Here is a 55,542-nt window from a genome sequence, read left to right as displayed (position 1 = left end):
TGGCGGGGCGCGGCGTCCAGGGGCTCGGCGGCGGGCTGGTCATCGTCGCGCTGTACGTGGTGGTCGGGCGGGCCTATCCGGAGCGGCTACGGCCGTCGATCCTGGCCTCGTTCTCGGCCGCGTGGGTCCTGCCGGTGATCGTCGGTCCGCTGATCGCCGGCACCGTCACCGAACAGCTCAGTTGGCGCTGGGTGTTCCTCTCCATCCCGGTGCTGATCCTGCTGCCGCTGGCCGTCATGCTCCCCGCGCTGCGCAAGCTGCCGCCCGGCGAGTACACGGCGGCCATGAACCGCCGCCGCATCCTGCTCGCGCTCGCGGTCGCCGTGGGCGCCGGGCTCCTTCAGTACGCGGGCCGCGACCTCACGTGGCTCTCCCTGCTGCCGGCCGCCGCCGGGCTCGCCCTGCTGGTGCCGGGCATCCTGCGGCTGCTGCCGAAGGGCACGTTCCGGGCCGCCCGCGGGCTGCCGTCCGTGGTGCTGCTGCGCGGGGTCGCGGCCGGCGCGTTCGTCGGCGCGGAGAGCTTCGTACCGCTGATGCTCGTGACCGAGCGCGGCATGTCCCCGACGCTGGCCGGGCTCTCGCTCACCGGCGGCGGACTGAGCTGGGCGCTCGGCTCGTACACGCAGAGCAGGCCGCGCCTGGAGCCGTACCGGGAGCGGCTGATGAGCCTCGGCATGCTGCTGATGGCCGTGGCCGTCGTGCTCGTCTCGACGGTGCTGATGGCCGGGGTGCCGGCGTGGGTCGTCGCCGTGTCGTGGTTCATCGGCGGGTACGGGATGGGGATGACGATCTCCAGCGGCAGCGTGCTGCTCCTCAAACTCTCCCGGCCCGGGGAGGAGGGCTCCAACTCGGCGTCCCTCCAGGTCTCCGACGCGCTCGGCAACATCACGCTGGTCGGCGTCGCGGGCATCCTCTTCGTCGCCTTCGGCGGCGGCTCCGCCACCGCGGACGCCCACGCCGGCTCCTCGGCCGCCCCGCCGGCCGCCTTCACCGCCGTCTTCCTCACGATGGCGGGGGTCGCGGTGCTGGGCTCGTACATCGCGACGCGGCTGAAGCCGAGGGATGGCGGCCCGGCGGCGACGGTCGCCGCGGGGGCGGCGGGGGCGGCGGGGACCTGAGCCGTTGGCCGCCGGCCGCCTGCGCCTGTGCCTTCGGCCGCTGCTCGCGGCGGCCGGCGGCGCGCCGAAAACCGTGTGACCAGCGGCGACTTGGCCGATAGCGTCGCGTAATGCAGCAAATGCCGACTCATCAGCAGCGACTGACCATCGACCTCCCGGCCGACGAGTGGGAGGCCCTGCGCGACCTCGCCGACGCGCGCGGGGCCGCCCCCGGCGAGCTGGCGAGGGAGAGCGTGCGCCGGCTCGTCGACTTGGAGGAGTCGCTGACCCGCGCCGAGGCCGTGCGCCTCGCCACGCACCACGCCGAGCTGCTGCGGAGGCTCGGCCAGTGACCCGCCACCTGACGCTGCGCGAGGTCACGGACATCGCCCGGATCGCCTGCGGGGAGCAGGGGCTCCAGTTCCGGGAGCCCGGATTGCTGGGCCTCCGCCGCGCACCGGCCGCGGGCGCGGATGCTCGGCGTCGCCGCGTACGAGGACGTGTACGAGCAGGCGGCCGTCCTCCTCCACGCCATCGCCGCCAACCACCCGCTCGTCGACGGCAACAAGCGCACCGCCTGGCTCTCCGCCGCCGTCTTCCTCGCCCGCAACGGCATCGACACCGCCGCCGTCCCCCACGACGCCGCCTACGACCTCGTCATATCCATCGCCTCCGGCCACACCCGCGCCATCCCCGAGATAGCGGCGGGGCTGCGGGGGCTGGTGGGGGAGGGCTGAGGGGGCGCCCCCTGCCGCGTGCGGCGCCGGGGCGCCTGGCGGCGCGCCGTGCGGCGTTAGCCGGCGGGCGCTGCGCGGCTTGGCGCAGGTCGCCGGGGCGGCAAGGGGCCTTCGGCAACCCGGCCCCGCACCGGACCGGACGCGTTGACCGGTGCGGGCCGCCGCCCAGGGCATGAACGCGCGGGCACTGCCGGACTCGGCGTGGGCCGCCGGGGTTGGTATGAGGCCGGCCCGCGTCGGGCCCCAAGCCGGCCGCCGGGGTCCGGGTGGGGGGCTGGTGAAAGGCCGGACCGCCGTGGTGTGCGGTCGGGCGTGGGCCCCGGCGCGGGGGCTGATGCCTGCCGCGACGCGAAGGCTGGCGGCCGGCGCGGGTGCGGCACGCACGTGCCCCGGCACAGGCCCGGTGCGCAATGCGGTACGTACCCCGGCGCCTACCCAGCCCCGCCCCCAAGCGCGGCAGGCGTCCTGACGCGGGCCCGGCGCCGAGGGCGTATGTACCCCGGTGCGGCTGGGGGCTGTACGTACCCTGGCGCGGCCGAGGGCGGTACGTACCCCGGCGCGGGGCCGTGCGCCTGCCCCGCCCAGCCCCGCCCCCAAGCGCGGCAGGCGTTCTGGCGCGGGCCCGGCGCCGAGGGCGTACGTGCCCCGGTGCGGCCGAGGGCGGTACGTACCCTGGCGCGGGCCCGCCCCCCGAAGGGGGGGTACGTGCCCCGGCGCGAGGGCGGATGCCCATCCCGCCCAGCCCCGCCCCCAAGCGCGGCGCGGGCCCGGCCGCGAAGGCGGTACGTGCCCTGGCGCGGCTGAGGGCGGTACGTACCCCGGCGCGGGGCCGTGCGCCTGCCCCGCCCAGCCGCGCCCCCAAGCGCGGCAGGCGTCCTGGCGCACGTCCAGCCCCGAAGGGCGGGTATGCACCCCGGTGCGAGGTATGGCGCACACTCCCCCAGGCCGGTCTCCAAGCGCGGCAAGCGCTGTGGTGTGAGGTGGGTCGCACACGGAGGGGAGGGCGGGTTGTGGGGGCGGGGTGGGGTGGGGGGCGCGGGTAGGCTGACGCGGTTGCCGATCGCCGAGCCAGCCCGACGGAGACCGTGACTACCACCGCCGCCAATCACCACCTCTCGCCCGCCTTTCCCGGCCGGGCCCCATGGGGTACCGCGAACAAACTGCGCGCCTGGCAGGAGGGCGCGATGGCCAAGTACATCCAGGAGCAGCCGCGCGACTTCCTCGCCGTCGCCACGCCCGGCGCCGGGAAGACGACCTTCGCGCTGACCCTCGCCTCCTGGCTGCTCCACCACCACGTCGTGCAGCAGGTGACCGTGGTCGCCCCCACCGAGCACCTGAAGAAGCAGTGGTCGGAGGCCGCGGCCCGGATAGGCATCAAGCTGGACCCGGAGTACAGCGCCGGACCGCTCGGCCGCGAGTACCACGGCGTCGCCGTGACCTACGCCGGCGTCGGCGTCCGGCCGATGCTCCACCGCAACCGCTGCGAGCAGCGCAAGACCCTCGTCATCCTCGACGAGATCCACCACGCCGGCGACTCGAAGTCCTGGGGCGAGGCGTGCTCGGAGGCGTTCGACCCGGCGACCCGGCGGCTCGCGCTGACCGGCACGCCGTTCCGCTCGGACACCAACCCCATCCCCTTCGTCGCGTACGAGGAGGGCGACGACGGCATCCGCCGCTCCTCCGCCGACTACACCTACGGCTACGGCAACGCCCTCGCCGACGGCGTCGTGCGGCCCGTCATCTTCCTCTCCTACAGCGGCCAGATGCGCTGGCGCACCAAGGCCGGCGACGAGATCGCCGCCCGGCTCGGCGAACCCATGACCAAGGACGCCGTCTCGCAGGCCTGGCGCACCGCCCTCGACCCGCGCGGCGACTGGATGCCGAACGTGCTGCGCGCCGCCGACCAGCGGCTCAGCGAGGTCCGCAAGGCCATCCCCGACGCGGGCGCCCTCGTCATCGCCTCCGACCAGGAGTCGGCCCGCGCGTACGCCAAGCTGATCCGCGAGATCACCGGGCAGGGCGCCACGCTCGTGCTCTCCGACGACAGCGGCGCCTCGCAGCGCATCGACGACTTCTCCAAGTCCGACGACCGCTGGATGGTCGCCGTCCGCATGGTGTCCGAGGGCGTGGACGTCCCGCGCCTCGCCGTCGGCGTCTACGCCACCACCATCTCCACGCCCCTCTTCTTCGCCCAGGCCGTCGGCCGCTTCGTACGGTCGCGGCGGCGCGGCGAGACCGCCTCCGTCTTCGTGCCGACCATCCCGACCCTCCTCACCTTCGCCAACGAGATGGAGGTCGAGCGCGACCACGTCCTCGACAAGCCGAAGAAGGGCGGCGAGGAGGACCCGTACGCGGAGGAGGACAAACTCCTCGCGGAGGCCGAGAAGCAGCAGGACGAGGACACCGGCGAGGACGACCAGCTCTCCTTCGAGGCGCTGGAGTCCGACGCGGTCTTCGACCGGGTGCTCTACGACGGCGCCGAGTTCGGCATGCAGGCGCACCCCGGCAGCGAGGAGGAACAGGACTACCTCGGCATCCCCGGGCTCCTCGAACCCGACCAGGTGCAGATGCTGCTCCAGAAGCGGCAGACCCGGCAGATCGCGCACAGCCGGCAGAAGCCGGCCGCCGAGGCCGACCTCGTCGAGCTGCCGGCCGAGCGGCGGCCGATCGTCACGCACAAGCAACTGCTGGAACTGCGCAAGCAGCTCAATTCGCTGGTCGGCGCGTACGCCCACCAGAGCGGCAAACCGCACGGCGTCATCCACACCGAGCTGCGCCGGGTGTGCGGAGGCCCGCCGAGCGCGGAGGCCACGGCCGGGCAGTTGAACGAGCGGATCAAGAAGGTACGGGAGTGGGCCACGCGGATGCGCTGACGGGGCGCTCGCGCTGGGCGGGGACGCCATGGCCCTACGGCCCCGCGAGCGGAGCCTCCGCTCGCGGGGCCGTAGGGGCCCCGTAGCGCTGTCCGTTCGTAGCGGCTCGTAGGGCGGGTTCCTCGCCCCCGCCGGAGCGTTCCGTTCCGCCGCCGATCTCCTGTCCGGCCACCGGACGGATTTCGCATATCGCCCGCTCACTGCCCGGATTGTGGGCAAGCCCTTCCGCTCAGCGGACCGGCTCGCTACGGTGCCGGAACACGCACACGCCCCGTGGCAGCGCCGCCGCGGAGCGCAGCCGGTGCCGTGCGCCAAGCGGCCGGCGGCCTCTCGCGCGCGCTGCCGGACGGGCCGGCGGCCGCCCCCACCGCGACGGGAGCCGCCACTCACGTGAGGAGGGGCGTCGTGACCGCGGAGACCTCGCAGACGCTCGACCGAGGATTGCGCGTCCTCAAACTGCTCGCCGACACCGACCACGGGCTCACCGTCACCGAGCTGTCCACCAAGCTCGGGGTCAACCGGACCGTGGTCTACCGCCTGCTGGCGACACTCGAACAGCACGCGCTCGTACGCCGGGACATCGGCGGCCGGGCCCGCGTCGGGCTGGGCGTGCTGCGGCTCGGCCGCCAGGTGCACCCCCTGGTGCGGGAGGCGGCGCTGCCCGCGCTGCGCTCCCTGGCCGAGGACATCGGGGCCACCGCCCACCTCACCCTCGTCGACGGGACGGAGGCGCTGGCCGTCGCCGTCGTCGAACCGACCTGGACCGACTACCACGTCGCCTACCGCGCCGGCTTCCGCCACCCGCTCGACCGCGGGGCCGCCGGGCGCGCGATCCTCGCCGCCCGCCGCGGCGAGGCCGGCAATCCGGGCTACGCCCTCACCCACGGCGAACTGGAGGCCGGCGCGAGCGGCGCCGCCGCCCCGCTCCTGGGCGTGACGGGGATAGAGGGCAGCGTGGGCGTCGTGATGCTCGCCGACTCCGTCCCCGACCGCGTCGGCCACCGCGTCATGGACGCCGCCAAGGAGGTGGCGGAGGCGCTGCGGTGACGGTTCGCTCGCGCCGGCGGTGAGCCGACGTACGGGCTGGGCTCCGCCCGTACGCGCCGCCGCCACCCCCTCCGCGCTTCCGCCCGTACGTTCCCCCTGCCTGTACGTCCCCCCCCCCGCCCGTACGCCCCGGAGGGCCCCGGTGCGTGGGTGAATTAGGGTGGCGGGCGTGTCCTCTCGTGTTCGTGTTCTCACGGTCTGCTCCGTGCTCGTCGTCGCCCTGCTCGCCGTGGCCGCCTTCGCGCCGCTGCCGTTCTCGTTGGCGCAGCCGGGGTCGACGGCCGATGTGCTCGGGTCCCGGCGCGGGGAGCAGGTGATCACGGTCGAGGGGGCCGATACCCGCAAGACGACCGGGCAGCTCCGGGCGACGACGATCGTGGCGACCGGGCCCGACGCCGATGTGCGGCTCGGCGACGTGATCGACAGTTGGTTCCGTACGGACCGGGCGGTGATGCCGCGGGACTCCGTGTACCCGGTCGGGAACACGACCGCCGAGGTCGAGAAGCACAACTTCGCCGACATGCGGAAGTCGCAGGACGCCGCCACCGAGGCCGCCCTGCGCTACCTGCACCGGTCGTCGAAGGACGTGAAGGTCACCCTGGACCTTGCCCGTATCGGCGGGCCCAGCGCGGGGCTGCTGTTCACGCTCGGGATCATCGACAAGATCGACGGGGATGGCCGCGGCGGCGAGCTGACGGGCGGCCGTACGATCGCGGGCACCGGCACCATCGAGCCCGACGGGACCGTGGGGCCGGTCGGCGGCGTGCAGCTCAAGACGCAGGCCGCCAAGCGGGACGGGGCCACGGTCTTCCTCGTCCCGAAGGGGGAGTGCAAGGAGGCCGAGGCCGTACGCCCCGAGGGCCTTCAGCTCATCCCCGTCACCACCCTCAAGGACTCGGTCTCCTCCCTCCGGGCGCTGGCGGCCGGGCAGTCCGTGCCCACCTGCTGACCCCACCTCCCCCCAAATGAGAGCCAGAGGGCTCAGCCGCCCTTGATGAAGCCCTCCTCGATCAGCCAGTCCTTGGCGACCTCGTGCGGGTCCTGCCCCTCCACGTCCACCTTGCCGTTGAGCGTGCGGGCCACGTCGTTCGTGAGCTTCTTGGTGATGGGGCCGAGGACTTCGCGGATGGCCGGCCACTTCTTGATGGCCTTGCTGTTGATCTCGGGGGCGGCGTTGTAGTTGGGGAAGAAGTGCTGGTCGTCGCGCATCACTTCGAGGTTCATGGCCTTGATCCGGCCGTCCGTGGTGAAGACCTCGCCGTAGGTGCACGAGCCGCCCTTGGAGACCTGGGTGTAGACGATGCCGCCGTCCATCTTCTGGATGTTGGAGGCGGGGAGCCGCATCCCGTACTTCTTCTGCATGCCCGGCAGCCCGTCGTTGCGGGCCGCGAACTCGCTCTCCACGCAGAGGGTCACCGCCGACCTGTTCTTCTTCGCGAGGGCGGCGACGTCGGAGAGCGTCTTGGTGCCGTACTTCTTGGCGTTCGCCTGGTTCAGCGCGAGCGCGTAGGTGTTGTTGAGGGTGGCCGGCGGCAGCCAGGTGATGCCGTTCTTCAGGTCGGCCTCGTACACCGCCTGCCACTGCTCCTGAGGGTCGGGGATCGGCTTGTCGTTGCCGAGGTAGGTGATCCAGGAGGTGCCGGTGTACTCGTACATCGCGTCCGCGTCACCGGACTTGACGGCCTCGCGGGCGCCGATGGAGCCCTGGATGTCGGTGCGGTCCAGGACGGTCGCGCCGGCGGCCTTGAAGGCGAGGCCCATGATCTGGCCCAGGATGATCTGTTCGGTGAACTCCTTGGAGGTGACGGTCAGGTCGGCGCCCTTGAGCGGCCTGCCCTGCCCTATGGAGCCCGGCCGGACGTCGTCGGCCATGGGGCTTCCGCTGGTCAGCCCGCAGCCGCCGAGGGCGAACGGGGCCAGCAGCGCGCCCGTCGCGGCGGCGGCCGCCAACCGGACACGGCCCGGCGTACGTATCATCAGTCGCTCCCCTCCAGGCCGCGCGGCCGCAGCAGCAGTTCGGCCAGCGATGCCAGCCAGTCCACGAGCAGGGCGAGCACGATCGTCAGCACGGAGCCGAGCACCAGGATCGGCATCCGCTGATTGGTGATGCCCGTGGTGATCAGGTCGCCGAGGCCGCCACCGCCCCCGAAGGCGGCGAGCGTCGCGGTGCCGACGTTGAGCACGAGCGCGGTGCGGACGCCCGCGAGGATCAGCGGCACGGCCAGCGGCAGCTCGACTCTGCGCAGCACCCCGGCCGCCGACATGCCGATGCCGCGCGCCGCCTCCACCAGCGTCGGGTCGATGGCCCGCAGGCCCGTGATCGTGTTGGAGAGCACGGGCAGCACGGCGTAGATGACGATGCCGAAGAGCGCGGCCCGGCGGCCGATGCCCATCCAGATGACGAGCAGCGCCAGCAGGCCGATCGCGGGCGTCGCCTGGCCGATGTTGGCGATGGCCATGGCGAACGGCGCGGCGCCGCGCAGCCGGCGGCGGGTGAGCAGGATGCCCAGCGGGATCGCGATGATCAGCACGAAGAAGGTGGAGACGACCGTGAGGTAGATGTGCTGGCGCAGCCGCAGCCAGACGTTGCCGCCCGCGATGGAGTTGCGGGCGATGGAGTCGAGGTCCGCGCCGCGGAACCAGAGCCACAGGGCGAGCAGGATCAGCGCCAGTACGGCCGGCATGTAGGTGAGCCGCTGCCAGGTCAGGCGGCGCGGCGGCTTGGGCGCGGGGGGCCGGGCGAGGCCGGCGGCCGGCTCGTCGACGTCCACCTCGTCGCGGAAGGCGAGGCCCTTGACCTCGTGCTCGCCCGGGGCCCGCTCGTCCCGCGGCCGCCTGCGGTCCCGGCGGCTCACGAGAGGTCCTCGGGCCGGACGGCGGTCGCGCCCTCCTGTTCCCGTCTGGTCTGGTGCGCCCGCTGCTCCAGCAGCGCGTGCTGGTGCTCGACGGCTTCGAGGCGGTCCTCCTCCAGCAACTGCTGCACGGAGTTCATCAGCGTCTCCATGTCGACGACGCCGGTGTACTCGCCGCGCCGCCCGGTGACCGCGACCCGCCCGGCGTTGTCGGTGAGGACGGCCTCCAGTGCGTCGCGGAGCGTGGCGTCGCGGGTGACGGTGTCGTGCACAAGCGTCCCGGCGCGGGCGAGGGACCCCTTGGCCCGCATCAGGTCGCCGCGGCGCAGCCATTTGTACGGGCGCCGGTAGCGGTCGAGGAGCAGCACCTCGTTGGTGGAGCCGTGGCGCAGCATGTCGAAGAGGTACTGGAGCGGGTCGTCGATGGTGGCGGTGGGGAAGTCGACGATCTCCACGTCCCGTACGCGGGTGAGGTTGAGCCGTTTGAGCGCCGCGCCCGCGCCGACGAAGCCGGAGACGAAGTCGTCGGCGGGGTTGGTGAGGATGGCCTCGGGGGTGTCGAACTGGGCTATGTGCGAGCGTTCGCGGAGCACCGCGATGCGGTCGCCGAGCTTGATGGCCTCGTCGAAGTCGTGGGTGACGAAGACGATGGTCTTGTGCAGCTCGTGCTGGAGCCGGATCAGCTCGTCCTGGAGGTGGTCGCGGGTGATCGGGTCGACCGCGCCGAAGGGTTCGTCCATCAGGAGTACGGGCGGGTCGGCGGCGAGCGCGCGGGCGACGCCGACGCGCTGCTGCTGGCCGCCGGAGAGCTGGCGCGGGTAGCGGCCCTGGAACTCCCCGGCGTCGAGTCCGACGAGGTCCAGCATCTCCTCGATGCGGCTCTTGACCTTCGCCTTCGACCAGCCGATGAGCTTCGGTACGAGCGCGATGTTCTGGGCGACGGTCATGTGCGGGAAGAGGCCGGAGGACTGGATGGCGTAACCGACCTTGCGGCGCAGCCGGACCGGGTCGATGCCGGTGACGTCCTCGTCGTCGATCCGTATCCGGCCGGAGGTGGGCTCGATCAGCCGGTTGATCATCTTCATGGTGGTGGTCTTGCCGCAGCCGGACGGGCCCACGAAGACCACCAGCTCACCGGCCTTGATGTCCATGTTGACGTTCTCCACCGCCGGGGCGGGGGTGCCGGAGTACCGCTTGGTGAGGTCCTCCAGCGCGATGGTGGCGCCGGTGGTCGTGGTGGTGCTCGGCGGCGTGGTGTGCGCCGGCGCGGCGCCGCTGGGCGTCGAGGCTTCAGGCACGGATCCCCCTGGAGATGGTCAGCCGTCCGATGAGGACGTACACGGCGTCGAAGACGAGCGCGAGAATCACGATTCCGAGCGTTCCGGCGAGCACCTGGTTGAGGGCGTTGGCGCTGCCCAGGGAGGAGATGCCGCGGAAGATCTCGTTGCCCAGGCCGGGGCCGGAGGAGTACGCGCCGATGGCGGCGATGCCCATCAGCATCTGGGTGGAGACGCGGATTCCGGTGAGGATGGGCGGCCAGGCCAGCGGCAGCTCCACGCGCAGCAGCCGGGAGAGGCGGGACATGCCGATGCCCTTCGCGGCGTCCACCAGGGTGGGGTCGACGCCGCGCAGCCCGACGATCGCGTTGCGGACGATGGGCAGCAGCCCGTAGAGGATCAGGGCGGTGACGGTCGGCGCGACGCCGAGCCCGGTGACCGGGATGAGCAGGCCGATCATGGCGAGGGAGGGGACCGTGAGAACCGTGGCCGTCGAGGTGATGGCGAGGTTCCCGGCCCACTCGCTGCGGTAGGTGGCGACGCCGATCAGCACCCCGATGAGGGTCGCCACGACCATGCACTGAAAGACGGCGCTGGCGTGCTGATAGGTGTCGGTGAGCAATTGCGCGTACCGGTTGCCGATGTATTCCCAGAAATTCACTGGGCCGCTCCCTCGACGCTGTGGTCTCAGTCCTCCGACGCCTGTTTCACCAGCGGAATGATCCTCAGTGGCACCGGATTCTCCATCACGATCGCTGTGGACGCCCGCACGATGCCATCAAAACCCACAACCCGGTCGATCACACGTTGGAGGTCGGCGTTGGAACGGGCTACAAGGCGGCACAGCATATCGCCGTGGCCCGTCGTCGTATGCAGTTCGAGCACCTCGGGTACGCCCGCCAAATGACTGCGGACGCTGGCCCCTTGGCCCTGTTTGATCTCCAGCGTCGCGAACGCCGTGACCGGATATCCGATCGCCGCCGGGTCCACGTCGGGGCCGAATCCACGAATGACCCCATTGCTCTGCAAACGGTCCAAACGGGCCTGTGCCGTGCCGCGCGCCACGCCCAGCCGACGGGACGCCTCCAGAATTCCTATCCGCGGCTCCAGAGCCAGTAGCTCCAGCAATCTGCCGTCCAAATGATCGATCACCGGGCCTCCTGGAGGACGGTTCGACGGGTCGATGGTCATCATGTACAGAACGCTCGGAGATACTGCCCTATCACTGGACAGATTGCCCAGTGAAAACGCAAACTATTGCGCATCTTGTGGTTCGGAGAGAGCCTGCGGCCATGACTGAGACCCTGCACACCCCCAGCACCGCACGGCAGGCGGACCCCTTCCCGGTCAAGGGGATGGACGCGGTCGTCTTCGCCGTCGGCAACGCGAAGCAGGCCGCCCACTACTACTCCACGGCCTTCGGCATGACGCGCGTCGCCTACTCGGGACCCGAGAACGGCAGCCGCGAGACGGCCAGCTACGTCCTCGAATCGGGCGGCGCCCGATTCGTGTTCACCTCCGTCATCAAGGCCGCCACCGAGCACGGCAAGTTCCTCGCCGACCACGTCGCCGAGCACGGCGACGGCGTCGTGGACCTCGCCATCGAGGTGCCGGACGCCCGCGCCGCGTACGCCTACGCCACGGCGCACGGCGCCACCGGCCTCCAGGAGCCGTACGAGGTCAAGGACGAGCACGGCACCGTCGTGCTGGCCGCCATCGCCACCTACGGCAAGACCCGCCACACCCTCGTCGACCGCTCCGGCTACGACGGCCCGTACCTCCCCGGCTACGTCGCCGCCGAGCCGATCGTGGAGCCGGTGGCCCGCCGCTTCCAGGCCATCGACCACTGCGTGGGCAACGTCGAACTCGGCCGGATGAACGAGTGGGTCGACTTCTACAACAACGTCATGGGCTTCACCAACATGAAGGAGTTCGTGGGCGACGACATCGCCACCGAGTACTCCGCGCTCATGTCGAAGGTCGTCGCGGACGGCACCCGGAAGGTGAAGTTCCCGCTCAACGAGCCGGCCATCGCCAAGAAGAAGTCGCAGATCGACGAGTACCTGGAGTTCTACGGCGGCCCGGGCGTGCAGCACATCGCGCTCGCCACCAACGACATCGTCGCCTCGGTGCGGGCCATGCGGGCGGCCGGCGTCCAGTTCCTGGACACCCCGGACTCGTACTACGACACGCTGGGGGAGTGGGCCGGCGAGACCCGCGTCCCCGTGGAGACGCTGCGCGAGCTGAAGATCCTCGTGGACCGCGACGAGGACGGCTATCTGCTCCAGATCTTCACCAAGCCGGTCCAGGACCGCCCGACCGTCTTCTTCGAGATGATCGAGCGGCACGGCTCCATGGGCTTCGGCAAGGGCAACTTCAAGGCGCTCTTCGAGGCCATCGAGCGCGAGCAGGAGAAGCGCGGCAACCTCTGACCGCGCCGCGCGCGGCGGTGCCTGGCGAGCGGGCCGGAACCACGGGTTCCGGCCCGCTCGCCGTATCCGCCCTGCGCCGCCCCCGTCTCTCATACGGATGAACTTCCCCCTCGACGCGCACCCCGCACCCCGATCCCGGTCATGCACTGGACCGAACCACAGGGAAACGAGAGACGCGAGAGAGGGCAGTATCGAATGGGGCGTATGCAACTGCGGGGCCAGGGCCAGGGCCAGGGCCATGGGCAGGACCGGGGCGGGGAGGAAAGCCAGGGTCAAGGCCGGGGCCAAGAATTGGGCCAGGAGCGGCTGCTCGGCCGCAGACGGCTCCTCGGGCTCGGCGGGGCGTTCTCGGCGGCGGCCGTGCTCACCACGCTGGACGGCCCCGCCGCGCGAGCCGCCGCCGGGCCCGTACGCGCCCAAGCCGTCGTACGCGCCGAGGCCGCCGTACGCGCCGAAGGCGCCCTGCGCGCGGAGCCCGCCGTGCGCAGCGTGCCCGTACGCACGGTGCCCGGCGCCCGCGCGGAACCCGCCGGCCGCGCGGAACCCCCCTGGATCGACTTCTCCAAGAACCCCACCCGCCTGATCCACGGCGCGAAACTCCACCACACCACCGTCCTGCAGTCCTTCGGCTTCGACGAGGCCCGCGGCCACCTCTACGCCCTCCAGGTGATGGAGGGCGGCGTCCGGCTCCGCGGCGAACCGCGCGCGTACTCGCACGCCGAGCGGCAGCGCCACGGCGACCTCTGCCTCAACCGCCTCTCGACCAGCGGCAGACGGCTCGGCCGGATGTTCCTCAAGGGCTTCGGCCACGGCGGCACGATCGGCGTCGACCCCGACGGACGCGCCGCCGAACTGTGGACCGAGTGGGACGCCCACCCCAGCAGCGGCTACGGGCGCGGCGTCGCCCGCATCGCCTACGCCGAGGGTTCCGTGCTCACCACCGGCCGCGCCGCCCCCGCCGGATACCGCCCCAAACCCGGCACCACCGGCAACTACCCGGCCATCGACCTCACCACCGGCCGGCTGCTGCTGCGCTACCTCAAGCAGGGCAAGCCCCGCTACGCCCTCTACGACCTCGACGCCTTCATCGACCGCGAGTTCGACCCGCTCGCCGACTTCGCCCAGCCCGGCACCGGACTGCACCTGCCCTACCAGGGGATGGCCGTCCGCGGCGACTACGCCTACCAACTGCTCGGCAGCGCCTACGGCCCGAAGAACCCGCGCCCCTCCGGCGGCAACACCCGCCTCTTCTGCATCGACATGCGCAGCGGAGAGGTCGTACAGGAGGCCCGCATCCTCGCGGGGAAGTCCCTCCACCCGCGCGAACCGGAAGGGCTCGCCATCATCGGGAGCGCCGCCGCGCCCCGGCTGTGCATGGGGTTCGCCACCGGGCCCACCCGGGGCCGCGCGTACTCGATCTACCAGTGGGGCGGCCGCTGAGGGCAGGTCAGGACCAAGCGGCCGGATAGCCGGGAAGCCGGGGAGCCGGAAGGCGCGGCGCCGACCGCTGGTGCGATCTTCCCTACCGGCCCCCGGAGTGCCAGGGTGAGGACCATGGACGGCGACGTGATCAAACTCCTGTGCGACGGCCTTCCCGCCGAAGCGGTCCTCACGGACCCCGACATCACCCGCTCCTACGCCAACGACATGGCCAGCTTCTGCCCGGCCGGGCGGCCCGCCGCGGTCGTCCTGCCGCGCACCGTCGACCAGGTGCGGCACGTCATGCGCACCGCCACCGCCCTGCGCGTACCCGTCGTGCCGCAGGGCGCCCGCACGGGCCTGTCCGGCGCGGCCAACGCCATAGAGGGCTGCGTCGTACTGTCCCTCACCGCCATGAACAAGATCATCGAGATCAACGCCGTCGACCGGACCGCCGTCGTCGAACCCGGCGTCGTCAACGCCGAACTCTCCCGCGCCGTCGCCGAACACGGCCTCGCCTACCCGCCCGACCCCTCCAGTTGGGAGGAGTGCACCATCGGCGGCAACATCGGCACCGCCTCCGGCGGCCTGTGCTGCGTCAAGTACGGCGTCACCGCCGACTACGTCCTCGGCCTCGACGTCGTCCTCGCCGACGGCCGCCTGCTGCGCACCGGCCGCACCACCGCCAAGGGCGTCGCCGGCTACGACCTCACCCGCCTCTTCGTCGGCTCCGAGGGCAGCCTCGGCATCGTCGTACGGGCCGTGCTCGCCCTCAAGCCCGCGCCGCCCCGCCAGCTCGTGCTCGCCGCGGAGTTCCCCTCCACGGCCGCCGCCTGCGCCGCCGTCTGCGCCATCATGGCCCGCGGCCACGCCCCCTCGCTGCTCGAACTCATGGACCGCACCTCCGTACGGGCCGTCAACGCGTACGCCCGCATGGGCCTGCCCGAGACCACCGAAGCGCTCCTGCTCGCCGCCTTCGACACCCCCGACCCCGCCGCCGACCTCGCGGCCGTCGGCGCCCTGTGCACCGAGGCCGGCGCCACCGAGGTCGTACCGGCCGACACGGAGGCCGAGTCCGAACTGCTGCTCAAGGCGCGCCGGTTGACCCTCACCGCCCTGGAAGCCGTCAAGTCCGCCACGATGATCGACGACGTGTGCGTGCCCCGCTCCCGCCTCGCCGACATCTTCGAGGGCATCGCCGCCATCGCCGCGAAACACCGCCTGACCATCGGCGTCTGCGCGCACGCCGGCGACGGCAACACCCACCCCACCGTCTGCTTCGACCCCGCCGACGCCGACGAGGCCCGCCGAGCGCGGGAGTCCTTCGACGAGATCATGGCCCTCGGCCTCGACCTCGGCGGCACGATCACCGGCGAACACGGCGTCGGCCTCCTCAAGCGCGACTGGCTCGCCCGCGAGCTGGGCCCGGTCGGCCTGGAGATGCAGCGCGGCATCAAGCACACCTTCGACCCGCTCGGCATCCTGAATCCGGGCAAGGTCCTGTGAGCGGGGCCGGTTGACCGCGGCCCTGCGAGCGGCCCCCTGTGACCACGGCTTCCCGGGCCAGGGGCATCGCGGGAGCGCGGGAGGCGGACGGCCGCGGCCGCCCGCCCCTCCCCACCGGCCAGGGGTTTAGGGCGCGGGACGTAGGACGCCGGAACCGGCGAATCGGCCGGATTCGTCCGGAAGCCCGATGCGCGCCGCGACTGCCGACCGTACCGTCGTAAGCGCACCGAGTAACCGGAAATGACGGCATCCATCGCCTTGGAGGTTCCGTGCCCGCGCAACTCAACCACCTGATCGTGCACAGCTCCGACCGCTTCGCCTCCGCCCGCTTCGTCACCGAACTCCTCGGCGCGCCGGAGCCGACGTCCTTCGGCCCGTTCGCCGAGGTCAAGCTCTCCAACGACGTCACCGTCGACTACGCCGACGACCACCTCCCCGAGGGCCTGAAGATCGTGCCCCAGCACCTCGCCTTCCTCGTCTCCGAGGACGAGTTCGACGAGATCTTCGCCCGCATCAAGGACCGCGAACTCCCCTACTGGGGCGACCCCTTCCACACCGAGCCCCAGCAGATCAACCACCGGAACAAGGGCCGGGGCGTCTACGTCGACGACCCGGACGGACACGCCATCGAGTTCCTGACCCACCCCTACATCAAGGATGAGTGACCACCCGCCGCCGCCCACGGGCGGCGGCCCGCTACGCCCCCGCCTCCGGCGACTCGTCCGACGGCCACGGCCCGCGCAGCCAGAGGTCGTCGCCCGGGGTGGGGGCCAGCAGTTCGCGCAGTGCGTCGTCGATGGCGAGCCGCTCGTGCTCCGAGCCCGGCGCCACCGCGCGCAGCGTCCGCTCCAGCCACGCCGAGACCGCCGAGGCGGGCGCCTCCAGGAGCGCGTCGCCGTCCGGGGACGACAGCGCCATGCAGACGATGCTGCGGCCGTCGACCTTTGTCGGCCACACCCGCACGTCCCCGTGCCCGCACGGCCGAAAGACCCCCTCCACCAGCAGCTCGCGGGCGAACGTCCAGTTCACGGGGGAGTCCGAGGTGACATGGAAGCTGATGTGGACGGCGAACGGGTCGTCGGTCCGGTAGGACATACGGGCCGGTACGGGGATGCTGCGCTCCGGCGACAGCACCAGGTTGAGCTCCAGCTCTCGTTCCACCACGGTGTGCATGAAGTGCGCCCTCTCTGCTCTGTATCTCTCGGTGCGCAGCCCCTGTGAACGGGCCCGCACCGGATAGAGCGCGCTGCCCCCCACGCCATTACGCGACTTCCCGAAAACATTCCGAATATCTTCCGGCTCGCACGTGCGAGTGGTGCTCCGGCCGGTCGGCCCCGAGTGCTCGGCCCTTCTGGTAGACCTGTTCCCCGCGCACCCGGTTGCGTTGTGTGCATTGAGGTCACGAGGCACCGCGGTACCGAGCGCCGAGGGCGCGGAGGGCCGAGCGCTCTACACCTCCTCGCCCCGGTGCGGCAGACTGCTTACGCCCCACCGAGCACCACACGACACAGCACGGCCGAACAGATACGGGACATCGGACATCATGAGCGCGTCTACCTCAGGATCAGCCGACGGCAGCCCCACCCCCGGCTTCTATCCGGACCCGTCCATCCCCGGCTACATCCGGTACTGGAACGGCGCCGCGTGGGTCCCCGGCACCAGCCGGCCCGCCCCGGCGGCCGGCGAGGAGATGCCGGCCGCCCCCGCGAACGCGGCCCCGCCGCCGGCCCTCGCCCCGCCCGCGGCATCGTCGGCGCTGCGCACGTCCGAGACGGCCCGTCCCGAGACGGCCCACGCCGAGACTGCCCGTCCCGAGACGCGTCAGCCCGAGGCCGGTCGTGCGGAGGCCGCGCGTTCGGAGGCCGGTCGCGCTGAGGCCGGTCGCGTCGACTCCGGCCGTGCTGACTCCGGTCGTGCTGACGCCGGTCGTGCTGACGCCGGCCCCGCGGAGGAGGCCGCGCGGCCCGCCGTCGGGCGGCCCGAGGAGACCGGGCCGATGTTCCTCGACGAGGAGCCGGAGCCGGAGCCGCTGCCGCGCGCCGCCGCCGCGGACGTACGGCCCCGGCAGTCCGGGCCCGCCCCCGTCCGGGAGGACCCGCGGCGCCCGCACGACGGCGCACGCGGGAACGGGTTCGGCCCCGAGCCGGACCGCTGGAACTCCTGGGCGCCGGACGGCCCCGGCGCCGCCGAACGCCACGAGGAGGCGGCAGGGCGTGCGCCCGGCGCGCGGACCGCGCCCGACGATGTCGTCTGGCCCGCCCCGGCGGACCGCGCCGATGCCGCCGCACCCGTTCGCAACGGCGAGAGCGCGGGCGGCGCGCCTGCCGCCGGGCCCGCCGCCCAGCCGCCCGTACGTACCGCCGAGCCGGGCCCCGAGCCGTGGGCGGGGCCGAACGGCGGGTACGGACCTGGTGCGGATGCCCCCGAGGCCCGTGCGGCGCACGCGCCGGCCCCTCAGCCCGTACAGCCGCCGCCGCAGGGGCTGGTGCCCGCTCAGGGCGGCGGTGGCAGCCCCGCGTGGTCGGCACCGCGGCCCGAGGGGGCGCACGCGGGCGTGTACGGCCCGGCCGCGGCCACCGGGCCCGCTCCCTCTACTGGTCCGGCCGCGGCGACCGCCCCGAGCGCGCCGCCGGAAGGCGTCATTCCGTGGAAGCCGCCGGTCGACAACCCCTTCCTCCAGGCGGCGCAGGCGCAGGGCCGGCCCGCCGGGCTCGGCCGCCGCCTCGGCGCGCGGCTGATCGACTCGGCGGTGCTCGGGGCGGTCGTGGCCGCTGCCGCCGTGCCGTTGTGGGCGAAGGCCGCCGACCACATCGACGGCAAGCTCGAAGGCGCCAAGCAGTCCGGCGAGACCGTGACGGTCTGGCTGCTGGACGGCACGACCGGGGCCTGCCTCGGCATCGTGCTGGCCGTGCTGCTGCTGGCGGGGGTCGTGTACGAGGCGCTGCCCACCGCCAAGTGGGGCCGCACGCTGGGCAAGAAGCTCTGCGGGGTGCGGGTGCTGAGCATCGAGGGCCACGACACGCCGTCGTTCGGGGCGGCGCTGCGCCGGTGGCTGGTGTACGGCGTGCTGGGCCTGCTGGTGGTCGGCGTCGTGAACGTCCTGTGGTGTCTGTTCGACCGGCCGTGGCGGCAGTGCTGGCACGACAAGGCGGCGCACACCTTCGTGGCACGGGCCCGCTGAGCGGAACCGGGCGGGGAGCGGGGGCGCTCGGCCCGCCCGAGCGTCGGTCGACTGGTCCCACTGAGCGGCCGGCCCCGTCGAGCGGGCGGTCCTGCCGAGCGGCCCGGGGCGGGGCAGGGCCGGGCGGGCGTGCCGGAGGCGGTCGTTCGAGGCGGCTCGATTTCCACCCGGTCGGCACCAGCCGGATGCGATGGCCTTCCCGGGCCGGTCTACTGGGTCCATGAGTAGCGACCAGGCGCGGCCGCCCGAGGATGACCCGTTCCGCAAGAAGCCGCAGGAACCGCCGCCTTCCGCCCCTCCGCCCCCGCCGTATGACGCGGGCGCGCCGGCCGGCGGGGGCGGTGGACCGTACGGCGACGGGGGCGGTGGTCCGTACGGCGGCAATGGTCCGTACGGCGGGGGCGGCCCCGGCGGTCCGTACGGGGGTGGCCCGTACGGCGGGGGCGGGCCCGGCGATCCGTACGGCGCTCAGTTCGGGGCGGGCAATCCGCTGGCGGGGATGCCGCCCCTCGCGGGCCGGGGCCGGCGGCTCGTGGCCCGCATCATCGACGGGCTCATCGTCGGCATCCCGGTCAGCGTCATCGTCTCGCTGGTGACCGGCGGCTACGACCCGACCGAGGACACCGTCAAGTCGACGAGCCTGTCGGTCATCATCTCCGTCGTCTACTTCGTCTACGAGGGTCTGATGCTCACCAGCCGGGGCCAGACCGTCGGCAAACGGATGATGAAGATCCGCGTGGCGATGCTGGAGAACGGCGCGGTTCCGGCGGGCCGGCCCGGCTGGGCGCGGGCCGCCGTCTACTCGCTGCCGGAGATCGTGCCGTGCTGCGGCTTCATCTTCTGGCTGGTCAATGTCCTGTGGTGCACCTGGGACAAGCCCTATCAGCAGTGCCTGCACGACAAGGGAGCCAGGACCGTGGTGGTCGCCGCGCGGTGATGCGGGGGGCGCGTCACGGGGACGCGTCACGGGCGTGCGGTACGGGCGTGGACCAGGAGGACAAAACGTTTTGTCGCTCAGCGGCGCAGGGAGTGCTCCCTGATCCGTGAACCACCGGCGCGCGCGGGGGCGCGGCGGCCGGTCACCCGGCGCGCGGCGAACGACACGGCCGGGGGCGCGGACGCCGCGGCGCTGCCCGGCGCGGCGGTGGTCTGCGGCTCGTTGGCCCGCGCCGCGCGGGCGGCCGTGCGCGGGAGCGGCACGGTCACGGCGACGAGGAGCCCGAGCGCGAGGGCGGCGACGGCGACCACTCCGACCCCCAGACCCGTTCGCGTCTGCGACAGAAGCAGCATCGCGAGGGCGGAGATGACGACAGTGGCCGAACCATAGGCGATCTGTGCGGGAGTCGGACGCGGCATGGCGGTGATCCGTCCTCGGGGCTTCGATTTAGGGGGAGAGTCGACAATGCGTACCGCAAAACGACTCTACGGGGCTGTCTGCCCCCATGGAACTGCTGGTAAGCATGACCTAACACACGGTACCGATGCATGGGGGGCGCACGGAATCATTCGGCCATCCCGCGCATGGGATGGGCGCGTCTGTTGATGTCCGATATTCGTAACGCAAAGGCCAGGTACCGCACTGGCCGTCCGGGTGCCGAGGCGCATCAGTCCTTTCTCCTGTCACAGGGGACTAATGGCTTCCCAGTTCTTCCGGAGAAGGGTGCTCACAAGCGAACAGCAGTCAACGGGAAGCACCGGCTCCGGTGCCGGAAGCGCGGCGGCGAGCGCGCTCCGGGGGGCGCTCCCGCCGACCGGAGCCGCGCCGGCCGACGCTCGGCCGAGATGCTGAGACCGATGTTGTTTCCGCAGCTCAGACGGGGTGCCGAGGGGGCCGTACGGGGCTGTGGGGGCGGCTTCCGGGGCGGCCGCGGCGACGCGTCGCGACCGGGGGGTGCCCGCGGCGCGGAGCGTGAACGGCGCGGTGCGCCGAAGATCCTTACGGGTGGCAGCGGCGGCTGACCGGAACTTGCACCGGAGAAGACCGAAAAGATATTCGCGATCTTCACACCCTCTGGTGCGTCCGGTGAACTCCGCTTGAACAGTCGACAAATCAACGCTGTGTGTTCTCTGGCCGGGGGCAGAGTTCCGTCGCGCGCGGCCATCGGTGAAGGGCTCTCGGGTAATCCCCGGACCCGGCGCACACTCTCATTTTCCGAGAGCGCCGGGCCGCCGGAAAGGCGACGGCGAGGTCTTGCCTAAAGACTTCGAAGAGAAACCCCTTCAGGCTCTCCGCACCCCGCACCCCGCACTCCGCGCCCCGCGCGCCTGGCGTCCGGCGGACCTTCCGGTGCGGTGGCCGGTGGTCGGCCATATGGCGTGATCCTTACTGACACTCGCCGCCAGAACAAGATCATTAAGGCGTCGCGCGGCGGCCCCGCGGTCGGCCTCCAGGGTGGTTCGCGTCACGAGAAATCTGCATCAGCGCAGGTCAACGGCGTGTGATTCTTTGCCCCCTAGCGGCCGGCCGCCGTTAGCGTTTGAATGCCTCCCGTGAAGCTCTTATTGACGCGACGTCTCATGAAGGGGTTCTGATGCACATGGCCGGTGGCGGATTCGCCAAGCTTCCGGGGGGCAGTGTGGTGGTGGCTCTGTCGCTGCCCAGCCCGCCCGGCGGCAGTGGGGTGCCGGGCGCGCGGGTGCGGGTTCTGGTGCACGCCGTGAACCGCCAGCGCGCCCTGACCAGGCTCCGCAACCTCGGGCTGCGCGCGGTCTATCTGCGCGGCAACACCGAGCCGCCGACGCCCGACGAGATAACGGCGGTGCTGCACCACCCGGACGGCCTCGTCTGGCGGTCCGTGCCCGACGACGACACCGAGTCCTGGCACCCGATCCGCAGCCTGCTCCGCGGCCCGGCGGACCACCGCGCGGGCGCGAGCCACTAGCCCTCGCGCGCAGGCGCTCGTACGGGCGCGAGCGAGCCGCGGGACGCGTCCCGCTTCGGCCCGCCCGCGCCCGTGCTCGTAGGTCCGGCCGGGTCCGTGCTCGTAGGTCCGGCCGTGCCCGCTTGGCGCCCGTACCCGTACGTCCGGCGGGGCCTGTTCTCGTACGTACGGCCGCTACGTCCCGCCCCGAGGGCGGGCGCTCGTCAGCCGGTCTGGAGGATGGGCTTGCCGCTCAGGTCCACGCCGGCGTCCCGCAGCTCCTCCATGGCGCGCTCGGTGGTGTGGCGGGAGACGCCGGCGGTCAGGTCCAGCAGGACGCGGGTGGTGAAGCGCTCGCGCCGCGCGTCCAGGGCGGTGGCCCGGACGCAGTGGTCGGTGGCGAGGCCGACGATGTCGACCTCGGCGACGTCCCGGTCCCGCAGCCACTGGGCCAGCGGTGTGCCGTTCTCGTCCGCGCCCTCGAAGCCGCTGTACGCGGCCGTGTGGGCGCCCTTGTCGAAGACCGCCTCGACGGCGCCGGAGGCGACGGCGGGCGCGAAGTTCGGGTGGAAGCCGCTGCCCTCCGTGCCGGCGACGCAGTGCGGGGGCCAGGAGTTCTCGTAGTCCGGGTGGGCGGAGAAGTGCTCGCCGGGGTCGATGTGATGATCACGTGTCGCGACGACGTAGCGGTATCCGGCGGTGGCCTCGCCGACGAGATCCGTGATCCCGGCGGCGACGTCGGCGCCGCCCGCGACGGCCAGGCTGCCGCCCTCGCAGAAGTCGTTCTGCACGTCAACGACGATCAATGCACGGTGCATGGTGCGCATCCTTTGGCAGGGGCCTCGGGCGGTGGGGGGTTTTCGGGGAACGTGCGGACCGACTCGTTGTGACCGAGGGTAGTGAGTGCGGGGGCGTTACGGGAGAGGGCGTTCGAACCAACCGGTTCCCGTCGGGCGGAACCTTGCCCTCCGCCGCGCCCGCCGACTCGTCCGCTGGCGCGGCGCGGCGGCAAAGGGCGTGTTCAGCGGCCCTGCGCCCCCTCCGCGTACTCCGCGCGCCCCCTTGCACACACTCCGTGAGCCCGCTCGCGCGGACTCTGTCGGCAGCGGCCCCGCTCACACGTCATCCATGGACGGTACGGCCCCGCTCACACGTCATCCATGGACGGTACGGCCCCGCTCACACGTCACCCGCGGACAGTGCGGCCTCGCTCACACGTACTCCGTCGGCAGCACGGCCTCGCCCCGGGAGAGCTGCGTCGCCGACATCGGCAGCCCGGCGCGGGCCCGGATGTGGCGGTCGCGGGCGGCGTCCAGCGGCTCGCGGGCGACGACCTCGCCCTCGCGCACGAGCGGCACCTGGAGCAGGTGGCCGGCCAGCTCGTCCGGGACGGGGCCGGTGCCCACGACCTCGGCCTCGGCGATGCCGTCCGCGTCGGGGCGGCGGGCCGCCCACTTGCGGCCGCCGGCCGAGGACTTCGCGCCCATGGACTTCTTCGCCACCGGGCGCAGCGGGCCCGCCGGCTCGTTCGAGTCGGCGCGGGCCACCAGCTTGTAGACCATGGAGCAGGTCGGGTGGCCGCTGCCGGTGACGAGCTGGGTGCCGACCCCGTACGCGTCCACGGGCGCGGCGGCCAGCGAGGCGATCGCGTACTCGTCGAGGTCGCTGGTCACCACGATCTTCGTCTTGTCCGCGCCCAGGTCGTCGAGCTGCTGGCGTACCCGGTGCGCGATCAGCAGCAGGTCGCCGGAGTCGATGCGGACCGCGCCCAGCTCCGGCCCGGCCACCTCCACGGCGGTGCGTACGGCCTCGGTGACGTCGTAGGTGTCGACCAGCAGGGTCGTACGGCCGCCGAGCGAGTCGACCTGTGCGGTGAAGGCGTCGCGCTCGCTGTCGTGCAGCAGGGTGAAGGCGTGCGCGCTGGTGCCCACGGTCGGGATGTTGTAGCGGAAGCCGGCCGCGAGGTCGGAGGTGGTGGCGAAGCCGCCGACGTACGCGGCGCGGGCGGCGGCGACGGCGGCCAGCTCGTGGGTGCGGCGCGCGCCCATCTCCATCAGCGGCCGGTCGCCCGCGGCCACCGACATCCGGGAGGCCGCGGCGGCGACCGCCGAGTCGTGGTTGAGGATGGAGAGGATCACCGTCTCCAGCAGCACCGCCTCGGCGAAGGTGCCCTCGACGCGCATGATCGGCGAGCCGGGGAAGTACACCTCGCCCTCGGGGTAGCCCCAGATGTCGCCGCGGAAGCGGTAGTCGGCGAGCCATTCCAGGGTCGGCTCGTCGACGATCTTCTGCTCGGCCATGAAGTCGAGTACGGCGCTGTCGAAGCGGAAGTTCTCGACGGCGTCCAGCACCCGGCCGGTGCCCGCGACGACGCCGTACCGGCGCCCCTCGGGGAGCCGGCGGGTGAACACCTCGAAGACCGAGCGGCGGTCGGCGGTGCCGGCCCGCAGGGCGGCCTGCAACATCGTGAGTTCGTATCGGTCGGTGAAGAGGGCCGTGGACGGCACCTCCACCGGCAGCCCCAGGTCCGCAGCGTTCACTTCGGCCTACCTCGCTTTTTCGTGCCCTTAGTGCTTGCCGTGCTCCGCGCTCGCGATGCTTCCGCGCTGAACGGATGCTACCCCGAATACTCGTCAGAGTGACGATTTCTAGGGACCGTTTGTGCGATGGCCCACCCGGGGTGGCAGCATGGAACCCGTGAGCGTCGCACCGGTCGAGATCGAACGTCCCGAGTCGAGCGAGGCACCCTCCGCGGTGCCTGAGCCCGACGTCCCCTGGGTCACGCTCGTACACAACGACCCCGTGAACCTCATGAGCTATGTGACGTACGTCTTCCAGTCGTACTTCGGCTACTCCAAGGACAAGGCGCACAAGCTGATGCTGGACGTCCACCACAAGGGCCGCGCCACCGTGTCGAGCGGCAGCCGCGAGGAGATGGAGCGCGACGTGCAGGCGATGCACGGCTACGGGCTGTGGGCGACGCTTCAGCAGGACCGCTGATGACCGGACATTTCGAGCCGATTTCCGGCGGCGGGGCCGCCATCGCCCTCGACGAGGTCGAACTCTCCATCCTGCGCAGCCTGGCCGTGCAGCTCCTGGAGCTGATCGGGCCGGGCGACAGCGGCCCCGAGGGCGAGGACCCGCTGGCCCGGCTCTTCGCGGAGGGCCCGAGCGAACCGCCCGCCGACCCGGCGCTGGCCCGGCTCTTCCCGGACGCCTACGGCGGCCCGGACGTGAAGCCGGACTCCGCCGAGGAGAACGAGGCGCGCGAGCGGTCCGCCGAGTTCCGCCGCTTCACCGAGAACGACCTGCGGACCCGCAAGCGTGAGGACGCCCTGGCCGTCGTGCGTTCGCTCGACTCGGTGACGGCCGCGGGCGACGGCGGCGCGGTGCTCAAGCTGCGACCCGAGGAGTCCCGGCAGTGGCTCGGCGCCCTCAACGATCTGCGGCTGGCCATCGGGACCCGGCTGGAGATCGCCGCCGACGACGACAGCGAAATGCTCTTCCGGCTGCCGGACGACGATCCGCGCAAGCCGATGGTCATGGCATATCTGTGGCTCGGCGGGCTCCAGGAGACGCTTGTGGAAACCCTTATGCCCTGAATCCGATGTGCCGGTGCCCCAATAGGCCGGGGCGCCGGTATGGCGGGGCGCGAAGGCGCTGCCCGTTTGCCGGTATGGCGGGGTGCGAAGGTACTGCCCGCTTGCCGGTATGTCGGGCTCCGGATTTGCCCGGAGAAACGGCCGAGGGGGCGTTGAGAGGGCGGCGGGGGAGCGGCGCGGGGCGTTCGCTCAACGGGCCCTCAAATCCGGATAACGATCCCGTCACCGTAGTCGGAATTATCGCCACACTCCGGACTAATTGTCCTACTTTTTCTGTGGCCGGGTCCACATTCGGCGGTGTTGATCTCGTCACGGCCGTGATAAATCTTCACGACCTGCCGTCGCGACGCCACCCATGTCGCACGCGGGCGCCGCGCCGGCCGACCGTCGGCTCGCAGGAACTCCATCCGGGGGGATCGGGACCCGATCCGGGCAGAGACCGGGTCGTTATGGAGAAAGGCGCACCACCATGACCTCTGAGCAGGTCGCGGACCACGCCGCGGGTGCGGCAGCCGCAGAGCAGGACGGAAGCGGCCAGGGAGCTTCCGAAGAGGGTTACCAGCGCGGACTGGGCAACCGTCAGATCCAGATGATCGCCATCGGCGGCGCCATCGGCACCGGCCTCTTCCTCGGTGCGGGCAAGGCCATCACCAAGGCCGGGCCCAGCCTGATCCTCGCCTACGCCGCGGCGGGTCTGGTCATCTTCTTCATCATGCGGGCACTGGGCGAACTGCTCATGTACCGCCCGGTGTCGGGTTCCTTCTCGGAGTACGCACGAGAATTCCTCGGCCCGTTCTGGGGGTTTGTCACCGGCTGGACCTACTGGCTTTTCTGGGTCGTCACCGGCATCACGGAAGTGACCGCCGCGGCCACTTATGTGCATTACTGGAACAAGGACATCCCGCAGTGGGTGTCCGCCCTTGTCTTCACGGTCATCCTCTTCGGCGTCAACCTGATCTCGGTCAAGCTCTTCGGGGAGCTGGAGTTCTGGTTCTCGATGGTCAAGGTCACGGCCATCATCGGCATGATCCTCATCGGCCTCGGCGTGATAACTCTCGGCTTCTCCAAGGCCGGTGACACCGCCTCCTTCACCAACCTCTGGTCCCACGGCGGATTCTTCCCGCACGGAATCCACGGCACGTTGATGACCCTTCAGATCGTGATGTTCGCCTTCCTCGCCGTCGAACTCGTCGGCGTCACCGCGGGCGAGGCGAGCGACCCGAAGAAGGTCCTGCCCAAGGCCATCAACACCGTGCCCTGGCGCATCGCCGTCTTCTACATCGGCGCGCTCATCATCATCCTGTCCGTGGTCCCCTGGACCGTGTTCCTGCCGGACACCAGCCCCTTCGTCGCGGCGTTCGCGAAGATCGGCCTGCCGGCCGGTGCGGGCATCATCAACTTCGTGGTGCTCACCGCGGCGCTCTCCTCCGCCAACTCCGGCATGTACTCCACCGGCCGCATGCTCCGCGACCTCTCCCGCAACGGCCAGGGCCCGAAGATCTTCAACTACCTGAGCGGGAACGGGCTGCCGACGCGCGGCACCGCGGTGTCCGTGGCGCTGATGCTCGTCGGCGTGTGGATCAACTACCAGTGGCCCGGCGAGGCGTTCAACTACGTCGTCTCGTTCGCGACCATCTCCGGCATGTGGGCGTGGATCATGATCCTCCTCTCCCAACTGCGCTACCGCCGGCTGGCCGGCCGCGGCCTGCTCCCGCAGTCCAGCTTCCGGGCCCCCGGCGCCCCCTGGACCAGCATCTTCGCGCTCGCCTTCATCGCGATGGTGATCGTCCTGATGGGCGTCGACAAGGAGGCCCGCGTCTCCCTGTACGCGGCGCCGGTGTGGGCGGCGATCCTGGTGATCGGGTACTTCGCGCTCAAGGCCCGCAACCCAGAGGCCTTCGAACGCAAGGGCCACCCGGTCCTCGTCGCCCAGGGCACGGCGGCCGGGGAGGCCGAGCGGACCGGGCAGGGGGACTGAGGGGAAGCCGCCTCTCCTGCCGCCTCGCCGTACGTCCAGCATCCGGACCCGCCCGTACCGTTCATCGGTACGGGCGGGCCCTTTTATGCTGACGCCATGCTGACCATCACCCAGGCCCTCCACGACCGGATCGTGGCGCACGCCCGCGCCGACCACCCCGACGAGGCGTGCGGAGTGGTCGCGGGCCCGGCGGGCGCCGACCGCCCCGAGCGGTTCATCCCGATGCTCAACGCCGCGCGCTCGCCCACGTTCTACGAGTTCGACTCCACGGACCTGCTCAAGCTCTACCGCGACATGGACGACCGCGACGAGGAACCCGTCATCGTCTACCACTCGCACACCGCGACCGAGGCGTACCCCTCGCGTACGGACGTCAGCTACGCCAACGAGCCGGGCGCCCACTATGTGCTGGTGTCCACCGCCGAGTGCGGCAACGAGGAGGGCCCCGTCTCCTTCCGCTCGTACCGCATCGTGGACGGTGTGATCACGGAGGAAGACGTCAAGATCGTCGAGGCGTACTGAGCACCGCGGCGAGGCGTACTGAGCATCGAGTCCAGGCGTACTGCGTGTCGAGGCGTGCTGAGCGTCGAGGTGCGCTGAGCGGGGCCGTGCGGGCGGGACGGGGGCGGGACGAAGGCCGCCGCCCCGCCCGTACGACCGCCCGTACGCCCCTCGCGTCCGTACAACGAGATCAAAGCGCCCGCATACCGGGACAACCTCCCGGACGGCGGTACGGGAATCGATACGATGAGCCCATGGTTTTCCACGACGTGAGCGAGAAGACGCCGGGCACGCTGCTCGTGGCGCGGCTGCACGTCGACCTGTGCCGCCTCGCCAGCGCGATGTGTCCGCGCCGCCCTGCCGCCTGATTGCCGCGGCGTCCGCTCGCACCAGCACCACGGCGCGCCGCCGCGCGCAGTCCGACGCCCCTTCCCGCACTCCGACAGGAGCACACCCATGGCCATCGACGTCCGCATCCCGACCATCCTGCGCACCTACACCGACGGCCAGAAGGCCGTCGACGGCAGCGGGGCCACGCTCGACGAACTCATCGCCGACCTCGACAGCCGCCACCCCGGCATCCGCGAGCGCCTGGTCGACGGCGGCGAACTGCGCCGCTTCATCAACGTCTACCTCAACGACGAGGACGTCCGCTTCATCAGCGGCATCGCCACGGAACTGCGCGACGGCGACAGCGTGACGATCCTCCCGGCCGTCGCGGGCGGCATGCGCTGATGCGCTACGACAGCCCGCTCGCGGCCGTCGGGAACACCCCGCTCGTACGGCTGCCACGGCTCTCACCGGCCACGGACGTCCGCGTCTGGGCCAAGCTGGAGGACCGCAACCCCACCGGCTCCGTCAAGGACCGCCCCGCCCTGCACATGATCGAGCAGGCGGAGAAGGCCGGCCGGCTCACCCCCGGCTGCACCATCCTGGAGCCGACCAGCGGCAACACCGGCATCTCGCTCGCCATGGCGGCCAAGCTCAAGGGCTACCGCATCGTGTGCGTCATGCCGGAGAACACCAGCGAGGAGCGGCGCCAACTGCTCGCCATGTGGGGCGCGGAGATCATCTCCTCGCCCGCGGCGGGCGGCTCCAACACGGCCGTACGGGTCGCCAAGGAACTCGCCGGGCAGCACCCCGACTGGGTGATGCTCTACCAGTACGGCAACCCGGACAACGCGGGCGCGCACTACGCCACCACCGGCCCCGAGATCCTCGCCGACCTGCCGTCCATCACCCACTTCGTGGCGGGCCTCGGCACCACGGGCACGCTCATGGGCGTCGGCCGCTACCTGCGCGAGAACGTCCCCGGCATCAGCGTCGTCGCCGCCGAGCCGCGCTACGACGACATCGTCTACGGGCTGCGCAACCTGGACGAGGGGTTCGTCCCCGAGCTCTACGACGAGTCGGTCCTCACCACCCGCTACTCCGTCGGCTCCGAGGACGCGGTGCGCCGCACCCGCGAACTCCTCGCGGAGGAAGGCATCTTCGCGGGCGTCTCGACGGGTGCCGCCCTGCACGCCGCGCTCGGCGTGGCCCGCAAGGAGGAGCGGGCCGGGCGCGCCGCCGACATCGTCTTCATCGTGGCCGACGGCGGCTGGAAGTACCTCTCGACGGGCGTCTACACCGCCGAGACGACGGAGGCCGCGGTCGAGACGCTGCACGGTCAGCTCTGGGCGTAGCGGCGTCCGTAGCGCGCGGGCCGCCGCTCCGCTTCCGCGGCCCGCGCCACCGCGGCCGGTACCCGGGCGACCGCCCGCGCCCGTCCACCACCGCCGCCACCAGCGCCAACGCGGCCACCACCAGAATCACCGGCCACCACGACACCGTGCCCGCCTCCTTTCGCTGTGATCCCCGGGGTCCCTGAAGTCTCTGGGATCTCCGCGCTCGGCCCCGCCTTCGACCGTACCCACCCCTGCCGGGTCCGGCACTGCCATGCCAGGCTCTGCGGATGACTCCACCCCCTGCCCCTTCAGCCGCACCGCCCGCCGACCCGGCCCTCCTGCTCAGCGGCGACATGTCGGTGCTGGCGACCAACGGGCGGCTGCACGACGGTTTCCTGGAGCTGACCGCCGGGCTGCCGCGCTGCCGCGACCTCGGCGCGCTGGGCCGCTGACGGCGGGGCCGGGTCGTACGCGCGCAGGGCGGCGCCGCCCGTACCCGGAACCCTCGCCGGCAGGTGCCGAGCCGCCGGGGCTGGGCACCCTAACCGGTGACATCGCCCACAGGCAGCCCGGCGGAGGAGCTACCGCCCCATTCGAGCCTTACGCTCAACGGACCGCATGGCCCCCGGACCGGAACCAGCCCACGGAGGTTCACGCCCGTATGAAGCTCACCGTCGTCGGATGCTCGGGGACGTTCCCGTCCGCGGAATCGGCATGTTCGAGTTACCTCGTGGAGGCCGACGGCTTCAGGCTGCTGCTCGACATGGGCAATGGCGCCCTCGGCGAGATGCAGCGACACATCGGTCTCTACGACCTCGACGCCGTACTGCTCTCGCATCTGCACGCGGACCACTGCATCGACATGTGCGGCTATTTCGTCGCCCGCTACTACCGCCACGAGGGCGGCCGCGCCGACGCCATCCCCGTGTACGGGCCGGAGGGCACCGAGCAGCGGCTGTCCACCGCGTACGGCGACGTGCCCGACGACAAGTGCATGAGCGAGGTCTTCGACTTCCGCACCCTCGCGCCCGGCTCCTTCGGCCTCGGGCCGTTCACGGTCCGCGCCGAGCGGATGCGCCACCCCGTCGAGGCGTTCGGCTTCCGCGTCGAGCACGGCTCCGCGGCGCTCGCCTACTCCGGCGACACCGGCCCCTGCGACGCCCTCGACACCCTCTCCGCCGACACGGATCTGCTGCTCTGCGAGGCCTCCTTCACCTACGGCAAGGAGGACATCCCCGACCTCCACCTCAACGGCCGCGAGGCCGGCGAGATCGCCGCCCGCGCCCGCGTGGGCCGGCTGGTCCTCACCCACATCCCGCCGTGGACGGACCCGGTCACCAATGTCCGCGACGCCGAATCCGTCTTCGCCGGCCCGGTCGAGGCGGCGACGGCGGGGGCGGTGTACGAGCTGTAGGAGAACGCTGAAAGGGCCCTGGAACCAGCCGGTTCCAGGGCCCTCTCAGCGCGCTGTGGCTACGCCTTGGTGAGGTCCTCGACCTCTTCCTCGGGTTCGCGGCCCGGGGTGGTGAGGTTGAACTTGGTGATCACGAAGCGGAAGAGCACGTAGTAGACCACCGCGAAACACAGGCCGATCGGGATGATCATCCATGGCTTGGTGGCGAGGTTCCAGTTCAGCGCGTAGTCGATCAGACCGGCCGAGAACGTGAAGCCGTCATGGACGCCGAGCGCCCAGGTGATGCTCATCGACAGGGCCGTCAGCACCGCGTGCACCGCGTACAGCAGCGGGGCGATGAACATGAAGGAGAACTCGATCGGCTCGGTGATGCCGGTGACGAACGAGGTCAGCGCCAGCGAGAGCATCATGCCCAGCACGGCCTTGCGGCGCTCGGGGCGGGCGCAGTGCGCGATGGCCAGGGCGGCGGCCGGCAGGCCGAACATCATGATCGGGAAGAAGCCGGAGGTGAAGAGGCCGGCGCTCTTGTCGCCCGCCATGAAGCGGTTGATGTCGCCGTGTACGAGCTGGCCCGCCGCGTTGGTGAAGTCGCCGAGCTGGAACCAGGAGACGGTGTTGACGAACTGGTGCATGCCGACCGGGATCAGCGCGCGGTTGATCAGGCCGAAGAGGCCCGCGCCGACGGAGCCCAGCCCCGTCATCCACTCGCCGAAGCTGGTGATCGCGTCGCCGATCGGCTGCCAGCCGACGACGACCAGCACGCCCATGGCGGTGCCGACGAACGCCATGATGATCGGCACCAGACGGCGGCCGTTGAAGAAGCCCAGCCAGTCGACGAGCTTGGTGCGGTGGAACCGCTGCCACAGGACCGCGCTGAGCAGCCCCATGATGATGCCGCCGAGCACGCCGGGGTTCTGGTACGAGGCGGCCACGGCGTCACCGTGAGCGGGTATGCAGGCCCCGGTGAGCGAGCTGGTGGAGGCGAACTTCGAGCCGTCCGCGCAGGCGATGGGGAACTGGTGGATCACCGAGTAGTAGACGAGGAACCCGGTGACCGCGGCGAGCGCCGTCGAGCCGTCGGCCTTCTTGGCGAAGCCGATGGCGACGCCGATGCAGAAGAGCAGCGGCAGGCCGAGCGAGGAGTCGAACAGGATGCCGCCGGCGCCCGAGAAGACCTTGGCGACCTTGTCCCAGCCCAGTCCGTCGGGGCCGAAGACATCGGGCTGCCCGAGCCGGTTCAGGATGCCGGCCGCGGGGAGAACGGCGATCGGCAACTGGAGACTGCGGCCGACCTTCTGCAGTCCTTGGAACAGCCCGGACCCCCGCTTCTTCGCGGGTGGGGCCGTAGCGGTGGCCGTGCTCATCGGATTCCTCCACGTGAGGCGGGCGCTCGGGGAAAGGGGACGGCCCGCATTTTGGTCTACACCATTCACTGGTTTAGACCTGTTGTAACACGTGAGGGCCGCATAAAGGAATCCATGATTCATCGCATTCCGCGCCGCACGCCAAAGCGCCCCCACGCCCACGGACTTGGGATCACGCCCATGGACTTGGGGGCCGATGCTCCCAGAGGGGCCGCCGTTACGGGAAGGCCCAGGTGAGAACCGTACGGAACCGTACGCGCGCCCGTAACGGCACTAGCGCACGTTCTGCTGCTCGATCTCCTCCGCCAGCTCCTCCGGCTCACGCCCCGGCGTCGACAGATCGAACTTCACGATCGCGAAACGGAACAGCGCGTAGTAGACCACCGCGAAGCACAGTCCGATCGGAATGATCAACCAGGGTTTCGTCGCCAGACTCCAGTTAATGACGTAGTCGATCAAGCCGGCCGAGAAACTGAACCCGTCATGCACGCCAAAAGCCCACGTCACCGCCATGGAGACACCCGTCAGCACCGCGTGCAGCCCGTACAGCACCGGCGCGATGAACAGGAACGAGTACTCGATCGGCTCGGTGACCCCCGTCACGAACGACGTCAGCCCCACCGACAGCATCATGCCGCCGATCACCTTCCGGTTCTCCGGCCGCGCGCAGTGCGTGATCGCCAGCGCCGCCGCCGGCAGCGCGAACATCATGATCGGGAAGAAACCGGAGGTGAACTGCCCCGCACTCGGATCACCCGCCAGAAAACGGTTGATATCGCCGTGCACCACCGAACCGTCCGGCTTCGTGAAGTCACCGAACTGGAACCACATGAACGTATTCAGGAACTGATGCAACCCGATCACCAGCAGCGCCCGGTTCGCGACCCCGAACACCCCCGAACCCGTCGACCCCAGATCCGTCAGCCACTCACTGAAAGTCGTCAGCGCGTTCCCCACCGGCGGCCACACCCACAGACACAGCACCGCGAAGACCAGCGCCACGAACGACATCAGAATCGGCACCAGCCGCCGGCCATTGAAGAAACCCAGCCAGTCCACCAGCTTCACCCGGTGGAACCGCTGCCAGAACCACGCGCTCAGCAGCCCCATCACAATGCCGCCGAACACCCCCGGATTCTGATACGTCGCCGGGTCGGCCGACGACCCCTTCAAACACGTCCCCGACGTGAACTCCGCGCCGCTCGAACAGTCCGGGAACTGATGCAGGATGTTGTAGTAGACGAGGAACCCCGTCACGGCCGCCAGCGCCGTCGAACCATCCGCCTTCTTCGCCATCCCGATCGCCACGCCCACGCAGAACAGCAGCGGCAGCCCCAGCGACGAATCCAGCAGCGCCCCGCCCGCCCCCGCGAAGACCTTCGCCACGTCGTCCCAGCCGAGCCCCGTGGCGCCGAACACATCGTCCTGCCCCAACCGGTTCAAAATGCCCGCCGCGGGCAGCACCGCGATCGGCAACTGGAGGCTGCGCCCCATCTTCTGCATGCCCTGGAAGAGCCGCTGCGGCCACGACTTGCGCGCCCCGGACCGCTTCCCCGCACCCGCCGCCGCGGCATCCGAACTCATCTGCGCCCTCCAGGCGTCGCTGCTCCCAGCACACTTGCCGCCTGCCGCATACTGGTGTAGACCACTGCGATAGCGACGCGGCCCCACCCGGAGCGCGGCACCGGATAGCCGCCATCCTCAGCCGGATGGCACCCCGACGCCCGCATAGTTGGGCCATCCGTGCGTTACCGTGTGAAATGCGTGAAACGTGCGAAACGCATGAAAACCGCTCGGCGGCACCGCCGAAGGGCCGAGACAACAGGAGTGCACATGGCCACCAAGGCTGAGAAGATCGTCGCCGGGCTCGGCGGCCTCGACAACATCGAAGAGGTCGAAGGCTGCATCACCCGCCTGCGCACCGAGGTCGTCGACCCCTCCCTCGTCGACGAAGCCGCCCTCAAGGCCGCCGGCGCCCACGGCGTCGTCAAGATGGGCACCGCGATCCAGGTCGTCATCGGCACCGACGCCGACCCCATCGCCGCCGACATCGAAGACATGATGTGAGCCGCTGAACCCCTCGGCCCCCCGAGCAACCCCGGCAGAAGGGCCCCCTCCGCCGCGCGTCTCCCCCCGAGCACACGCCGGAACGGGGCCCTTCACCATGCCGATAGGCTCATGCCCATGTCTCGCATCGACGGCCGCACGCCCGACCAACTACGCCCCATCACCATCGAACGCGGCTGGAGCAAGCACGCCGAAGGCTCCGTCCTCGTCTCCTTCGGCGACACCAAGGTCTTCTGCACCGCCTCCATGACCGAAGGCGTCCCCCGCTGGCGCAAAGGCAGCGGCGAAGGCTGGGTCACCGCCGAATACTCCATGCTGCCCCGCTCCACCAACACCCGGGGCGACCGCGAATCCGTACGCGGCAAGATCGGCGGCCGGACCCACGAGATCTCCCGCCTCATCGGACGCTCCCTGCGCGCCGTCATCGACTACAAGGCCCTCGGCGAGAACACCGTCGTCCTCGACTGCGACGTCCTCCAAGCCGACGGCGGCACCCGCACCGCCGCCATCACCGGCGCCTACGTCGCCCTCGCCGACGCCATCGCCTGGGCCCAGGGCAAGAAACTCATCAAGGCCGGACGCCAGCCGCTGACCGGCACCGTCAGCGCCGTCAGCGTCGGCATCGTCGGCGGCACCCCCCTCCTCGACCTCTGCTACGAGGAAGACGTACGCGCCGAAACCGACATGAACGTCGTCTGCACCGGCGACGGCCGCTTCGTCGAGATCCAGGGCACCGCCGAAGCCGAACCCTTCGACCGCACGGAGCTGGACTCCCTCCTCGACCTCGCCGTCGCGGGCTGCGCCTCGCTCGACGCCGCCCAGCGCGAGGCGCTCGCCGCGACGCTCTGACGCCGGGGAAGCAACCCTCGGCAGGGAAAAGCGCGTTCCTAGAGATGCGGGGTACGGGCGTACGCACGCCCGTACCCCGCATCCGCAGCTTCTGGGAGGGGAACCCGCATGACCACCGAGCGCCCGCGCCGCCAACGCCGCCGCCGCGTCACCACCGCCGTCACCGCCTGCGCCGCGCTCGCGATAGCGCTGCCGCTCATATCCGCGTGCGACCCCGTCGACAAGGCGGTGGACTGCGGCCGGCTCGCCTCCACCCTCTCCGACGACGTGAGCGACCTCGCCCGCACCGTGCACAACACGTCGGCCGGGTCCGACGAGGCCAAGAAGTCCGTGGACCGGCTGAACAAGGACCTGGGTCGGCTCGCGAAATCCGACGACGAGTCCGTGAAGAAGTCCGTCGACGCCCTGACGAAGGCGGTGGACGAGATCGACGACGCCGTCGCCGAGGACCGGCGCCCCGACCTCTCCGGACTCAAGGACGCGACCAGCGGTCTCGTCAAGACCTGCACCCCTGGATAATCGGGCCCCATGCACCGTCTGATCCTCGCCACCCGCAACGCCAACAAGGTCACCGAGCTGCGCGCGATCCTCGCCGACGCCGGTCTGGACGTGGAACTCGTGGGCGCCGACGCCTACCCCGAGATCCCCGACGTCAAGGAGACCGGCGTCACCTTCGCCGAGAACGCCCTCCTCAAGGCCCACGCCCTGGCCCGCGCCACCGGCCACCCGGCCGTCGCCGACGACTCCGGGCTCTGCGTCGACGTCCTGGGCGGCGCCCCCGGCATCTTCTCCGCCCGCTGGTCCGGCACCCACGGCGACGACCAGGCCAACCTCGACCTGCTCCTCGCCCAGCTCGCCGACATCGCCGACGCCCACCGCACCGCCCACTTCGCCTGCGCCGCCGCCCTAGCCCTCCCCGACGGCACCGAACGCGTCGTAGAAGGCCGCCTCGAAGGCACCCTCCGCCACACCCCCGCCGGCAGCGGCGGCTTCGGCTACGACCCGATCCTCCAGCCCCTGGGAGACTCCCGCACCTGCGCCGAGCTCACGCCCGAGGAGAAGAACGCCATCAGCCACCGGGGGAAGGCATTCCGGGGGCTGGTGCCGGGGGTGCGGGAGCTGCTGGGCTGACGCCCGTACGACGAAGGCCCGGCGCGCTGTTTTCGCGCGCCGGGCCTTCGATTCCATTGTCAGTGCGGCCGGTGGGACTCGAACCCACATGGGATTGCTCCCAGATGCCCCTAAAACATCCGCTTATACCAATTCAGCAACGGCCGCCAGCCGCCGACCACGGATCTCGGTCGGCAGCTCACAGTGTACGGCGCGGCGAACCTATTCCACGAGTGGCTTCGACCGGCGGCTCCGGCACCAGGTTTCCGTGAGCGCGTGACAGTTCGGACAGAGGTAGCGAAGGTTCTCCCGCCGGTTGTCGAGCCAGTCGCCGCTGATGTGGTCGATGTGGAGCGTCATCGGCTTGCCGCACCACTCGCCCGGGTTGTCGCAGGAGGCGCAGCGGTACGGGACGCCGATCTCGCCGAGGGCCTTGTGCAGTCGTGAACGGTTGACGCGGGAGGACCCGGCCGGATTCACGCGGAGTACCTCGTCGGCGATGGGCCTGGGAACCACTGCCCGCACTGGGCGCTTGGCCCGTCGCGTGAAGTGGCCGGTGTCGATGCCGAGCTGGGCGGTCCGGCGGTGTAACCGCCGATGGTTCGCGTCGTTCACGGCGAGGCCCAGGGCGCGCATGACCTCGGCGTAGCTGGTGGACCGCCCGACCGCCGTGCGTAGCTCGTCGTCGGGGAGCGTCAACCGGGAGTGGGTGAAGTGGCTGGTGTCCACTCCGTGCTCCGCCAGCATGCGGCGGAGCGCGGCCCGTGACCTGCCGTCGTCAGGGATGCCGAGCGCTCGTGCCACGGCCCGGATGCTCGTCGCGGACGCCGCTGCGGTCGCGAGTTCCCCGCCGGTGAAGGGAAGGTCGAGCCGCGGTCGGTTCAGCGCGGGGAAATGGCCCGCGTCGATTCCCGCGGCGGCTATGCGCCGCCCGATGTGGGAGAGGGTGCCGGTCGCCGGTGGCGCGCCGAGCTTCTGCGCGACCTCGCGCAACGTGGTGGAGGAGGCGACAGCCTCGGCTATCGCCTCGTCCGGGTACTTGCGCCATGGACTGCGCTGCTTGAAGTGGCTGGTATCGATCCCATGACCGGCTACGAGGCGCTGTAGCGTCCGGCGGCCTCCGCCGCTCGCCTTGATGCCGAGCCTGCGCATGAGGTCGGCCCAGGTGACCGAGGCGGCCACAGCTTCGGCCAGAGCGTCGCCGGTGTAGCGGGCGGCGGTCATGGATTTCCCCTCCGTATACGGCCACGCGTTCGTGGGCTCGTACGGGAAAACGAACCGCTTATCGGACGGTTATGCCCGATAAGCGGAACGGTTCCTACCGGCGGGGGCGCTCGGGGGTCAGAACTTCGGGTCCGGGGCCGCGGAGGTGACGATTTCGGCGGCTTCTTCCTTGGTGGAGACGGAGGGCGGGGAGCCCTCCAGGGGCTGGCGGGCGGTTTCCTTGAGGCAGGCGACCGCGATCATGCCGACGAGGGCGGCGGCGGTGGTGTAGACGGCCGGCATCATGTCGCTGCCCGTCGCCGTGATCAGGGCGGTGATCACCAGCGGGGTCGTGCCGCCGAAGAGGGAGGCGGAGAGGTTGTAGCCGATGGACAGCGAGCCGTAGCGCACATTGGTGGGGAAGAGGGCGGGGAGCACGGCCGACATGGTGCCGAGCAGGCAGACCATCGGCAGGCCGAGCATCAGCATGCCGCCGGTGACCGCGAGCAGGCTGCCCTGCTTGAGCAGGAGGAAGGCCGGTACGGACAGGAAGAAGAACCCGATCATGCCCGCCATCAGCAGCGGCTTGCGGCCGACCCGGTCGTTGAGGCGGCCGATGAAGGTGATGATGACCATGAGGAGGGCCATCACGGCGATCAGGATGATCAGCCCGTGCGCGTCGTTGTACTTGAGCTGGTCCGTCAAGTACGTCGGCATGTACGAGAGCAGCATGTAGTCGGTGATGTTGTACGCGCCGACGAGCACGACGCACAGCACCAGCCGCGGCCACTGGGCGATGAAGATCTGCTTCAGCTCGGTGGTCTCGCTGTTGATGTTGTCGCCGGTGGGCGACGCGTTGTCGTCCTCCAGCTTCTGGAAGGCGGGGGTGTCCTCCAGCTTCATCCGGAGGTAGAGGCCGATGAGCCCGATCGGGCCCGCCACCAGGAACGGCACCCGCCAGCCCCACTGGTTCATGGCGTCGGAGCTGAGCGTCGAGGTGAGGATGACCACGAGGCCGGCGGCGCCGACGTAGCCGGCGAGGGTGCCGAATTCGAGGAAGCTGCCGAAGAAGCCGCGCCGCTTGTCGGGGGCGTACTCGGCTATGAACGTGGAGGCGCCGCCGTACTCGCCGCCCGTGGAGAAGCCCTGGAGCATCCGGAAGAGGATGAGCAGTACCGGGGACCAGAAGCTGATGGAGGCGTAGGACGGGATCAGGCCGATGGCGAAGGTGCTGATGGCCATCAGCAGCATCGTCAGGGCCAGCACGGCCTTGCGGCCGATGCGGTCGCCGAGGGGGCCGAAGAACATGCCGCCGATGGGGCGTATGAGGAAGGCCACGGCGAAGGTCGCCAGCGAGGACATCAGCCGCACGGTGTCGTTCCCGGAGGGGAAGAACACGTTGCCGATGGTGACGGCGAGGTAGCTGTAGATGCCGAAGTCGAACCATTCCATGGCGTTGCCGAGCGCGGCCGCCTTGACGGCGCGCTTGACGATCTTCTCGTCGGTGACCGTGATGTCGGTCCGGCGGAGCTTGGGGTCCCTGCGGCGGGCAGCGGCTCTGAACAGGGCCCGGTGCCGCTTGAGGGCCTGGGGGTCCTGGTCTGGGTCTACCTCGGTGGTGCTGCCGGTGGACACGGCTCGGGTCCTCTCGGTAGGTCGGCCGCGCTTGCGGCTGTGCTCATACGAAGGGGACGTCTGCACGATCGTTGGCCGCTCAAACCATTTTCTTGTCCGAACGCGACGTAGGTCACTCGGGGGAGGGCCGTTCGGGTGACGGTCGGGCGGGGGCCGGGGCGGGGGCCGGGCGCGGCCCGGGCGGGGGTCGGGCGCGGAACGATCCGGGGCCAAAGGGAACGCGGGCTGTTTTTTACCCGTCATCCCCACCGGGAAGAAGCTGCCCGCCGGCGGGCACCGCACGCTGAGGAGAGAGAATCCGATGACCGACCGCGCCGAGACGCGACGGGCCCGTGTGCGGACCGTGCTGGTGACGTTCGCGGTCGTGACCGTGGTCGCGCTGGGCGGGGTGTGGCTGAGCCAGGTCACGGACCGGGCGAGCGCGGTGGGCGCGGCGCCGAAGACGGCGGCGGCGCAGAAGTCGCCGCCGCCCGAGATCGCGCGGAAGGAGCAGCCGCACGGCCCGGCGGACAGGGAGTCGGCGTCCGCCGAGCTGCCGGGGGTGCGGGACTGCGGGGCGGGCGACCCGGTGCTCGAACCGAAGATCATCACGTTGGCCTGTGCGGACGCTGGAGCGGTGGCGAGCGACATCAAGTGGAAGAACTACGGCGCGGGCGGCGCGGACGGCAGTGGTGTGGTACTGGTGTCCGGCGGCGCGAAGGGCGTGGCGCCGGCGTCGTTCCCGGCGGCGTTCCATCTGTACGGGGCGAAGAACGTGGACGGGAAGCTGGCCTTCACGGGTCTGGACGTGGAGTACCTGGGCGCGACGCCGTCCGGTGACGCCGCGGAGACTTACACGATCGCGTGATGGGCATCCGTGGCCGGATCGCGCTCGCGATCTCTTTCGTCACCGCGCTCGCGGTGGTGGTGCTGGGTTTCGCCGTGCACCACATATCGGGTCTGGAGCGGGACCATCAGGCCCGTTCGTACCAGGACGGCCTGCTCAGTTCGGCGCTCCAGGTCTATCAGCGGGACGGCACGCTGGCGCTGGGCGCGCAGCTCGACGATTCGGCGCTGCCGACGCCGCTGGTGCACGCGGCGGCGGCGGGGCGCGCCGGTACGTACATCAGCGGCGGTGGCGATCCGCGGGTGTGGGCGGCCACGGGGGTGGGCGGCGGCAAGACGCTGTCGGTGTCGGCGCCGTATCCGGAGCGGGACGCGTTGCAGTTGGCGCTGGACAAGGCGCTGCTGGTGGCGGGGGTGGTGACGGTGGCGCTGATGGCGGTGGTGGCGTGGTTCGTGGCGCAGTCGCTGTCGCGGCGGCTGCGGCGCAGCGCGGCGGCGGCGCGGCGGATCGCGGCGGGTGAGCCGCCGGACGCGGCGGCGCTGGCCGGCGGGGGCCGGGACGAGGTGGCGGAGCTGGGGCGTTCGGTGCACGACATGGCGGAGGCGCTGGCGGCGCGGGTGGAGACGGAGCGGAAGTTCACCGCGGATGTGGCGCATGAGCTGCGGACGCCGGTGGCGGGGCTGGTGGCGGCCTCGGAGCTGCTGCCGCATCCGCGGGCGGTGGAGATGGTGCAGGACCGGGCGCAGACGATGCGGGGGCTGATCGAGGATCTGCTGGAGGTGTCGCGGCTGGACGCGGGGGTGGAGAGCGCGCAGTTGGACCCGGTGGATCTGCCGTCGCTGGTGCGGGGGATCGTGAAGCGGGCGGCGCGGCAGCGGGAGGTCGCGGATGTGTCGGTGGAGGTGGTGGGGGAGGGCCGGATCGTGTCGACGGATGCCCGCCGGGTGGAGCGGATTTTGGTGAATGTGCTGGCCAACGCGGCGAAGCACGGGAAGCCGCCGATCGAGATCACGGTGCGTGGCACGTCGATCGTGGTGCGGGACCACGGGGCGGGGTATCCGCCGGAGCTGGTGGATCAGGGGCCGCGGCGGTTCCGTACGGCGGCGCCGGAGCGCGGTACGGGGCATGGGCTGGGGCTGACGATCGCGGCGGGGCAGGCGGCGGTGCTGGGGGCGCGGCTGCGGTTCGGCGCCGCCGAGGGGGGCGGCGCCGAGGCCGTGCTGGAGCTGCCGGAGTCGCCGGAGGGCGGGGCGCCGGCGGGGCGGGGCGGTTCGGTTACAGCCCCAGGTCCTTGATGATCTTGGCGACGTGGCCGGTGGCCTTGACGTTGTAGAGGGCGCGCTCGACCTTGCCGTCCTCGTCGACGATGACGGTGGAGCGGATGACGCCGGTGACGGTCTTGCCGTACAGCTTCTTCTCGCCGAAGGCGCCGTACGCCTCCAGGACCTTTTTGTCGGGGTCGCCGACGAGCGTGACCTTGAGGTTCTCGGTCTCGCGGAACTTGGCGAGCTTCTCGGGCTGGTCGGGGGAGACGCCGATGACGTCGTAGCCGTGGCCGGCGAGGAATTCGAGGTTGTCGGTGAAGTCGCAGGCCTGCTTGGTGCAGCCGGGGGTGAGGGCGGCGGGGTAGAAGTAGACGATGACCTTGCGGCCGCGGTGGTCGGCGAGCGAGACGGGCTTGCCGTCGGCGTCGGGCAGGGTGAAGGCGGGGGCGGTGTCGCCGGGCTGAAGTCGCTCGCTCATGGCTCTCCTCGTGGCTGGGTGGCTGTGCCCCTGAGCGTAGCCACGTCCCCGATCGGGGGTGCTGTGGGGCGTACGCGCGGGGGAGCTGACAGACTGTCCACCACGGAACATCGACATGACGGAGGCAGCGCGGTGTCGGAAGCCAGGACCCCTGCGCAGATCGAGGCGGACATCGCCCGTAGGCGGCAGGAGCTCGCCGTGACGCTGGACGAGATCGGGGTGCGGGTGCACCCGTCGACGATCGTCGGCGACGCGAAGGCGAAGGTGGCCTCGACCGTGGACCGCACCGCGGGACGGGCGTACGTCGCGGTCAATCGCGTGGTCTCCGACGCGCGGGCGCAGTTCGTCTCGCCGGAGGGCGCGCCGCGGGTGGAGCGGATCGTGCCGGCGGCGCTGCTGGTGGTGGGCGTGGTGGGGCTGCTGGCCCTCTCCTCGCGCCGCCGCCGCGACTAGCACCGCTTCTTCGCGCCGTACGGGCCTCGCCGCTCCCGTCGTACGGGCCCGCCGCCCCGCCATACGGGCCGGCCGCCCGCGTGTAACGGTCCGCCGTCTTCCGTACGGATCGGGGCCGGGGCCGCCACTTGTCCGGTCCCGTGTCCGCGGGGCCGCGCCGGGCAGGTACCTTCTTGACGTGAGCGAGAATCCCACCCACGACAAGCTGCCCATCCGGATGCTGCACGACCGGGTGCTGGTCCGTACCGACATCCCGGAGGGCGAGCGCCGGTCGACCGGCGGCATCGTCATCCCGGCGACCGCGGCGGTCGGCCGCCGGCTGGCCTGGGCCGAGGTCGTCGCGGTCGGGCAGAGCGTGCGGACGGTGGAGCCGGGCGACCGGGTGCTGTACGACCCGGAGGACCGGGCGGAGGTCGAGGTCCGCGGCGTGGCGTATGTGCTGATGCGGGAGCGGGATCTGCACGCGGTGGCGGCGGAGCGGCTGGAGGGTTCCGAGGACTCGACGGGGCTGTATCTGTAGCGGTGTCCGCGCTGGTGGTCGGGCTGGTGGCCGAGGTCACCGGCCCGTCGCAGGTGCTTTTTGCTACGGTTGTGGGGAATCCCGACGAGACGCGCCGTACCGGGTATGCAAAGACGACGCACCCCTGTTGAAGCTCGTTTTCACGGAGGTGCCGTCATGGCATGGATTCTGCTCACGATCGCCGGCCTGCTGGAGGTCGGCTGGTCGATCGGGATGAAGTACACCGAGGGTTTCACCCGGCTGTGGCCGACCGTGGGCACGGTCGCCGGTATCGCGGCGAGCATGCTGCTGCTCTCGCAGGCCGCCAAGACGCTGCCGATCGGCACGGCGTACGGCGTGTGGGTGGGCATCGGGGCGGCCGGCGCGGCGGTGCTCGGCATGGTGGTGCTGGGCGAGCCGGCGACCGCGGCCCGGATCTTCTTCGTCTGTCTGCTGCTGGTGGCCGTCGTCGGTCTGAAGGCGACCTCGGGGCACTGACCGGCCCGCCGTCAGGCGGTGGTCAGGCCCTCCAGTTCGGCGTCGAAGAGCACGGCGGGGTCGAGCCCCATGCCGGTGAAGTGGCCGGCCAGCTCCAGGGACAGGACGCCGTGCAGCCGGGTCCAGGTCCGCAGCGCCCGGCTCAGCGCCGCGGGCGGCGCGGGGTGCTCGCGCACCCACTGGCGCCGCCCCGCGAGGTGGGTGTCGAGCTCCGTCGCGGGGTGGTCCGGGGCCGGGCCGCCGGCGTCGAGGATCGCGGTCATGACCTCCTCCGCGATGGCGGTGACGTCGTCGGGCGCGTGGTAGCCGGGCACGGGGGTGCCGTAGATGAGGAAGTAGCGCTGGGGGTCGGCGAGGGCCCAGTCGCGCATGGCGTGCGCCAGCGCGGCGAGGTCGGGGCCGCTCTCCTGGGAGGCGACGACGGCGTCGGCGAAGCCGCGGTAGGCGTCCCGGATGAGGGCGGTGATCAGCTCGTCGCGGCCGGCGAAGTACCGGTAGAGCGCGGGGCCGCTCATGCCCATCTGCTTGGCGATCGCGTTCAGGGACAGGCCCGATGCCCCCGAGTCGGCGATCTGCTGCCAGGCGTGTTCCTTGATCTCCGTACGTACTTGGTCCCGGTACCGCTCACGGGGGCTCGCCTTGGCTGCCGCCATCACCTGTCACGCTCCCTCTTCCTGCGCCTTCCTTGGGTGACAACCTATCGCCACCGGAAGAGCTTGCAGCGCGGCGGTCGGGTGCGGCTCTCCCGCGGGCGCCGCGGGGCCGCCCTGCAAGGCGGGGAACGGCCCCTCCTAGGGGTAGAACAGCGAGTCCTCGTTGCCGAACGCGCCGTCGTCCTCCGGCGGGCCGAAGGTCTCGGCCGGCGGGGTGGGAGCGCCGGTCGGCAGGGTGGGGGGCTCGGCGGGCGGGCTGGCGGAGGTCGGCGGCGCGCTGGGGGTGGTGGGCTCGTCCGAGACCGGGGGGCCGCTGGAGGCGGTGGGTTCGGTGGAGGCCGAGGAGGAGGGCGAGCCGGAGGATTCGGACGGTTCATCAGAGGGGACCTCTGCGCCGCTGTCCACGTCGAGGTCGAAGTCGGTGGCGGGCTCGCCCTCCAGCGCGGCGGCGGTGTACGCGGCCCAGATCTGGGCGGGCGGGCCGCCGCCGTTCATGCGGGGCTGGCCGGCCGCCCCGTACAGCGGCTTCTGCACGGCGCTGTCGGGGTCCTGGCCCATGACGGCGACGACGGTGGCGAGGTCGGGGGTGTAGCCGGCGAACCAGGCGGCCTTGTCGTCGTCGGCGGTGCCGGTCTTGCCCGCGGCGGGCCGCCCGGCGGCCTGGGCGGCGAAGCCGGTGCCGTTGTCGACGACGCTGCGCAGGACCGAGGTGGTGGTGTCGGCGGCGGCGCGCGGCACGGCCCGCTTCTTCTGCCGGCCGGGCAGGTCGACCTCCTCGGAGCCCTTGGTGGCCTTGGTGACCATCGTGTACGTGCCGTGTTCGCCGTGGCCGGCGAGCGTCGCGTACGCCTGGGTCATGTCGAGGACGCTGGCGGTGGCGACGCCGAGGGCCATGGAGGGGAAGGCGTTGAGGTTGGGGGTCTTCTTCGGCAGGCCGAGGGCGGTGGCGGTGTCCTTGACCTTCTGGGTGCCGACGTCCTCGGCCATCTGCGCGTAGACGGCGTTGACGGACTTGTCCATGGCCTTGGTGGCGGTGATGCGGCCGTAGGAGACGTCGTCCTCGTTGGGCGGGGCGAAGCCGACGGGCCCGTTGGGGCCCTGCACGGGGCGGCGGTTGGTGCCGTCGTAGGAGGTCTTGGGGGTGATCTCGCGGCCGTCCTGGGTGGTGGAGCCGTTCTGCACGGCGGAGGTGAGGATGAACGGCTTGAAGGTCGAGCCGACCTGGTAGTCGCGGCGGGTCGCGTTGTTGACGTACTGCTTGGTGTAGTCGACGCCGCCGTAGAGGGCGACGACCTTGCCGGTCGCCGGGTCGATGGAGGCGCCGCCGGCCCGTACGTACGAGTCGACCTTGCGGGAGTCGCTGAGCTTGTCCATGAGCTGTTCGCGCACGGCGGTGACGAAGGCGTTCTGGCGTTTCTTGTCGATGGTGGTGGTGATGCGGTAGCCGCCGGACGCCAGGGTCTGCTCGTCGATGATTTTGTTGCTGGTCAGGTAGGTCTTGACGGCCTCGACGAGGTAGCCGCGCTGGCCGGACATGCCGGCGGCGGGCTTGGCCTTGCCGGGCGTCGGGAACGTCATGGCGGCCCGTTCGGCGGCGCCCAGCCACTTCTCCTTGACCATGCCGTCGAGCACGTAGTTCCAGCGGTTCATGGCCCGCCGCTTGTTCTCGGGGTGGGCGGAGAGGTCGTAGGCGCTGGGCGCGTTGAGGAGGGTGGCGAGGTAGGCGCCCTGAGCGGTGGTCAGGTCGCCGACGTCCTTGTCGAAGTAGGCCTGGGCGGCGGCCTGGACGCCGTAGGCGTTGCGGCCGAAGTAACTGGTGTTCAGGTAGCCCTGGAGGATGTCGTCCTTGCTCTCCTCGCGGTCGAGTTTGATCGCGATGAAGAACTCCTTCGCCTTCCGGCTGAGGGTCTGCTCCTGGCCCAGGTAGTAGTTCTTGACGTACTGCTGGGTGATGGTGGAGCCGGACTGCTTGCCCTTGCCGAGGACGGTGTTCCAGGCGGCGCGCAGCATCGCGCCGGGGTTGACGGCCGACTCGGAGTAGAAGCCGCGGTCCTCGGCGGCGAGCGCCGCGCGCTGCACGGTCTTGGGGATCTTGCTCAGCGGTACGTTCTCGCGGTTGACGACGCCGTCGCGGGCGAGTTGGGAGCCGTCGGAGTAGAGGTAGACGTTGCTCTGGGCGACGGCCGCGTCGTTCGGCTTGGGGATGTCGACCAGCAGGTAACCGGCGATCAGGCCGCCCGCGATGAGCAGCACGACGAGCAGGACGCCGCCGAGGAGCATGCGCCAGGTGGGCAGGAGGCGGCGCCAGCCGGTGCGCTTGGGGCGGCGCTTGCCCGCCTTCTTGGCCGGCCAGCCGTCCGGCGTGGCGGCACCGTCGCCGGGCTGCGGCTGCTCTGGCTGCTGGTCGCTCATGTGTGTGGGGACTCCTCGGCCGTCGCCGGGGGTCGGCCGGCGAGACGGGGTGGTGGCGGGCGATTCCCAAATGTCCGGTACACGCCGTAAAACACTCTCGCACCATGCGTTCCGTGGAAAGGGCCCGGCTCGCACCTGTGACACCTCTGTAACGAGCCGTTCGGCCCCCGCTGTCCACTCCAACGAGTGAAAAATGTGTGGCATCGGCCGCGATCATGTGGCTAGGCTCTGGTCTTTTGCTGCCCGCACCCGCGCTGAGCGGGCACGGAACCGGCGCCGGCCAGTCGGCGCTCCGGGAGGCGACCCCACGGCAATCGGACGGCAAGGGAGAGCACGAGATGCGGCTGTACGCAGCCGTCGCGGTGAACGGCTTCCGGCGGTACGCGACCTACCGGGTCGCCACCGCCGCGGGCGTCTTCACCAACACCGTCTTCGGTTTCATCATCGCCTACACCTTCATCGCCCTGTGGAGCGAACGGCCCCACCTCGGCGGCTACGACCAGGCGCAGGCCCTCACCTTCGTCTGGGTCAGCCAGGCGCTGCTCGCCGCGTGCGCGCTGCTCGGCGGCGGCTTCCAGGAAGAGCTCCAGGAGCGCATCCGCTCCGGGGACATCGCCGTCGACCTCTACCGGCCCGTCGACCTCCAGTCGTGGTGGCTCGCGAGCGAACTGGGCCGGGCCGCCTTCCAACTGCTCGGCCGGGGCGTCGTACCGCTGGCCGTCGGCGCGCTCGCCTTCGACCTCGCCCTCCCCGCCGACCCGCTGACCTGGCTGGCCTTCCTCCTCGCGGTGTTCCTCGGCATCGTCGTCGGCTTCGGCGTCCGCTATCTGGTGGCCCTGTGCTCCTTCTGGCTGCTCGACGGCGCCGGCGTCACCCTGATCGCCGGTCTGGCCACGACCTTCTTCTCCGGCGTGCTGCTGCCGCTCAACGCCTTCCCCGGCGGCTTCGGGGAGTTCGTACGGACGCTGCCCTGGGCCGCGATGCTCCAGGTCCCCGTCGACGTCCTGCTCGGCCGGGCAGCCGGCACCGGGCTGCTGACGGCGCTGGCGTTCCAGGCGGGCTGGGCGGTGGCGCTGCTCGCGGCCGGCCGGGCCCTCCAGGCGCTCGCCACCTCCAAGGCGGTGGTCCAGGGTGGTTGACGGCATCCGGGCGTACGGCCTGATCGTCGCGATGTGGATCCGCTCGACGATGGCCTACCGCGCGTCCTTCCTGATGACGACCGCCGGCAACTTCCTCGGCAGCGGCCTCGACTTCGTCGCGATCCTCCTGATGTTCTCCCACATCGAGTCGCTCGGCGGCTTCACGCTGGCGGAGGTCGCGCTGCTGTACGGGGCGACGAGCACCTCGCTCGGGCTCGCCGACCTCTTCCTCGGCTCGATGGACCGGATCGGGCAGCGGGTGCGCGACGGCACGTTCGACGTCCTGATGGTGCGCCCCGCGCCGGTCTTCGCGCAGGTCGCCGCCGACCGCTTCGCGCTCCGCCGGCTCGGCCGGATCAGCCAGGGCGCGGTCGTCCTGGTCCTGGGGCTGGCGGGCGCGGACGTGGTGTGGACGCCGCTGAACGTGCTGCTCATCCCCGTGATGCTGGTCAGCGGCGCGGTGATCTTCGGGTCGGTCTTCGTGGTGGGCGCGGCCTTCCAGTTCTGGGCCACCGAGGCCGCCGAGGTGCAGAACTCCTTCACCTACGGCGGCAACACGCTGCTCCAGTACCCGCCCACCGTCTTCGCCAAGGACCTGGTGCGCGGGGTGACGTTCGTCGTGCCGCTCGCCTTCGTCAACTGGCTCCCCGCGCTGCGGCTGCTGGGCCGAGAAGACCCGCTGCACCTGCCCGGCTGGGTGGGGCTGTGCGGCCCGCTGGTCGCGGCGGCGATGGCGGCCCTCGCGGGGCTGGCCTGGCGGACGGGGATCAGAAGCTACCGGAGCACGGGAAGTTGAGGGGGCACGGGAAGGTGAGGGGCACAAAAATGGTGAGGGACACGATGCGCGGCGGTGAGCGCACGGCGCACGACAGCGGGCCGGCCGCGCTCGGCGGTGAGCGCGTGGCGTACGACGGCGACCCCGCGCGGTTCATCGAACTGGACGGCGTGGAGAAGGTCTTCGACGTACGGCGCAAGGCCGGGCTGCTGCGCCGCGAGAAGCACCAGGTGCGGGCCGTGGACGGGATCAGCTTCACCGTGCCGCGCGGCCAGATGGTCGGCTACATCGGGCCCAACGGGGCCGGCAAGTCCACCACCATCAAGATGCTGACGGGCATCCTCGTGCCCAGCGGCGGCCGGCTGCGCGTCGCCGGCATCGACCCCTCGCGCGAGCGCACCCGGCTCGCACGCCGCATCGGCGTGGTCTTCGGGCAGCGCACGACGCTCTGGTGGGACCTGCCGCTGCGCGACTCGTACTGCCTGGTGCACCGCATGTACAAGATCCCCGACGCCCGGTACCGGGAGAATCTGGAGCGCTGCGTCGAACTCCTCGACCTCGGCGACCTCCTGGACGTGCCCGTACGCCAGCTCTCCCTGGGCCAGCGGATGCGCGGCGATATCGCCGCCGCCCTCCTCCACGACCCCGAGGTGCTCTACCTCGACGAGCCGACCATCGGCCTCGACGTGGTCAGCAAGGCCAAGGTCCGGGACTTCCTCCGCGACGTCAACGCCGACCTGGGCATGACGGTGCTGCTCACCACCCACGACCTCACCGACATCGAGCAGCTCTGCGAGCGGGTGATGGTCATCGACCACGGGCGGCTCGTGTACGACGGCGGGCTGAGCGGCCTGCACGCGGTGGGCGAGAGCGAGCGGACCCTGGTAGTGGACCTGGAGCGCGAGCTGCCCCCGATCGACGACGTGCCCGGCGCCCGTACGGTCCGGGTCGAGGGCCCGCGCCAGTGGCTGGCCTTCGCCGCGACGGCCAGCGCGGCGCCGCTCGTCGCGGCGGTCGCCGAGCGGTACCCGCTGGTCGACCTGTCGGTGCGGGAACCGGACATCGAGGCCGTCATCGCGAAGATGTACGCGGAGCGGTCGGCTGAGAGGTGACGCGGAAAGGGGGCCCGTCATGCCCGCATTCAGACGCTGTTGGCGATGCGCTCGTGGTCCCGTTCGCCCTCGCGGGTCTGAATACCGGCGGCGAGCAGTTTGTGGGCGAGTTCGGTGACGTCGTCGCCGAACGCCGGGTACAGGCCCTCGTTCTCCACGGCGTACGCCGTGTGCGGAATCGGAGGAGCGATCGCGTCGACCGCGGCCTTGGTGATGGAGATGACCTCCGGTCGCAGGCCGGCGATCCGTCGGGCCAGGGTGCCGACGAATGCATCGAGTTCCCCGGCGGGCAGTGCGCGGTTGATCAGGCCGTAGCGTTCCGCGAGTTCCGCGCCCACGAGTTCGGCGCCGAGGATGAGTTCCAGCGCGCGGGCCCGGCCCGCCAGGCGCGTCATGTTCACCGTGCCACCGCCTCCGGGAAGGATCCCCATCAAGGACTCCGGCTGCCCCTGCCCTGACTCGCCGATCGCCGCGAAGCGCATGTCCAGGTACATGAAGAACTCGTTGCCCGCGCCACGCGCGAAACCCGCGAGCTTGCCGATGGTGACCTGCGGCAGCGAGCGGACCTCCTCGCTCAGCGCCTGGAGGATGTTCAGCCCCTCGGGAATGGTCGCGTCCGGTGCGGCCGCGATCGCGGCGCGGGTGGCTTCGGGCAGCGCGTCCGGGTCGGTGAGGTAGGCCATGTCACCGTGCGCGATGAAGAACTCCGGGTCGGCGCTCTCGAAGACGATGACGCGGACGTCGGCGTCGTCCCGCACCCGCGCGATGAACGCCCGCAGGGACGGCAGCAGGACCGCGTCCATCAGATTGAGCGGCGGGTGATCGATTGTCACCGTCGCGACCCCGTCCGAGACGTCGATCGTCAGGGCGGAGAGGTCGTCGTAGCTCACGGGGTGGCTGCTCATGGGGTGGCTCCACTTCACATGAAGGCCGGCGCATGACCGTGCCGCCGACCGGGTAATGTCGCGACTCTCAGCGTCGCGACTGACACTGAGTATCAGGTTATGAATCGAGTTGCACAAAAGCAAACGAGTGTGGCGCGGTACACTTGGCTTCATGAGTGCAGCACCCGTCGGTACCCGTGAGATCGGCCGCCACGCGGTACGGGCAGAGCTGGCCCGCGTGGCGTTCAACCGGTTCTGCCTCACCGGCTTCAACCAGGTCACCTTCGCCGACCTCGCCGAGGCCGCCGGAGTGTCGCGGAGCACCTTCCTGCGCTACTTCGGAACCAAGGAGGACGTGGTCCTGTTCGTCTTCGACCCCGTCGGTGACGTCATCGCCGACGCGCTCGACGCCGACCGGGTCGACGAGGACGACTGGAGCAGGCTGCGCAACGCCCTGGAGTCAGCCGCGACCTTCCTCGTGCGCGATGTCCAGCACCTCGTGACGATCCTCGACCTCGTCGACCAGACCCCGGCCCTGTGCGCACGGCTCCGCGAGAAGCAGACCGAATGGCGACCCAAGATCGTCGCCCGGCTGCGGGAGACAGCCTCCCCGGCCGACGGATCACCGGTCATCGCTAACGTGCGCGCCGCCGCAGCACTCGAATGCCTGTGGATCGTCCTCGGACAGTGGAGTGCGAGCGGCGGCCAAGAGGATCTTGGCAACCTGCTGGACGCCGCGTTCGCCGCCTTCTCGCCCCCGGCACGCCAGCAGACGGCCGCTCCGCTGTAGGCGGACGCTCCGCTGTAAAGGGCCGAGGCGGCGGCTTCTCGGCGGTGCCGAAGCGGCCGAAGGGAGGTCGGGGCGAGGGTTCCCTGGAGTGCTGCCGCGCTGAGCGGCATCCGGTTCGGCCGGGTGCGGGTTTCGTCTCGGACCCTCCGGGTCCAAGGCGCCGGCAGCGGGAGGGAGGGGGCGGGGCGGCTGCCAATTCACTGACTGCCGGGCGAGTTCGCGGCTGAGGTCAGGACTGGCTCCGCTGCGCTCCGCCGCCGGCTGCTGCCGCGAAGCGGTTGTTGCCCGTTGGGCGGGTGCGGGTGCGTCTGGAGCCTGCGGCCCACGGCAGCCGGAGGGGAAGGCGCGCTGCGCTGCGCCCGGGGGCGCCGGCCGTTCGGGGTGCGGTTTCCGCCCGTACGCGGAGGGCCCACGGCTGGGGAAACTCCACTCTGACGCCGAGTGCGCCCGATATGCCCGACACGCCAGTTCCCCCTTTCAACTGAGTGCCGTTACCGCCCGATTCCCCATCCCATAAGGCGCTTTTGTCGGGTGGCAACCCAACCCTACCGGCCGGTAGCCAGCCGCGGAGCGCAGCGGAGCCTCCTGCGGTCCTCTCGCTGGGCCGGGCGGACGCGCGGAGACGATCGCGAAGATGTACGCGGAGCGGTCGGCTCCGTGAGCGGGTCTCGATAGGCTGTCCGGTATGAGCGAACTCCCTGACATGCGGGCCTCCGACACCGAACGCGACCGGGTGGCCGAGGCCCTGCGGGAGGCGCTTGCCGAGGGGCGGCTGGATATGGACGAGTTCGACCAGCGGCTCGGGGCCGCGTACAAGGCGCGTACGCACGGCGAGTTGGATGTGCTCGTACGCGACCTCCCCGCGCCGTCCCGTGCGGCGGAGCCCGCCCGTGGGGCGCCGGAGGGCGGCGGCGAGCCGGACTGGCCCGAGCGGGTCGGCGGCCGGGCCACGTCCCGCTGGGGTGTCGCGATCATGGGCGGGTTCCAGCGCGGGGGCCCCTGGACCGCGCCGCGGGTCTTCAACTCCGTGGCGTTCTGGGGCGGCGGCCAGATCGATCTGCGGGAGGCGCGGTTCGAGGACCGCGACATCGTGATCCGCTGCTTCGCGATCATGGGCGGAATGGAGATCGTCGTGCCGCCCGACGTAGAGGTGCACGTCAACGGCGTCGGCATCATGGGCGGCTTCGACGACAAGGCCAGCGGCCCGGGCGCCCCCGGCGCGCCGCGCGTCACCGTCTCCGGCCTCGCCTTCTGGGGCGGCGTCGGCGTCAAGCGCAAGGAGCGCAAGGCGGTGCGGAAGGCCCAGCGGGAGGAGCGCCGCCTCGAACGCGAGGAGCGGCGCAAGTCCGTGGAGTAGCTGGAGCAGGGGGCGGCGCGGCTCGCTGGAGTCAGAGGACGGTCGGCGCGCCGTTCTTGAGGCGGTCGAGGTCCACGGCGTGGGCCATCGCGCGGTACCCCGCGTCGCTGGGGTGCAGATGGTCGCCGGAGTCGTACCGGGGATCGAGCCGCTTCGGCGCGGCCGGGTCGCGCAGGGCGCGGTCGAGGTCGATGACGCCGTCGTAGACGTGGCCCGCCCGGATCCGGTCGTTGACCGCCTCCCGTACGGCCTCCAGGCGCGGGTCGTAGCCGCGGTGGCCGCCGAACGGCATCAAGGTGGCGCCGTACACCGGCAGCCCGCGCGCGTGCGCCCGCGCGACCAGTTTCCGCAGCCCCGCCACGATCTTGCCGGGGTCGCGCTGGTGCGGCAGCCGCAGGATGTCGTTGACGCCGAGCTGCGCAATGACGGCCCGTACGCCCGTACGGTCGAAGACATCGCGTTCGAGGCGGGACAGGGCGCTGGGGTTGGCGGAGCGGCGGCCGTGCGCGCCGCTGAGGAGGACGCGGTTGCCGCTGATGCCCTGGTTGAGCACGCCGTAGCGGGGCGCGCCGGGCTCGGTGCGCAGCCGGGCGGCGAGGAAGTCCGTCCAGCGGTGGTTGGCGCCGGCGGTGGAGGTCACGCCGTCGGTGATGGAGTCGCCGATGACGGCGAGCGCGCCCCGGGCCTCCTTGTTCCACACGTCGACGCCGGTGAGGTAGCGCCAGTACGGGCTCTGGCCGGTGTACGCGGCGCCCGCGCCGTCCTCGGCCCGGTCGCCGCGCGCGAGGTACGAGGTCTGGCGGGCGTGCGGGTGGTAGGTGACCGGGCCGGACGGGGTCGGCGAATAGGTGGTGACCAGCAGGTCCGCGGCGGCGGGCACGGCGAGCCGGACCGGGTCGCTGACGGCCGTGCGGCCGGCCGGGATGGTGACGGCCGTGCGGCCGCCGAAGGTGAGACGGCGCATGGTGCCCGGCGCGGCGCCGGGGGAGCTGGGGGCGGCGGCGAGGGCCAGGGAGGCGTGGGTGAGGGAGAGCGGCTGGGTGCCGTAGAGGTTGGAGAGCTGGATGCGGGCGCTGCTGCCGCCGATGCTGGTGTGCACCACGTTCCGTACGGACATGCCCGCGAAACCGGTGGGCGTACGGGGTTCGGCGGCCGAGGCCGACGTGCCCCATGTGCCGACCCAGGAGCCGGCCGAGGCGGGCGAGGCGGAGCCGCGGGGCTCCGGGGCGGCGCCCGGCCGGTCGCCGGTGCGGGCCCCGATGAAGATGGCGGCCGATATGAGGACCACCACGGCCGCCAGGGCGGCCAGCACGGCGTAGGCCGAGCCGCGGGGCATGGGGGGCCTGGACATGGGCGGACTCTCCTCGCAGGGGCGCGGTGGGTACGGGTCAGCGGCGCCGTCGCGGTCCGGTCGGCCTCCATGATCCCATGACGGCGCGGGACTGCCCGGCGGACGGCGCGGTACCCGGGCGGCGCACCGCGGATCGGGGCGGCCGCCCGTGGCGCGGCCCTCCACAGCTCGGACGCCGGGAACTCCTGGTCCGTTCCCCGAGTACCTCGGACAGGGACAATTGCCGAAGGACGGCTCGAACGGGTGGAGTGGATGGAACCGACGCGGATGGGAAGACCGGCGGACGCCGCCGGTACCGGGCGGGCTGAAGCCCCCGGGGCTGGAGAGGCTGCTGGGGCTGCTGGGCCTGGGGCTGCCGGGCCTGGGGTGACTGCTGGGGCGGCTGACGCTGTTTCCCGGGGAGCGCCGGGCGGCCCGCCCGGCGGGTTCGCCTACAGCGCGGCCGACGAGGAGAAGCGGCGCGGCGTGCGCCGGATGAAGATGTTCGCCACGGGGCTGCTGCTCGCCGTCGCCCTGGTGTACGCGCTGGCCACGTGGGCGCGGGCCGCCGGGGCCGGCGGCTGGGCCGGTTTCGTGGCCGCCGCCGCGGAGGCCGGCATGGTCGGCGCGCTCGCCGACTGGTTCGCCGTGACCGCGCTCTTCAGACGGCCGATGGGGCTGCCCATCCCGCACACCGCGATCATCCCGACGAAGAAGGACCAGCTCGGGCAGAGCCTCGGCGAGTTCGTCGGGGAGAACTTCCTCTCCGGCGACGTGGTGCGGCAGCGGCTGCGGGCCGTCGGCATCGGCTCCCGGCTGGGCGCCTGGCTCGCCGACCCCGACCACGCCGACCGGGTCACCGCCGAGCTGGCCACCGCGCTGCGCGGCGCGCTGAGAGTGCTGCGCGACTCCGATGTGCAGGCCGTCGTGGGCGAGGCGATCACCCGGCGGGCCGACGCGCAGGAGATCGCGCCGGGCGTCGGAAAGATGCTGGAGAAGGTCGTCGCGGACGGCGGCCACCGCAAGCTGGTGGACCTGGTGTGCGTACGGGCCCACGACTGGCTCGTCGAGCACAGCGCGTCCGTGATGGACGCGGTCACCGGCGGCGCGCCCGGCTGGACGCCGCGGTTCGTGGACCGCAAGGTCGGCGACCGGGTCTACAAGGAGCTGCTGCGGTTCGTCACCGAGATGCGGGACATGCCCGACCATCCGGCGCGCGGGGCCGTGGACCGCTTCCTGCGGGACTTCGCGGGCGACCTCCAGTCGGACACCGAGACCCGGGCGCGGGTGGAGCGGCTGAAGTCGGAGGTGCTGGGCCGCGGCGAGGTGCAGGACCTCATCGCCTCGGCGTGGAGCTCGGTGCGCGCGATGATCGTGGCGGCGGCCGAGGACGAGCGCAGCGAGCTGCGGCTGCGGGTACGGGCGGCGATCCTCTCGCTCGGCAACCGGATGTCGGGCGACGAACGGCTGCGGGCCAAGGTCGACGGCTGGCTGGAGGACGCGGCCGTCTACGTGGTGACGACCTATCGGGACGAGATCACCCTGCTGATCACGGACACGGTGGCCGGCTGGGACGCCGAGCACACCTCGAAGAAGATCGAGGCGCACATCGGCCGGGACCTCCAGTTCATCCGCGTCAACGGCACCGTGGTCGGCGCGCTCGCGGGGCTGTGCATCTACACGGTGTCGCACGTGCTGGGCGGATGAAAGCCGCTCGCCCGGCTTGTTCGGCGGGTTGTCTCTCTGGTGGTCCGCGCCCGCAGGCCCTACCGTTCGGCGGATGCGGGAGCGGATTCCGGTGGTGGTGCGGGGGCGGCGGGCCCGGCGGCCCCTGGGCGCGCGGCTGCTGTGGGGCGGCGCCGAACTGGTGGTGACGCTCGGGGCCGTCGTCCTGCTGCTCGTCGCCCACCAACTGTGGTGGACCAACCGCGAGGCGCGGGCGAGCGCGCGGGACGAGGTCGCGGAGCTGGAGCGGGGATGGGCGGACGAACGCGCCGTCGAGAGCCCCGCGACGCCGCCCGAGGAGGACCGGAACGAGCCGTCCGCCGAGCCCGGCTCCGACCCTGCCCCGTCCTCCGAGGAGACCCGTTCGGTGCGGGTGAGCGTAGGCGGGAGCCCGCCCCGCCGGGACGCCGCGTACGCCGTCATCCGCATCCCCAAGATCGGCGTGACCGCGCCCGTGGCGCAGGGCATCAGCAAGGCGGGCGTCCTCGACAAGGGATACGTGGGGCATTACGTGCACACCGCGCAGCCGGGGCAGCGGGGGAACTTCGCGCTCGCCGGGCACCGCAATACGCACGGCGAACCGTTCCGCCGCCTCGACCGGCTGCGCCCCGGGGACACCGTGCGGATCGACACCGACGCGGCCCGCTACACGTACACGATCGACCGCACGCTGC

56 protein-coding genes, 1 tRNA gene and 1 riboswitch (2 of these 58 only partly in view) are annotated in these 55,542 nt (G+C 71.5%); of the genes, 38 read left to right on the top strand and 19 right to left on the bottom strand.

Going from position 1 to position 55,542, the window contains the following annotated elements; genetic code table 11:
* The 6 genes from IF55_RS08470 to IF55_RS08445 form a co-directional block, all read left to right on the top strand.
* Positions 1-1,118: the 3' portion of an MFS transporter gene (locus IF55_RS08470; RefSeq protein ID WP_078643834.1), read on the top strand. It extends 550 nt beyond the left edge of the window; only the last 1,118 of its 1,668 coding nucleotides appear in the window; its start codon lies off the left edge, out of view; it ends in the stop codon at positions 1,116-1,118.
* Positions 1,119-1,228: 110 nt separating this feature from the next.
* On the top strand, positions 1,229-1,450 hold the full coding sequence (locus IF55_RS08465) for a hypothetical protein (RefSeq protein ID WP_245661097.1): 222 nt from the start codon (positions 1,229-1,231) through the stop codon (positions 1,448-1,450).
* 120 nt (positions 1,451-1,570) lie between these two features.
* Positions 1,571-1,834 carry a type II toxin-antitoxin system death-on-curing family toxin gene (locus IF55_RS08460; protein WP_398242583.1) on the top strand — a complete coding sequence of 88 codons (264 nt, stop codon included), beginning with the start codon at positions 1,571-1,573 and terminating at the stop codon, positions 1,832-1,834.
* A gap of 1,085 nt (positions 1,835-2,919) precedes the next feature.
* The gene (locus IF55_RS08455) at positions 2,920-4,707 is read left to right on the top strand and encodes a DEAD/DEAH box helicase (RefSeq protein WP_030875105.1); all 1,788 of its coding nucleotides are present in this window, start codon (positions 2,920-2,922) and stop codon (positions 4,705-4,707) included.
* Positions 4,708-5,112: 405 nt separating this feature from the next.
* The gene (locus IF55_RS08450; protein ID WP_030875108.1) at positions 5,113-5,754 is read left to right on the top strand and encodes an IclR family transcriptional regulator; all 642 of its coding nucleotides are present in this window, start codon (positions 5,113-5,115) and stop codon (positions 5,752-5,754) included.
* Between the two features lie 169 nt (positions 5,755-5,923).
* Entirely contained in the window at positions 5,924-6,703 is a 780-nt protein-coding gene (locus IF55_RS08445; protein ID WP_245661096.1) for a S16 family serine protease, read from the top strand.
* A 32-nt stretch (positions 6,704-6,735) separates the two neighbouring features.
* On the opposite strand, the gene IF55_RS08440 is transcribed toward IF55_RS08445, so the two are convergent.
* Genes IF55_RS08440 through IF55_RS08420 form a run of 5 tightly spaced genes read right to left on the bottom strand, consistent with a single transcriptional unit; the run spans position 6,736 to position 11,074 of the window.
* Positions 6,736-7,731: a glycine betaine ABC transporter substrate-binding protein gene (locus IF55_RS08440; protein ID WP_030875114.1), complete on the bottom strand. Its 996-nt coding sequence runs from the start codon at positions 7,729-7,731 to the stop codon at positions 6,736-6,738.
* Positions 7,731-8,609, bottom strand: a complete 879-nt coding sequence (locus tag IF55_RS08435; protein WP_030875117.1) for an ABC transporter permease — start codon at positions 8,607-8,609, stop codon at positions 7,731-7,733. Before IF55_RS08435 ends, IF55_RS08440 begins: the two co-directional genes overlap by 1 nt.
* Positions 8,606-9,904: a betaine/proline/choline family ABC transporter ATP-binding protein gene (locus IF55_RS08430; RefSeq protein WP_037962521.1), complete on the bottom strand. Its 1,299-nt coding sequence runs from the start codon at positions 9,902-9,904 to the stop codon at positions 8,606-8,608. The genes IF55_RS08435 and IF55_RS08430 overlap by 4 nt, the downstream gene beginning before the upstream one ends.
* Positions 9,897-10,544 carry an ABC transporter permease gene (locus IF55_RS08425; protein ID WP_030875122.1) on the bottom strand — a complete coding sequence of 216 codons (648 nt, stop codon included), beginning with the start codon at positions 10,542-10,544 and terminating at the stop codon, positions 9,897-9,899. The genes IF55_RS08430 and IF55_RS08425 overlap by 8 nt, the downstream gene beginning before the upstream one ends.
* A gap of 26 nt (positions 10,545-10,570) precedes the next feature.
* Positions 10,571-11,074 carry an Lrp/AsnC family transcriptional regulator gene (locus IF55_RS08420; protein ID WP_048831772.1) on the bottom strand — a complete coding sequence of 168 codons (504 nt, stop codon included), beginning with the start codon at positions 11,072-11,074 and terminating at the stop codon, positions 10,571-10,573.
* A 101-nt stretch (positions 11,075-11,175) separates the two neighbouring features.
* On the opposite strand from IF55_RS08420, the gene hppD reads away from it, so the two are divergent.
* The 4 genes from hppD (at position 11,176) to IF55_RS08400 (ending at position 15,905) form a co-directional block, all read left to right on the top strand.
* Positions 11,176-12,315 (top strand): 4-hydroxyphenylpyruvate dioxygenase, encoded by a 1,140-nt coding sequence (hppD, locus tag IF55_RS08415; RefSeq protein WP_030875129.1) that lies wholly within the window; start codon positions 11,176-11,178, stop codon positions 12,313-12,315.
* 204 nt (positions 12,316-12,519) lie between these two features.
* Positions 12,520-13,755, top strand: a complete 1,236-nt coding sequence (locus IF55_RS41165) for a phage baseplate protein (protein ID WP_157854250.1) — start codon at positions 12,520-12,522, stop codon at positions 13,753-13,755.
* A 114-nt stretch (positions 13,756-13,869) separates the two neighbouring features.
* Positions 13,870-15,240 (top strand): FAD-binding oxidoreductase, encoded by a 1,371-nt coding sequence (locus tag IF55_RS08405; RefSeq protein ID WP_030875135.1) that lies wholly within the window; start codon positions 13,870-13,872, stop codon positions 15,238-15,240.
* Between the two features lie 269 nt (positions 15,241-15,509).
* On the top strand, positions 15,510-15,905 hold the full coding sequence (locus IF55_RS08400; protein ID WP_030875136.1) for a VOC family protein: 396 nt from the start codon (positions 15,510-15,512) through the stop codon (positions 15,903-15,905).
* Between the two features lie 31 nt (positions 15,906-15,936).
* Here IF55_RS08400 and IF55_RS08395 read toward each other — a convergent pair whose 3' ends face one another.
* On the bottom strand, positions 15,937-16,413 hold the full coding sequence (locus tag IF55_RS08395) for an SsgA family sporulation/cell division regulator (protein ID WP_030875139.1): 477 nt from the start codon (positions 16,411-16,413) through the stop codon (positions 15,937-15,939).
* Positions 16,414-16,783: 370 nt separating this feature from the next.
* Between IF55_RS08395 and IF55_RS08390 the strand changes: the two genes are divergently transcribed.
* Together IF55_RS08390 and IF55_RS08385 are read left to right on the top strand one after the other, a co-directional pair.
* The gene (locus IF55_RS08390) at positions 16,784-18,421 is read left to right on the top strand and encodes an RDD family protein (protein WP_030875141.1); all 1,638 of its coding nucleotides are present in this window, start codon (positions 16,784-16,786) and stop codon (positions 18,419-18,421) included.
* A gap of 220 nt (positions 18,422-18,641) precedes the next feature.
* Complete coding sequence (locus tag IF55_RS08385) at positions 18,642-19,358, top strand: RDD family protein (RefSeq protein WP_030875143.1); 717 nt, start codon at positions 18,642-18,644, stop codon at positions 19,356-19,358.
* A 77-nt stretch (positions 19,359-19,435) separates the two neighbouring features.
* On the opposite strand, the gene IF55_RS08380 is transcribed toward IF55_RS08385, so the two are convergent.
* Entirely contained in the window at positions 19,436-19,777 is a 342-nt protein-coding gene (locus tag IF55_RS08380; RefSeq protein ID WP_030875146.1) for a hypothetical protein, read from the bottom strand.
* Between the two features lie 1,181 nt (positions 19,778-20,958).
* Between IF55_RS08380 and IF55_RS08375 the strand changes: the two genes are divergently transcribed.
* Positions 20,959-21,303 (top strand): hypothetical protein, encoded by a 345-nt coding sequence (locus IF55_RS08375; protein WP_030875150.1) that lies wholly within the window; start codon positions 20,959-20,961, stop codon positions 21,301-21,303.
* A 203-nt stretch (positions 21,304-21,506) separates the two neighbouring features.
* Here IF55_RS08375 and IF55_RS08370 read toward each other — a convergent pair whose 3' ends face one another.
* Positions 21,507-22,100: an isochorismatase family protein gene (locus IF55_RS08370; protein WP_030875153.1), complete on the bottom strand. Its 594-nt coding sequence runs from the start codon at positions 22,098-22,100 to the stop codon at positions 21,507-21,509.
* Between the two features lie 393 nt (positions 22,101-22,493).
* Entirely contained in the window at positions 22,494-23,822 is a 1,329-nt protein-coding gene (locus IF55_RS08365; RefSeq protein WP_030875156.1) for a nicotinate phosphoribosyltransferase, read from the bottom strand.
* 148 nt (positions 23,823-23,970) lie between these two features.
* On the opposite strand from IF55_RS08365, the gene clpS reads away from it, so the two are divergent.
* The 9 genes from clpS to IF55_RS08330 all read left to right on the top strand — a co-directional run bounded on the left by clpS (position 23,971) and on the right by IF55_RS08330 (position 30,444).
* Positions 23,971-24,282, top strand: coding sequence for an ATP-dependent Clp protease adapter ClpS (gene clpS / locus IF55_RS08360; protein ID WP_078643832.1), 312 nt, complete (start codon positions 23,971-23,973; stop codon positions 24,280-24,282).
* Positions 24,282-24,884 (top strand): DUF2017 domain-containing protein, encoded by a 603-nt coding sequence (locus tag IF55_RS08355; protein WP_030875164.1) that lies wholly within the window; start codon positions 24,282-24,284, stop codon positions 24,882-24,884. Before clpS ends, IF55_RS08355 begins: the two co-directional genes overlap by 1 nt.
* Positions 24,885-25,353: 469 nt before the next feature.
* A complete protein-coding gene (locus IF55_RS08350; RefSeq protein WP_030875168.1) occupies positions 25,354-26,862 on the top strand; it encodes an amino acid permease in 1,509 nt (502 codons plus the stop codon).
* A gap of 96 nt (positions 26,863-26,958) precedes the next feature.
* Positions 26,959-27,384, top strand: a complete 426-nt coding sequence (locus IF55_RS08345) for a M67 family metallopeptidase (protein WP_030875170.1) — start codon at positions 26,959-26,961, stop codon at positions 27,382-27,384.
* Positions 27,385-27,617: 233 nt separating this feature from the next.
* Positions 27,618-27,731, top strand: coding sequence for a putative leader peptide (locus IF55_RS41340; protein ID WP_342668287.1), 114 nt, complete (start codon positions 27,618-27,620; stop codon positions 27,729-27,731).
* An 88-nt stretch (positions 27,732-27,819) separates the two neighbouring features.
* Positions 27,820-28,098 carry a MoaD/ThiS family protein gene (locus IF55_RS08340; protein ID WP_030875175.1) on the top strand — a complete coding sequence of 93 codons (279 nt, stop codon included), beginning with the start codon at positions 27,820-27,822 and terminating at the stop codon, positions 28,096-28,098.
* The gene (locus IF55_RS08335) at positions 28,098-29,048 is read left to right on the top strand and encodes a PLP-dependent cysteine synthase family protein (RefSeq protein WP_030875179.1); all 951 of its coding nucleotides are present in this window, start codon (positions 28,098-28,100) and stop codon (positions 29,046-29,048) included. Before IF55_RS08340 ends, IF55_RS08335 begins: the two co-directional genes overlap by 1 nt.
* 269 nt (positions 29,049-29,317) lie before the next feature.
* Entirely contained in the window at positions 29,318-29,482 is a 165-nt protein-coding gene (locus tag IF55_RS38305) for a hypothetical protein (protein ID WP_211269953.1), read from the top strand.
* Between the two features lie 209 nt (positions 29,483-29,691).
* Complete coding sequence (locus tag IF55_RS08330) at positions 29,692-30,444, top strand: MBL fold metallo-hydrolase (RefSeq protein ID WP_030875182.1); 753 nt, start codon at positions 29,692-29,694, stop codon at positions 30,442-30,444.
* 59 nt (positions 30,445-30,503) lie between these two features.
* On the opposite strand, the gene IF55_RS08325 is transcribed toward IF55_RS08330, so the two are convergent.
* Positions 30,504-31,808, bottom strand: coding sequence for a PTS transporter subunit EIIC (locus IF55_RS08325; RefSeq protein WP_030875184.1), 1,305 nt, complete (start codon positions 31,806-31,808; stop codon positions 30,504-30,506).
* A 273-nt stretch (positions 31,809-32,081) separates the two neighbouring features.
* Positions 32,082-33,392 carry a PTS transporter subunit EIIC gene (locus IF55_RS08320; RefSeq protein ID WP_030875187.1) on the bottom strand — a complete coding sequence of 437 codons (1,311 nt, stop codon included), beginning with the start codon at positions 33,390-33,392 and terminating at the stop codon, positions 32,082-32,084.
* Positions 33,393-33,590: 198 nt separating this feature from the next.
* Here IF55_RS08320 and IF55_RS08315 point away from each other — a divergent pair, with 198 nt between their 5' ends.
* The 4 genes from IF55_RS08315 to rdgB all read left to right on the top strand — a co-directional run bounded on the left by IF55_RS08315 (position 33,591) and on the right by rdgB (position 35,855).
* Entirely contained in the window at positions 33,591-33,875 is a 285-nt protein-coding gene (locus IF55_RS08315; protein WP_078643829.1) for a PTS sugar transporter subunit IIB, read from the top strand.
* A 117-nt stretch (positions 33,876-33,992) separates the two neighbouring features.
* On the top strand, positions 33,993-34,724 hold the full coding sequence (gene rph / locus IF55_RS08310) for a ribonuclease PH (RefSeq protein ID WP_030875193.1): 732 nt from the start codon (positions 33,993-33,995) through the stop codon (positions 34,722-34,724).
* A gap of 108 nt (positions 34,725-34,832) precedes the next feature.
* On the top strand, positions 34,833-35,243 hold the full coding sequence (locus IF55_RS08305) for a hypothetical protein (RefSeq protein WP_030875196.1): 411 nt from the start codon (positions 34,833-34,835) through the stop codon (positions 35,241-35,243).
* A 9-nt stretch (positions 35,244-35,252) separates the two neighbouring features.
* A complete protein-coding gene (gene rdgB, locus IF55_RS08300) occupies positions 35,253-35,855 on the top strand; it encodes an RdgB/HAM1 family non-canonical purine NTP pyrophosphatase (protein ID WP_030875199.1) in 603 nt (200 codons plus the stop codon).
* Positions 35,856-35,918: 63 nt separating this feature from the next.
* Here the strand turns inward: rdgB and IF55_RS08295 are convergent.
* The 3 genes from IF55_RS08295 to IF55_RS08285 form a co-directional block, all read right to left on the bottom strand.
* A tRNA-Leu gene (locus IF55_RS08295) sits at positions 35,919-36,002 on the bottom strand.
* 54 nt (positions 36,003-36,056) lie between these two features.
* Positions 36,057-37,058 carry an HNH endonuclease signature motif containing protein gene (locus tag IF55_RS08290; protein WP_048831701.1) on the bottom strand — a complete coding sequence of 334 codons (1,002 nt, stop codon included), beginning with the start codon at positions 37,056-37,058 and terminating at the stop codon, positions 36,057-36,059.
* Positions 37,059-37,175: 117 nt separating this feature from the next.
* The gene (locus tag IF55_RS08285; RefSeq protein WP_030875204.1) at positions 37,176-38,672 is read right to left on the bottom strand and encodes an MFS transporter; all 1,497 of its coding nucleotides are present in this window, start codon (positions 38,670-38,672) and stop codon (positions 37,176-37,178) included.
* Positions 38,673-38,973: 301 nt separating this feature from the next.
* Here IF55_RS08285 and IF55_RS08280 point away from each other — a divergent pair, with 301 nt between their 5' ends.
* Both IF55_RS08280 and IF55_RS41160 read left to right on the top strand, forming a co-directional pair.
* On the top strand, positions 38,974-39,519 hold the full coding sequence (locus IF55_RS08280; RefSeq protein ID WP_030875207.1) for a hypothetical protein: 546 nt from the start codon (positions 38,974-38,976) through the stop codon (positions 39,517-39,519).
* Positions 39,519-40,793, top strand: a complete 1,275-nt coding sequence (locus IF55_RS41160) for a sensor histidine kinase (RefSeq protein ID WP_030875208.1) — start codon at positions 39,519-39,521, stop codon at positions 40,791-40,793. The genes IF55_RS08280 and IF55_RS41160 overlap by 1 nt, the downstream gene beginning before the upstream one ends.
* On the opposite strand, the gene bcp is transcribed toward IF55_RS41160, so the two are convergent.
* Positions 40,774-41,241 (bottom strand): thioredoxin-dependent thiol peroxidase, encoded by a 468-nt coding sequence (gene bcp, locus IF55_RS08270; protein WP_030875211.1) that lies wholly within the window; start codon positions 41,239-41,241, stop codon positions 40,774-40,776. The two genes, IF55_RS41160 and bcp, sit on opposite strands and share 20 nt — an antisense overlap.
* A 132-nt stretch (positions 41,242-41,373) precedes the next feature.
* On the opposite strand from bcp, the gene IF55_RS08265 reads away from it, so the two are divergent.
* The 3 genes from IF55_RS08265 (at position 41,374) to IF55_RS08255 (ending at position 42,691) form a co-directional block, all read left to right on the top strand.
* The gene (locus IF55_RS08265) at positions 41,374-41,694 is read left to right on the top strand and encodes a DUF3618 domain-containing protein (RefSeq protein WP_030875214.1); all 321 of its coding nucleotides are present in this window, start codon (positions 41,374-41,376) and stop codon (positions 41,692-41,694) included.
* A gap of 217 nt (positions 41,695-41,911) precedes the next feature.
* Positions 41,912-42,214, top strand: a complete 303-nt coding sequence (locus tag IF55_RS08260) for a GroES family chaperonin (protein ID WP_048831771.1) — start codon at positions 41,912-41,914, stop codon at positions 42,212-42,214.
* A 57-nt stretch (positions 42,215-42,271) separates the two neighbouring features.
* Positions 42,272-42,337, top strand: a riboswitch (guanidine-III (ykkC-III) riboswitch).
* Positions 42,338-42,370: 33 nt separating this feature from the next.
* A complete protein-coding gene (locus IF55_RS08255; protein WP_030875221.1) occupies positions 42,371-42,691 on the top strand; it encodes a DMT family transporter in 321 nt (106 codons plus the stop codon).
* Positions 42,692-42,702: 11 nt separating this feature from the next.
* On the opposite strand, the gene IF55_RS08250 is transcribed toward IF55_RS08255, so the two are convergent.
* A complete protein-coding gene (locus IF55_RS08250; protein WP_030875224.1) occupies positions 42,703-43,344 on the bottom strand; it encodes a TetR/AcrR family transcriptional regulator in 642 nt (213 codons plus the stop codon).
* A gap of 138 nt (positions 43,345-43,482) precedes the next feature.
* Positions 43,483-45,756 (bottom strand): transglycosylase domain-containing protein, encoded by a 2,274-nt coding sequence (locus IF55_RS08245; protein ID WP_048831698.1) that lies wholly within the window; start codon positions 45,754-45,756, stop codon positions 43,483-43,485.
* A gap of 338 nt (positions 45,757-46,094) precedes the next feature.
* Here IF55_RS08245 and IF55_RS08240 point away from each other — a divergent pair, with 338 nt between their 5' ends.
* The 3 genes from IF55_RS08240 to IF55_RS08230 are packed head-to-tail and all read left to right on the top strand — an operon-like array spanning position 46,095 to position 48,782.
* Positions 46,095-46,895, top strand: coding sequence for an ABC transporter permease (locus IF55_RS08240; RefSeq protein WP_030875228.1), 801 nt, complete (start codon positions 46,095-46,097; stop codon positions 46,893-46,895).
* 31 nt (positions 46,896-46,926) lie between these two features.
* The gene (locus tag IF55_RS08235) at positions 46,927-47,691 is read left to right on the top strand and encodes an ABC transporter permease (RefSeq protein ID WP_048831770.1); all 765 of its coding nucleotides are present in this window, start codon (positions 46,927-46,929) and stop codon (positions 47,689-47,691) included.
* A 29-nt stretch (positions 47,692-47,720) separates the two neighbouring features.
* Positions 47,721-48,782, top strand: a complete 1,062-nt coding sequence (locus IF55_RS08230) for an ABC transporter ATP-binding protein (protein WP_245661095.1) — start codon at positions 47,721-47,723, stop codon at positions 48,780-48,782.
* A gap of 29 nt (positions 48,783-48,811) precedes the next feature.
* On the opposite strand, the gene IF55_RS08225 is transcribed toward IF55_RS08230, so the two are convergent.
* Positions 48,812-49,672 (bottom strand): enoyl-CoA hydratase/isomerase family protein, encoded by an 861-nt coding sequence (locus IF55_RS08225; protein WP_030875236.1) that lies wholly within the window; start codon positions 49,670-49,672, stop codon positions 48,812-48,814.
* A 166-nt stretch (positions 49,673-49,838) separates the two neighbouring features.
* Here IF55_RS08225 and IF55_RS08220 point away from each other — a divergent pair, with 166 nt between their 5' ends.
* Together IF55_RS08220 and IF55_RS08215 are read left to right on the top strand one after the other, a co-directional pair.
* Positions 49,839-50,456, top strand: a complete 618-nt coding sequence (locus IF55_RS08220) for a TetR/AcrR family transcriptional regulator (RefSeq protein ID WP_030875239.1) — start codon at positions 49,839-49,841, stop codon at positions 50,454-50,456.
* A gap of 685 nt (positions 50,457-51,141) precedes the next feature.
* The gene (locus IF55_RS08215) at positions 51,142-51,813 is read left to right on the top strand and encodes a DUF1707 SHOCT-like domain-containing protein (RefSeq protein ID WP_030875243.1); all 672 of its coding nucleotides are present in this window, start codon (positions 51,142-51,144) and stop codon (positions 51,811-51,813) included.
* A gap of 31 nt (positions 51,814-51,844) precedes the next feature.
* On the opposite strand, the gene IF55_RS08210 is transcribed toward IF55_RS08215, so the two are convergent.
* Positions 51,845-53,164, bottom strand: a complete 1,320-nt coding sequence (locus IF55_RS08210) for an SGNH/GDSL hydrolase family protein (protein ID WP_245661094.1) — start codon at positions 53,162-53,164, stop codon at positions 51,845-51,847.
* A gap of 267 nt (positions 53,165-53,431) precedes the next feature.
* Between IF55_RS08210 and IF55_RS08205 the strand changes: the two genes are divergently transcribed.
* Positions 53,432-54,850 carry a DUF445 domain-containing protein gene (locus IF55_RS08205; protein ID WP_106980326.1) on the top strand — a complete coding sequence of 473 codons (1,419 nt, stop codon included), beginning with the start codon at positions 53,432-53,434 and terminating at the stop codon, positions 54,848-54,850.
* Positions 54,851-54,923: 73 nt separating this feature from the next.
* Positions 54,924-55,542: the 5' portion of a class E sortase gene (locus tag IF55_RS08200; protein ID WP_048831695.1), read on the top strand. It continues 179 nt past the right edge of the window; the window shows 619 of its 798 coding nt (coding positions 1-619); its start codon is at positions 54,924-54,926; its stop codon lies beyond the right edge, outside the window.

This window comes from Streptomyces varsoviensis (assembly GCF_000718635.1).
GTDB classification, from domain to species: domain Bacteria; phylum Actinomycetota; class Actinomycetes; order Streptomycetales; family Streptomycetaceae; genus Streptomyces; species Streptomyces varsoviensis.
The sequence above is the reverse complement of the archived record's forward strand: the minus strand, read 5'-3'. Positions and strand labels throughout refer to the sequence as shown.

Coding starts and splice junctions, on each gene's coding strand:
- IF55_RS08465 (WP_245661097.1), top strand. CDS start 1,229: ATGCAGCAAATGCCGACTCATCAGCAGCGACTGACCATCGACCTCCCG.
- IF55_RS08460 (WP_398242583.1), top strand. CDS start 1,571: ATGCTCGGCGTCGCCGCGTACGAGGACGTGTACGAGCAGGCGGCCGTC.
- IF55_RS08440 (WP_030875114.1), bottom strand. CDS start 7,731: ATGATACGTACGCCGGGCCGTGTCCGGTTGGCGGCCGCCGCCGCGACG.
- IF55_RS08420 (WP_048831772.1), bottom strand. CDS start 11,074: ATGACCATCGACCCGTCGAACCGTCCTCCAGGAGGCCCGGTGATCGAT.
- hppD (WP_030875129.1), top strand. CDS start 11,176: ATGACTGAGACCCTGCACACCCCCAGCACCGCACGGCAGGCGGACCCC.
- IF55_RS41165 (WP_157854250.1), top strand. CDS start 12,520: ATGCAACTGCGGGGCCAGGGCCAGGGCCAGGGCCATGGGCAGGACCGG.
- IF55_RS08405 (WP_030875135.1), top strand. CDS start 13,870: ATGGACGGCGACGTGATCAAACTCCTGTGCGACGGCCTTCCCGCCGAA.
- IF55_RS08395 (WP_030875139.1), bottom strand. CDS start 16,413: ATGCACACCGTGGTGGAACGAGAGCTGGAGCTCAACCTGGTGCTGTCG.
- IF55_RS08390 (WP_030875141.1), top strand. CDS start 16,784: ATGAGCGCGTCTACCTCAGGATCAGCCGACGGCAGCCCCACCCCCGGC.
- IF55_RS08385 (WP_030875143.1), top strand. CDS start 18,642: ATGAGTAGCGACCAGGCGCGGCCGCCCGAGGATGACCCGTTCCGCAAG.
- IF55_RS08380 (WP_030875146.1), bottom strand. CDS start 19,777: ATGCCGCGTCCGACTCCCGCACAGATCGCCTATGGTTCGGCCACTGTC.
- IF55_RS08375 (WP_030875150.1), top strand. CDS start 20,959: ATGGCCGGTGGCGGATTCGCCAAGCTTCCGGGGGGCAGTGTGGTGGTG.
- IF55_RS08370 (WP_030875153.1), bottom strand. CDS start 22,100: ATGCACCGTGCATTGATCGTCGTTGACGTGCAGAACGACTTCTGCGAG.
- clpS (WP_078643832.1), top strand. CDS start 23,971: ATGGAACCCGTGAGCGTCGCACCGGTCGAGATCGAACGTCCCGAGTCG.
- IF55_RS08355 (WP_030875164.1), top strand. CDS start 24,282: ATGACCGGACATTTCGAGCCGATTTCCGGCGGCGGGGCCGCCATCGCC.
- IF55_RS08350 (WP_030875168.1), top strand. CDS start 25,354: ATGACCTCTGAGCAGGTCGCGGACCACGCCGCGGGTGCGGCAGCCGCA.
- IF55_RS08345 (WP_030875170.1), top strand. CDS start 26,959: ATGCTGACCATCACCCAGGCCCTCCACGACCGGATCGTGGCGCACGCC.
- IF55_RS41340 (WP_342668287.1), top strand. CDS start 27,618: ATGGTTTTCCACGACGTGAGCGAGAAGACGCCGGGCACGCTGCTCGTG.
- IF55_RS08340 (WP_030875175.1), top strand. CDS start 27,820: ATGGCCATCGACGTCCGCATCCCGACCATCCTGCGCACCTACACCGAC.
- IF55_RS08335 (WP_030875179.1), top strand. CDS start 28,098: ATGCGCTACGACAGCCCGCTCGCGGCCGTCGGGAACACCCCGCTCGTA.
- IF55_RS38305 (WP_211269953.1), top strand. CDS start 29,318: ATGACTCCACCCCCTGCCCCTTCAGCCGCACCGCCCGCCGACCCGGCC.
- IF55_RS08330 (WP_030875182.1), top strand. CDS start 29,692: ATGAAGCTCACCGTCGTCGGATGCTCGGGGACGTTCCCGTCCGCGGAA.
- IF55_RS08325 (WP_030875184.1), bottom strand. CDS start 31,808: ATGAGCACGGCCACCGCTACGGCCCCACCCGCGAAGAAGCGGGGGTCC.
- IF55_RS08320 (WP_030875187.1), bottom strand. CDS start 33,392: ATGAGTTCGGATGCCGCGGCGGCGGGTGCGGGGAAGCGGTCCGGGGCG.
- IF55_RS08315 (WP_078643829.1), top strand. CDS start 33,591: ATGAAAACCGCTCGGCGGCACCGCCGAAGGGCCGAGACAACAGGAGTG.
- rph (WP_030875193.1), top strand. CDS start 33,993: ATGTCTCGCATCGACGGCCGCACGCCCGACCAACTACGCCCCATCACC.
- IF55_RS08305 (WP_030875196.1), top strand. CDS start 34,833: ATGACCACCGAGCGCCCGCGCCGCCAACGCCGCCGCCGCGTCACCACC.
- rdgB (WP_030875199.1), top strand. CDS start 35,253: ATGCACCGTCTGATCCTCGCCACCCGCAACGCCAACAAGGTCACCGAG.
- IF55_RS08290 (WP_048831701.1), bottom strand. CDS start 37,058: ATGACCGCCGCCCGCTACACCGGCGACGCTCTGGCCGAAGCTGTGGCC.
- IF55_RS08280 (WP_030875207.1), top strand. CDS start 38,974: ATGACCGACCGCGCCGAGACGCGACGGGCCCGTGTGCGGACCGTGCTG.
- IF55_RS41160 (WP_030875208.1), top strand. CDS start 39,519: ATGGGCATCCGTGGCCGGATCGCGCTCGCGATCTCTTTCGTCACCGCG.
- bcp (WP_030875211.1), bottom strand. CDS start 41,241: ATGAGCGAGCGACTTCAGCCCGGCGACACCGCCCCCGCCTTCACCCTG.
- IF55_RS08260 (WP_048831771.1), top strand. CDS start 41,912: ATGCTGCACGACCGGGTGCTGGTCCGTACCGACATCCCGGAGGGCGAG.
- IF55_RS08255 (WP_030875221.1), top strand. CDS start 42,371: ATGGCATGGATTCTGCTCACGATCGCCGGCCTGCTGGAGGTCGGCTGG.
- IF55_RS08250 (WP_030875224.1), bottom strand. CDS start 43,344: ATGGCGGCAGCCAAGGCGAGCCCCCGTGAGCGGTACCGGGACCAAGTA.
- IF55_RS08245 (WP_048831698.1), bottom strand. CDS start 45,756: ATGAGCGACCAGCAGCCAGAGCAGCCGCAGCCCGGCGACGGTGCCGCC.
- IF55_RS08240 (WP_030875228.1), top strand. CDS start 46,095: ATGCGGCTGTACGCAGCCGTCGCGGTGAACGGCTTCCGGCGGTACGCG.
- IF55_RS08235 (WP_048831770.1), top strand. CDS start 46,927: ATGTGGATCCGCTCGACGATGGCCTACCGCGCGTCCTTCCTGATGACG.
- IF55_RS08230 (WP_245661095.1), top strand. CDS start 47,721: ATGGTGAGGGACACGATGCGCGGCGGTGAGCGCACGGCGCACGACAGC.
- IF55_RS08220 (WP_030875239.1), top strand. CDS start 49,839: ATGAGTGCAGCACCCGTCGGTACCCGTGAGATCGGCCGCCACGCGGTA.
- IF55_RS08215 (WP_030875243.1), top strand. CDS start 51,142: ATGAGCGAACTCCCTGACATGCGGGCCTCCGACACCGAACGCGACCGG.
- IF55_RS08210 (WP_245661094.1), bottom strand. CDS start 53,164: ATGTCCAGGCCCCCCATGCCCCGCGGCTCGGCCTACGCCGTGCTGGCC.
- IF55_RS08205 (WP_106980326.1), top strand. CDS start 53,432: ATGGGAAGACCGGCGGACGCCGCCGGTACCGGGCGGGCTGAAGCCCCC.